Raw genomic sequence first — 57,671 nt, forward strand, 5'->3', positions numbered from 1 at the left:
GGAATAAAAGTGAAAATACTCTCAAATACGAAAAAAACGCCTAAAAAGGCGCCTTATTTGTATGTTTTTTATACTACTCGTTCTTAAGAGCTTTGATTGTTCGTTTCATCATCTTTAATGGCAGCCTCTAGCTCGTCATCAACACTGTCCGGTTCTGCCTTTTTATTAACGAACACTATCGACAGAACAATACCCAGCTCAAACAACAACCACATCGGAATCGCTAAAAGGCTTTGAGAAATGATATCTGGCGGAGTTAACAACATGCCGACAACAAAACAACAAACAACAACATAGCCTCGCTTACTTCTCAGATCTTTCGCCGTAGTTGCGCCTGACCAGATAAGCAATAAGGTTGCGATAGGAATTTCAAACACTATACCAAAAGCAAAAAACAGCTTAAGCACAAAGTCCAGATAGCTACTGATATCCGTCATTACAGCAACACTCTCAGGCCCGACGCTCGTGAAGAACCCAAATATCAACGGAAAGACAACATAGTAAGCAAAAGCAATACCGGCATAAAACAAAAACACACTTGAAACAAGAATCGGAGTTGCCAGTCTCTTTTCGTGATTATATAACCCAGGGGCTATAAACCCCCAGATTTGATGCAGAATAAAAGGTATTCCAAGAAAAATGGCCAGCACCAGCGTTAACTTGAACGGCGCGAAAAATGGCGACGTAACATCTGTCGCTATCATACTTGTTCCGGCTGGCAACAATGCAGTTAGCGGGGCAGACAGATATTCGTAAAGGTCATTAGCAAAATAAAAAAGACAGAGGAAAACGACCAAGATAATGATCAGGATACGCATCATTCGCTGCCGAAGCTCAACAAGATGGGAGACCAGTGTTTGTTCCTGCTCTTGATTTGGCATATTGACTGACGGTTTATTCATTAGTTGATTTTTTCAGATTGACGGCATCGTCATTAACTAAAGCCGTTCCTGGATCAATAGCGGGAGCCGCTGTGGATTGAGACAATGGCGACTCATCACTAAAGGCCTGCTTAAATGGCTGCTTCATCTCATTTAGTTCTTTATCAAGCTCTTCTTTTTTAATGGATGCTGTACGTCGCATTTCATCAAGGCGTAATTCTTCTGAAATTTCACTTTGAATACTAGAAACAGCCCTTTTAGCCTTCCCCACCCATAACCCTACAGCACGCACTGCTGTAGGGAGCTTCTCAGGCCCAAGCACGATCAACGCAACCACTCCGATCACGAGAATTTCAGCAAAACCTATATCAAACATTCAACAGATCCAGTTATTTCTGATCAGTTGGCTGTTCCTGCTTTACAGCAGGTTTTTTTTCAGCATCAAAGTCGGCATCCTGTTCCTGCTGATCAATTTTTTTAGCATCTTCAGGCTCTTCTTTAATCGCCTTCTTAAAACCTTTCAACGCACTACCCAGATCACCACCGATATTGCGCAGCTTTTTAGTTCCGAATAATAAAATAATAATTCCGAGTACGATCACTAACTGCCAAATTCCGATTCCACCTAAACCCATTTTATTTCTCCTCTACTGCTATATAGCGCAAATTGACTGTACAAAACCAGCCGATAAAAGCAATTTTATGGCTTATTCCGTGATTCTTTTTCTACTAGACCAGAGATATCAAAGCGTCGCGCCAACTCATTCAACACAGCCTGCGGGGACTCACCCAGATGCGAGAGCATAACCAGACTATGAAACCACAGATCAGCTGTTTCATAAACAACGTCACCATTATCTCCCGTAAGCTTGGCGTCTTTAGCGGCGATAATCGCCTCTATCGCTTCCTCACCTACTTTTTCAAGAATCTTATTAAGACCTTTTTCATGTAGACTGGCCACATAGGAAGCATCTGCAGTAGCATTTTTCCGCTCTTCAAGAATCTCACCTAACTGGGTTAATACATCACTCATCAGACATCTTACCCTTTATATATTTCATCAGGACTTTTAAGGACAGGATCAACAGAAACCCATTCACCATTACGTAATACGCTATAGAAACAACTCTGCCTTCCTGTGTGACAAGCAATATCGCCTTTCTGTTCAACCTGCAATAAAATCACATCGCTGTCACAATCTAAGCGAATTTCATGAAGCACTTGTATATGGCCAGACTCTTCCCCTTTACGCCATAACTTACCGCGAGAACGTGACCAGTAGATAGCACGTTGCTCTTGTACCGTCAGCTGCAAGGATTCTGCGTTCATCCAGGCAACCATTAATATACGCCCGGTTTTGTAATCTTGGGCGATGGCGGGAATCAAACCTTTCTCATCCCACTTAATTTTAGCAAGCCAACTATCTGTCATTACTATTACAACTGTTTGGTCTTAAAGAAGATGAAGCATACCGGATCAATCAAATAAGCTCCATCCCATATACTACTGAATATATCGCTATGCCACGCTAATCAATTGATCAGAAGGTAGAAGCCTAAACCACCGACAACCCAGCCGAGCATACTTAGTTGTTCAAGCCATTCTCTACTGGGCTCATGACCCAACCATAAGGCTGTAATTATGCAAACGCCAGCAAGCAGCTTTTTTCGACGCTGCTTATTGCGTAGCTCTTCGCCATGTCGAACTATGGCTTCATTGGCTAACCGATTTTGTAGTGGCTGGTTCTTAATCTGTTGCAAAGTATCGAATGCTAATTGCGGTATTAACGGTATTTTATCGAGCAAATCAGGGACTTGCTGCTTAAGCGTTCTATAAGCCGCTTTTGGACCCACGCGGTCCTTCATCCAAGACTCAAGGAAAGGCTTTCCCGTTTGCCAAAGATCAAGCTCAGGATACAATTGCCGACCTAGCCCTTCAATGTTCAATAACGTTTTTTGCAATAATACCAATTGAGGCTGTACTTCCATATTGAAACGACGTGCTGTCTGAAACAACCCCAACAAAACCTGCCCAAAGGAGATATCTTTTAATGGCTTATTAAAAATAGGCTCGCACACACTACGGATAGAGGTTTCAAACGCCGTCACATTGGTATCCGCTGGAACCCAACCCGAATCTATATGTAATTGTGCCACCTGCCGATAGTCTCGCGTAAAGAATGCCAGGAAATTTCGTGCGAGATAGCTTTGATCTTCAGCGGTAAGGGAGCCAATGATTCCGAAGTCTACTGCGATATATTGCGGCTTTTCCGGGTTTTGACGTGATACAAAAATATTGCCGGGATGCATATCAGCATGAAAGAAGCTATCCCGAAAAACCTGCGTAAAGAAAATTTCAACTCCCCTCTCCGCCAATACTTTCATATTTGTGCCCTGAGCTATGAGTTGATCAACCTCAGCCACCGGTATGCCATGAATACGCTCCATAACTAAAACATTCTGGCGTGTTAAATCCCAATATATTTCAGGTATATAAAGCATTTCTGATTTTTCAAAATTGCGTCTTAGTTGCGAACCATTCGCGGCTTCTTTCCTTAAATCCAATTCATCAAAAAGTGTTTGCTCATACTCCGCCACTACTTCAACAGGCCTGAGTCTTCGCCCATCCTTCCACACGGCATGAACGATATGCGCCAATGTGTACAGCAGCGCAACATCTTTCCTAATGGTTTTCGCAATACCGGGACGTATGACTTTTACCACAGCCTCACGACCGTCGAGCAAGGTTGCTTCATGCACTTGAGCCACTGAAGCTGATGCCAGCGGCTTAACAACAAAACCAGCAAACAAGGCTAAAACAGGTTTACCTAAGGCTTTTTCAATAATCAACTGAGCTTGCTGACCAGAAAAAGGAGGGACATTGTCTTGTAATTGTTTCAGTTCATTCGCGATATCATCAGGTAACAGATCTCTGCGCGTTGAAAGCATTTGTCCGAATTTTATAAAGACAGGCCCTAATGATTCCAGCGCTAAGCGCAAACGAACGCCACGCGGTTGCGATACTTTTATAAAGTAGCGCCAAGGCATCAAATAAAGAAGGGACCTCAGATACCAGGGCAAAGGCAAATCATCGATAAAAGTATCTAAACGATAACGAATAATAGTATGAGCAATTTTCAAACTTCGGGAGAGGCGTCGCACAGGAAAATCCTATAAAAACACTGCGAATTCAGCGGCACAAGTGTGCCCGTTCCCATACGATACGTAAAGTACTAGCCGATACAAATACGATTTCGACCTTCCTGCTTGGCTTTATAAAGAGCAGCATCAGCCCGATCGAACAAGACGTCTTTTGTATCAGACTCTCTTATTTGCGTGACACCGAAAGACATAGTGATGGTTACTGGCTGCCCATGGAAATTAAACGGACTCTTACTGACCGATTCTCGCAGCTTATCCATTGCTTTCGCGCCTTCCTCAGCCTCTGTTGAGGGCATAAGAATAACGAATTCTTCACCACCAAAACGAGCAATGAAATCAGATCCTCGCAAATGCTTCGACAATACCCGGGAAATTAAACGTAAGACTTTATCACCCGCCAGGTGGCCATAGGTATCATTGATACGTTTAAATAAATCAAGATCACCAATCGCGACAGAGAAACCCTGACGATAGCGTTTCCAACGATTAAATTCATTATTAAGATACTCATCATACGCAGCACGGTTTGGCAGACCTGTCAGCGCATCAGTTCTAGCCTTTAGGCGCTCTTCTTCCATGTGCGCTTTAACACGCCCGGTGTCCTCTTCCATCTCAGCCACATGCAAAACTAAGGCATCATAGCGAGCCTGAAGACGCTCATCTCGTTCCTCTTCGCCTCGTTTAAACTCATCCATAGCCTGCACAATGCATTCTAACTGCGATGAAACGGATACTTTCAACTCGCCAAGATCATACGAATCTTTCACTGCTTTGCTGATACTGCCGACATCACGCCTTACTTGCTGGTCCAACTGTTTGTGTGCATCACCTGCAATAGTTTGCTCAGAGTGACTTTCCTGCAAAAAACCCTGCACCTCAACCAGTTGAGTATTAAGGTTAATTAAATAATTTTCAAAATCTTCATTACTTGTTGTAGCAGCCAATTGAGCTAGCTCTACAACACTCACTAATACTTCACGAAGAGCACCAAGCGCCAAGCCCTTTTCGATACGCGCTACCAATTCATCTGCCTGCTGACGCCCCTCTGGGGTCAAATTCAGCACGCCGATAAGCTGAATTAACTCGACTCCTATCAAGGATAAATCGGTATCCACTGCTAACTGGCTGTGTTCCGCCGTCAGATCAGCTTTTGCCGAGGCCAAAACACTTACCTGCAAAGTTAAAAGGTTTTGAATTAGAGGAGGCAATAGATATAATTTTTCAACAGATTCTGGCGCGTTTCTTTCAAACTCAGAAAGAGAATCCGATTCTTTACTATCCAGATCAATCTGACTTTTCAGCTGAAAAATCCAACTCAGAACAGCTTTGAGAACAGATTGCGTCGTATCTTCTCTTGCACCATCTAACTTACGAATATGCTTTTCGATATTCGTGATCATTCGCCGCGATTTTAAAGAACCGATATCAGTCTCGGCTTTCATGGCACTGCGTAAGGCTTTTAGTTCACTATCTAAATCGGCAGACTGCCCCTGAAGCCCTAATGTCAGATGCGAAACAGCCAAACGTAACTGATCATTGTTCTGGCTCTTTTCCAGTTTATCAAGATCCAGTGCTGCTTCTTTATATTTCTTTTTCCAGTCTATCTGTTCCTTTGTCACTGCTTGTATCCATCTATGATGATCTACTCATTTTATTTTATTTTAGTCCAAAGAACAGCTATTTCCCAGAATTCACTTACTAAAAAGCCGCCTTAATAAGGCGGCTTTGGCTAACAGTAATACAGAGTTTTATTCAGCAAGGAGTTTTTGCTCTTTGGCGACTAAATAACTAACCACATCCAACATCTGCTGATGCCCGCCAGCCATGGCTGCCGTTACGCGATACTTTCCGTTGACCACTAACGAAGGTACTCCATCTACCTGATAACCACGTACTTTTGATTCCCCCTGATTCATTTTTGTATTCACAGCAAACGAACCATAAGTTTTTTCAAATTTAGCTTTATCTATACCCATTTCCGCATAAAAAGCAGCAATGTCTTCTACATTTTTAAAACGTTTTTTATGCAGATGGATGGCATCAAACATCGCCTGATGAGTCTGTTCGACCCCATTAAGTAGTTCTGCCGTGTAATACGCCCGCGCCAGTGGTTCCCAGCTACGACCAAAAACGACGGGGACGCGTTGAAAATCAACCTCTTCAGACTGTTGCTTTTCCCATGCAGCCAACATCGGCTCAAAACTATTACAATGAGGGCAAGGGTAGCCAAACAATTCTGTCACTTCGACTTTAGAAGCATCGACTGTTTTAACAGGAAAAGGCAGCTCTACAAACTGCTTACCTGCTTCAAACTGATTCTCATCAGCCGCTTGAATAGCCGTATTCAGGCCAAATACAAATAAGACAGACAGTAACGTCTTCCACATAATTTTTACTCCGGTTACTTTTCTGATTTTTGAATCAGACAATGGCTGAACCAAAGGGTTCATATCTCTATAAAAAAAGGCAGCCTGAGCTGCCTTTTTATCAGATACATTCAGATATTAATACAAACCCTGAACATAGCTGGAAACGGCTTTAATCTCTACATCGCTCAATTTAGCAGCGATATCGCGCATCATGGCCTGAGGATCATTATTGCGGGCGCCTACCCGGAAATTTTTCAACTGTAAGTCTGCATAGGCAGCATGCTGCCCACCTAATGCAGGAAAGCCAGCTGCAGCCATACCCTGGCCATTCGCAGCATGACAAGCCGTACAAGCAGGCACACCTTTCTTCGCCAAGCCAGCACGATAAATTTGCTGTCCCAGTTCCAACTGGTCTTTAGCAACTTTGCCGCCCTGAATTTTTTTACTGGAGAAATACGCAGCAATATCTTCAATATCCTGATCGTTCAGGTTATCCAGTAAGCCTGTCATCTCAACAACCTGACGAGTGCCTGCTTTAATATCTTTTAGTTGCTTGACCAGATATGTGGCATTCTGGCCTGCTAATTTTGGAAAATTCGGAATAGCGCTGTTACCATCTGCGCTGTGACATGCGGCACAGACTGCTGTTTTTCCCTGTCCTGCCGTTGCATCACCTGCCGCATTTGCTACACCAGTGATACCTAAGGTTAACAGTAAGCCGATCAGTAGTTTATTCATGATTAACCCAGACTCTCGTCATTCAGTAAAATAGATGTTTGTCTTGAAACCATCAGGTGAAGTCAACACAAACCGGAAATCTTTATTATGCCCTGCTACTAGAGGTAGACTCTGTTCAAGGGTAAAATTTGCCGGCATTATAACTTAATATCCACACAAACTGGAACGGTTAATATAGAACCAATCCCTTTAGGTACCCTAAAGTCTATGACTGCAAACGATAATCCTATCCATTACAACGCTGCTCGCTTTTTGATCAGTGCCGATAAATTGAGCCAGTGTCCAGAAGATAGCGGAGCAGAGGTTGCGTTTGCGGGACGTTCCAACGCGGGAAAATCCAGCGCAATAAATGCGCTGACTAATAATGGCAAGCTGGCCCGTACGTCTAAAACTCCGGGAAGAACTCAGCTTATCAATTTCTTTGATCTTAATATCGAAGGATTACGCCTGGTTGATTTGCCAGGTTACGGTTATGCCAAAGTGCCAATTGCTATGAAAGAGCATTGGCAAAAACATCTTGACCAATATCTGCAACAACGCTTTAGCTTGAAAGGTGTTGTGTTGGTGATGGATATCCGCCATCCCATGAAAGAGTTTGATCTGATGATGGTCGAGTGGTGTAAAGCAACACAAGTGCCTTTGCATATATTACTGACCAAAGCGGATAAGTTAAAGAGGGGCCCTGCTCAGTCGACGTTACTGACACTGCGTAAAGAACTCACACAGATACTGGGTGATAAAGTGACTCTTCAGACGTTTTCTGCGCTAAAACGCAGCGGCATTGACACATTAAGTCAGCGCTTAGATAGTTGGTTATCACAAGGCATTAGTCAAATTGAAGAGTAAAAGCTGAAGAGTAAAGAATAAATGTAAATAAATCCCCAGATAAAGCCCGAAGGGGATGGGCTTTATCTGGGGCCAAGTGTCTTACTACAACCCACGCATCTAAACTATGTAATGTCCTATGAAACACCCATAGCCGAGGGGGAACTCATAGATGCGTACAAATATTGACCACCTTTTTTTTAGTTAAGTTCCTGTCTTATTCAAAAAAAACTGATTTTTTGAAAATTAATGCGCTTGCTCCCAGTTTTCACCGCTTCCCGACTCAACGATTAGTGGCACATTAAGATCGGCGGCATGCTGCATTTTCTCAGACACCTGAATTTTGAAAGCCTCCACCTGATCAACTCTGACTTCAAACACCAATTCATCATGTACCTGCATAATCATGCTCGCATCAAAGCCACTTTCGGGTAGCCACTGATCCACTTTTATCATTGCGCGCTTAATAATATCTGCGGCGGTTCCCTGCATCGGAGCGTTAATCGCGGTGCGTTCTGCTGCCTGGCGCTGAATAGCATTACTGGCATTAATCGCAGGTAAATAAAGACGACGACCATAAACCGTCTCAACGTAACCCTGTGTTTTTGCTTTGTCGCGAATATCTTCCATGTAGTTCTGCACACCAGGATACGTAGCAAAATAATGCTCGATATACTGCTTAGCTTCGTTTCGTCCGATACCCAGTTGCTTCGCCAAACCAAACGCTGACATGCCATAGATCAAGCCGAAGTTGATCGCTTTGGCGCTACGACGCTGATCAGCCGTCACCTGACTCAGTTCAGTATTAAACACTTCAGCAGCAGTCGCCTTGTGGATATCTTCTCCCAATGAAAACGCTTTTAATAAGCCTTTATCCCCGGAAAGATGCGCCATGATACGTAGTTCGATTTGGGAATAGTCGGCGGCTACCAGCTGATAACCCTCGGGAGCCACAAAAGCGTGGCGAATACGTCGCCCTTCTGTGGTTCTTACCGGTATGTTCTGTAAATTTGGATCGGTCGATGAAAGTCGCCCTGTTGCTGTAATTGCCTGATGATACGAGGTATGAATACGCCCGGTACGCTTATTGATCATTAGTGGCAGCTTGTCAGTGTAGGTCGATTTAAGCTTACTTAAACTACGGTGTTCAAGTAGCAGCTTGGGAAGCTCATAATCCAACGCCAGCTCCTGAAGAACTTCTTCTGCTGTTGATGGCACACCTTTTGGCGTCTTTTTACGCACCGGTAGCTGCATTTTTTCAAACAAAATGACCTGTAGCTGCTTAGGCGACGCTAAATTAAACACTTCACCGGCTAACTCATGCACTTCGCGCTCAAGCTCTCCGAGACGCTGTTCAATCTCAATACTCTGTTTACCCAATAAATTGGGATCGACCATGGCACCATGGCGTTCAATTTTTGATAACACTGCAATTAACGGTATTTCTATCTGCTCAAGCACACTCATGAGCGATGTTTCTGTGGATAACTTTGCATTCAATGCCTGATGCAAGCGCAATGTGATATCAGCATCTTCTGCGGCATAAGGACCCGCCTGCTCCAAATCTACCTGATTAAAGGTTAGTTGCTTTTTACCTTTACCAGCAATATCTTCAAACGTTACGGTTTTAACACCCAGATACTTCTGCGCAAGGCTATCCATATCATGTCGTGTCGCAACAGAGTTCAGTACATAGGATTCCAGCATCGTATCAAAAGCAACGCCTTGTAGCTCAATGCCGTAGCGCGCCAGCACATTCATATCGAACTTGATGTGCTGACCTACTTTTTTATGCGTTTCACTTTCCAGCAATGGTTTTAACTGCGCCAGTACTGAGTTTCGATCCAGCTGATCAGGTGCGCCAACATAATCATGTGCCAGGGGTACGTACGCCGCTTCACCGGCCTGTACTGCGAATGAAACACCCACCAGCTCCGCTTCCATATAATCAAGCCGGTCGGTTTCTGTATCAAATGCGAATAGCTCAGCAGTGTTAAGTTTTTCCAACCATCGATCCAGCTCGGTCTGCTCAGTAATCACCTGATAGTCCAGATTTTCCGGCACGCCAGGCATCGCCGCGGCCGAGGCTTCTGCATCGGCCACCGCTTCGATGCCTTCTTCCAGTTCTTTTATCCAGCTGCGAAATTCGTATGTAGTAAATAGCTCCAGCAGTTTTTCTTTATCCTGCTTTGGATGCTTAATATCAGAAAGTTCAAAATCCAGCGGCACATCGGTTTTAATCGTCGCCAATAGATAGGATAAGTCTGCAGATTCACGATTCTCTTCAAGCTTTTTCGCCATCGTTTTAGAACCACGAAACCCCAATGCGGCGATATCATCCAAGCGTTTATAAAGCTCAGATATGCCACCAATCCCTTGCAGTAAAGCCAGTGCCGTTTTTTCGCCCACACCCGGAACGCCCGGAATATTGTCGCTTTTATCGCCCATGAGTGCCAAAAAGTCGATAATAAGATGAGGATGAATACCGTATTTCTCTTTAACACCCTCCGCATCCATTACCGTATTGGTCATGGTATTTATCAGCGTGACATGCTTATTCACCAGCTGTGCCATATCCTTATCGCCGGTCGAAATCAGTATGTCGCAGCCCTGTTCCGTGGCCTGTAGCGCCATTGTGCCAATAACATCATCGGCTTCGACACCGTCTTCTACGATCAATGGCAGGCCCATCGCACGGATAATATTATGTATCGGCTCAATCTGCAGACGCAGATCATCCGGCATCGGTGGACGCTGTGCTTTATATTCTGCAAAAATCTCATCACGAAAAGTCTTACCCTTGGCATCAAAAATGACAGCGATACGACTTTCAGGGTATTGTTTAATAAGGCTACGCAGCATCGATGTAACCACACGGACAGCACCGCTGGGCACACCATCACTGGTCCTCAAATCGGCCTGCTGCGAGGCAAAAAATGCACGGTATAAATAAGATGAACCGTCGACTAGAATAAGGGGGGCTGGTTGCTGGGTCATTATCAATCCGTCAGTTAGTTATCCTGGATACTTTACAGAGCAGGTATCCGGGCTCACAATCATAGTAAATATGGCACGACCAAACCAATGGGTATGGAAGAATGAGTAAACATTTATTGATGGCGCTGGCTCTTTTGATGTCAGTTACTGCCTTTGGCGCAGGAGTTCCGGGCGATCCTGAAGAGGGTCAGCCGGATATTAGTATTCATCATCAGGATGATACCACCTATTACGAATACCGTATCAATGGAGAGCTACGCGAAATTAAAGTAGTACCCTTAATAGGTAAACCCTATTACCTGGTTCCTTCTGAAGGTCATGGTTCAATGGTACGTATTGAAGAATCCACACTCCTGATCCCAAAATGGGTTATTTTTCGCTGGTAATCACGTGGCTGTATATACACAACTTTCGCAAAATGACATGACCGACCTATTGGCACAGTTTGATCTGGGTCAACTGGTATCTTATAAAGGCATCGAAGGCGGTATCGAGAATACCAACTACTTCGTCACGCTCGAGAAAAACAATCAGCACAGCGAGTATGTGCTGACCGTGTTTGAAGAGCTTGGCATGGATGACATGTCTTTCTTTGTTGAACTAACCACCTGGCTGGCAGAACGGGAGATTCCTGTACCCTCGCCATTCCAGGATCGTAACGGTATCGCACTTAAAAAACTGCATAACCGTCCGACTCTGCTTTTGCCTCGCTTTAGCGGTCAGCATGTAGCTCAAAAGGACCTGACAGCTGAGCATTGCGCTTCCATCGGAACGCATCTGGCAAAATTCCATCGGGCGACTGAAAATTTCTATTTGCGCAGACAAGCCCATCGTGGTGTTTTCTGGTGGCGACGCGAAAGCCAAAACATCCAAAGCCATCTCAGTAAAGAAGATGGCGAACTGCTGGCGCAAGAAGTTCGCTTATTTGATGAACTACGTGAACAGCCGTGGGGGCTTCCCATGGGTATTATTCATGGTGATATGTTCCATGACAACGCCCTGTTTGAAGGTAATCAAGTCTCGGCAATTATTGATGTCTACAATGCGGCGACTGCCTTCCTGTTATTTGATTTGGCCATTGTCGCTAACGACTGGTGCACCCTGCCTGATGGGCAGATTGATATCCAGCGCGAACAAGCACTGTTAAAAGCCTATAACGCCGAGAGACCATTTACTGAAGATGAACATAAAGCCTGGTCACAGCTAACACGTACCGCCGCCATGCGCTTCTGGCTTTCGCGTCTGATTCCAGCATGCGGTATTGAGCAAGTTGGCCGCCAAAGTGACGAGATGGTGATTAAAGACCCCGATGAACTCAAGCGCATACTGCTACAACGTATCGCTAATCCTTCGAGCCTGCCTAGCTAAACCCTGGGCAGTCTGCACTACTGAACTTACTTGAGAAAGCACCTGAACTAATGGATGTTACGGCAATAATTGATGGTTTAAACGATGCACAACGCAATGCAGTTACGGCGCCTGTGCAAAACTTACTGGTACTGGCGGGCGCAGGCTCGGGTAAAACACGGGTACTCGTACATCGTATTGCCTGGCTGGTACAAACAGAGGGAATATCCCCCTACTCCATTATGGCGGTAACCTTCACAAACAAAGCCGCACGTGAAATGCGCGGCCGTATTGAAACGCTGCTGGGCATTAATCCTAATGGTATGTGGGTCGGCACTTTTCACGGACTGGCGCACCGTTTGCTTCGTGCTCACTGGCGTGATGCCGGCCTCAATGAAAACTTCCAGATTATGGATAGCGAAGACCAGCTGCGCCTCATCAAACGGCTGTGCAAAGAGATGTCGCTGGATGATACCCGCTGGCCTGCACGCCAGTTTCAGTGGTTCATAAATGCCCAAAAAGATGAAGGTTTACGCAGTCGCCACCTTGAACGTACCGGCGACCCGCATGACACCACCATGATTCGCATGTATGAAGCGTATGAAGAAGCCTGTGACCGCGGCGGTATGATTGATTTCGGCGAACTGCTTTTACGTTGCCTGGAACTGCTACGCGACCGTAATCCAACCTTGTTACGCCACTATCAGGAACGCTTCCGTTACTTACTGGTCGACGAGTTCCAAGATACCAATGCCATACAATATGCCTGGCTGCGACTGCTCTGCGGTAATGACCGCAAACTAATGGCCGTCGGCGATGATGATCAGTCTATTTATGGCTGGCGTGGTGCGCGTATCGAAAACATCCAGAACCTTCCAGAGCACTTTCCCGGTGCAGACACCATCCGCCTGGAGCAAAACTATCGTTCCACGCAAACCATACTGAAAGCCGCAAATGCGGTTATTCAAAATAACCGCGGACGCTTAGGAAAAGAGCTCTGGACAGATGGCAAAGAAGGCGAAAAGATCAGCGTTTATGCTGCTTTCAACGAACAAGATGAAGCCCGTTTTATCGTTGGCCAGATCCAGAAGTGGATTGAACAAGGGAACCTGCGTGCAGAATCTGCCATCTTGTATCGTTCAAACGCCCAGTCACGCGTATTGGAAGAAGCCTTAATACGCAGTGGTGTCCCTTACAAAATCTATGGGGGCCACCGTTTCTACGATCGTCTGGAAATAAAAAATGCGTTGGCCTACCTGCGTCTGGTCTCTAACCGCGAAGACGATACAGCGATGGAGCGTATCATTAACGTGCCGACACGCGGCATCGGCACGCGCACTATTGAAATGGTACGCGAGCAGGCCAGAACAGAAAACGTATCGATGTGGCGTGCCGCTAATGAAGTCGTCGAATATAAAAAGCTACCGGCCCGGGCATTGACAGCACTGCAGGCTTTTTTAGACCTGATCAACCAGATCGATACTGATAGTACAGGCACCCAGCTACACGAACAAACCGATCATGCGATACAACTCAGTGGCTTAATCGAGCACCACAAAAAAGAGAAAGGTGAGAAAGCCCAGTCACGATTGGAAAACCTTGAAGAGCTCATTAACGCGGCTAAACAGTTCAGCGGCCAATGGGTAGCCAGCCCGGAAGAAGAGCATGTGAATGAGCTGTCCGCTTTTCTGGATCAGGCAGCATTGGATGCCGGCGAGGCTCAGGCGGCCGATCATCAGGACAGCGTTCAGCTAATGACGCTGCACTCAGCCAAAGGGTTAGAATTCCCGCTGGTTTTCCTTGGCGGTATGGAAGAAGGCTTATTTCCCCATAAGAGATCAGAAGAAGAGCCTGGTCGTATGGAAGAAGAGCGCCGTCTATGTTACGTAGGTATCACACGTGCGATGCAAAGACTTTTCCTTACCTACGCCGAATCCCGCCGACTGCACGGGCAGGAAAACTTTAACCGTCCTTCACGCTTTATTCAGGAGATTCCTTCCGACTTGATCGAAGAAGTGCGCCTGAATGCCAGTATCAGCCGTCCCATGCCCTCAAGAAATGATTACAACGCATCATCCAACGGCTTATTCAGCCCTAACTCAGTGCAACTGGATGACGACACCCCTAAACTGCATATCGGCCAACAGGTACGCCATCAAAGCTTCGGAGAAGGCACAGTGCTTAACTGCGAAGGCACCGGCCCCAAAGCCCGCGTGCAGGTGAATTTCGAGAATGTAGGAATGAAATGGCTGGTATTAGGATTGGCTAAACTGGAGCCGGTGTAGGCTCCTAACCCGATAAGGGAGATATCAAATTCCCCTTATCGCTCGCCTTATCTATATTAAAACTTTGGTTCACAAGGTTTATTCAGTGCTTATATTAAGCGTAAAAATACGGTTTATTAGCAATGCCAACAGCGCTCCACTCACAACTCCGCTAGCATTGGCCACCATGTCCAACCACTCTCCATAACGGTTTACATAAGGCTGAATCAACTCAATAGCACCGCTCCAACAGAGAAAGAACAAACCAATCAATAGCCAATACTTAGGCTGTCTTAGCGCCACAGGAAACATCAGCCCGGCATAAGCGATAAAATGATGCGTTTTATCCGTACCCGGCACGCCAGGCAATTGATCTGCCGGCCATAAAGATAATAAGGTAATCACGGTAAGGACGAACAACGTAATCGCTAACCAGTAAGTTTTGAGCAGTGAGAATATAGTTGTCATTTTTTGTCATCTTTCATTTTTATAGCTCAGCATCAAGTTCCATTAGGTAAATGTTCTCACCTATTCACCCTGGCCGCTATACTTCTCTTTAATGAACCCTATAATGAATATCGTTCCTCATACCGGAATCCCCCTGCCATGCTGCAAAAAACCATGTTTACCACACCTATTATCCGTTCTTTACTGCGAGGTGTATCAAGGGGAATACTGAAATTATGTGGCTGGAAAGTGCTCGGAAATATCCCTGAAGATATCAAACAGTGTGTATTGATTGCTGCTCCGCATACCAGTAACTGGGATATGCCTCTCAGCTTAATGATTGCTTTTTCGCTGAATACTCAGCTGCATTGGGTGGGTAAGCAAAGTATTTTCAAATTCCCCTTTGGCGGTTTAATGCGTTGGATGGGGGGCATTCCGGTGGATCGATCACATACCAATAATATGGTCAACGCGACCATCGAGAAATTTAAAGAGTTGCCCGAACTACGTATTATGATGGCACCAGAAGGTACCCGTGCACGCGTAACCGAGTGGAAAAGCGGCTTTTATCATATTGCGCACGGCGCACAAGTCCCCATCGTACTGGCCTTTGTTGATTATAAAAATAAGCGCGGAGGTATCGGTAAGATTTTCGTTACCAGCGGAGATTATGAAAAGGATGTAAGTGACATCAGAGAGTTTTACAAACCTCTTTACACCTCCCTGGAAAACAGCCATTAACGAAACTGAAGTGTGTTTTCCTTGTGATACAGATTTACCAGTTCATATTTAATATCATTATAAAAGTCGGTTTCTATGCTTAACTACAGTGAATCATGTGAACGCAACAAGCAGCCCATTCTGGATAAATTGTCGGTATATTTATCCGATCTCACAAACATACTGGAAGTAGGAAGTGGCTCTGGCCAGCATGCTCTGTTTGTGAGCAACCATCATAATAGCCTTACATGGCAGCCTTCAGATCAGGGCCAATACCTTGATGCTCTGATGATTAATATTGAGCAGTATGCATCAAAACGCGTGCTACCCCCAATCGAACTGAATGTCAGCCGAACGTGGCCAACTAGCCTCTACGATGGGATTTTCACGGCTAATACACTGCATATCATGAGCTGGAATAATGTCACTGATTTTTTCCAGGGCGCTGGATCGGTGCTAAAAGATAAGGGTTATTTATTTGTTTATGGGCCTTTTTGCTATCAAAATGCTTACACATCACCCAGCAATGCACAGTTTGATGACTGGCTAAAAGCCCGGGATCCAGACAGTGGAATTCGTGATTTCGAAGCAGTCAATGAACTTGCCCGCCATCAAGGGTTATCTTTAATTAAGGATGTTATAATGCCCGCCAATAATCAATTATTGATCTGGCAAAAATAGCACATCAGATTTAGTCATAAGTGCGAATATGCCCATGCTCATCCATCGCCACCAGAACGCATTCTGTCTCAGTCACTTTGCGTAAGGCGCGCCCATCCGGACACCGGCCCCATACCTCTATTTTAATTCGTATAGAGCTATTGCCTGCTTCAATTACCTCTGTATAAAAACAAAGAATCGTACCGACTAAAACGGGTGACATAAATTCCATGCCCCCGATAGAGACCGTCGCTACACGCCCCTCCGTTTCTTCACCGGCACGCATTTCTGCCGCAAGAACAGCCTGAGATGAGACCCAGCCCCCATAAACATCACCAAAGATATTGGTAGCCGCATGACTAGCAGGAAGTTTGAGTGTCAGCTCGCCTTGAGGCGCTAATTCTGGTGTCTTTGTATTCATTATTATCAGGTCGTTATTTTATAATTTTAAGGAGAATTAATATTACAGCAAACATTATACTAAGGTATTGGAATAGTAATAATAAAATTAAAAAGTCTTTGCCCCTGTAATCCATATACTCAAGCTTTTAAATATTATTTATAGCGACATATTCACATTTGTCACATTATTGTCACAAACTCTATCTATATTGCACCCATCAAATTGATAAACCAATGGCCTCTACTGGAGCTAAAGATGAAACCAATGAAGAAGTTATTCGCGGCTGTTGCAATGACGGCAACATGCATGACAGCAGGCGCTGTAGATTTGCTGGATGCTGACTTACCTACTTACACAAAAGCAGCTGGCGTGTCTGGCAACCTGTCGAGCGTTGGTTCTGACACACTTGCTAACCTGATGACATTGTGGGCCGAAGAGTTTAAACGTGTTTATCCGAACGTAAATGTTCAGATTCAGGCAGCGGGCTCTTCAACTGCTCCTCCGGCACTGACTGAAGGCACCTCTAACATGGGCCCTATGTCACGCAAAATGAAAGACAAAGAAATCGAAGAATTCGAGAAGAAGTACGGTTACAAACCTACTCCAGTTGCTGTTGCTATTGATGCTTTGGCCGTCTTTGTTCATAAAGATAACCCAATTAAAGGCCTGTCCATTCCACAGGTTGACGCTATCTTCTCTTCTACCCGTAAATGTGGTGCCGCTGAAGATGCGAGTACTTGGGGGCAGGTGGGTGTTGAAGGCGCATTGGCTGACAAGAGCATTCAGATATTCGGACGTAACTCGGTATCCGGTACTTATGGCTACTTTAAAAAGAATGCACTGTGTAAAGGCGATTACAAAAATAGCGTAAACGAACAGCCGGGCTCTGCTTCTGTTGTTCAATCGGTTTCTACTTCGTTAAACAGCATCGGTTACTCGGGTATCGGGTATCAAACATCTTCCGTCCGCGCGCTGCCACTGGCTAAAGAAGAAGGTGATGCATTTATAGAAGCGACGCCTGATAATGCGGTTACCGGTACTTACCCGCTGGCTCGTTTTTTGTACGTTTATGTCAACAAAAAACCAAACACAGCACTGGCACCCATGGAAACAGAATTCCTGAAAATGGTTATGTCTAAAGTGGGCCAGGAAGTGGTCGTTAAAGATGGTTACATCCCACTACCGTCGAAAGTAGTCGCGAAGCAGATGGCTGATCTGGGTCTGTAATATTATATAAACGACTAAATTAGCAAGCCAGGGAGTGTCGCAAGACACTCCCTTTTTGCGTTTATCAACCTGTGTAACATAAGTGTCACATTTATTGATTATCCTGTGCCCACCGTCATCATGGATCCATCAGGACTAAATTCCCCATGAGTATCAAAAATATTTCCGCACCAAAAATAGACTTCAACACACCCGCACAGATGAGGATGCGCAAGTTTCGCGCATTGAAGGACAAGCTGGCAGCTGGCGGGATTGCATTTGGCGGCATTAGCGTCATCGTTGCGATTGTGCTGATCTTTTTTTACTTACTCTATGAAGTAATGCCACTGTTCCAATCAGCCCACGTAGAACCATGGTCAAAAAATGACCGGGCGATTGAAAGCTATACTGTTCCTGGTTCAGGAAAAACCCTGTATCTGTCGATGGAAGAACAGGCCGAAATAGGCATTCGCGTATCCGACAAAGGCGAAGTCATCTTTTTCAATACCCTGAATGGTAGCGTGATTAAATCAGAACAGATTAATGTGCCGGTTGGGGCCAGCATTACCAGCCTCTCGACAATCTCTGACCCTTTACATCAATTTGCGATGGGTTTCAGTAACGGTGATGCGCTGATTATTGAGCATAATTATACCTCCACCTACCCTGATGGCGATCGTGTTATCACACCCACACTGATCTATCCACTCGGCAAAAAACCGATTCATATCGGTGACAAACCCCTTAAATTATTAGGCGTTTCGCACGGTGACGAAGACTGGAATCTGGTTGGGGGAGATGAGACGGGCCTGACCCAGACCAAGATTTCTATTGATGAAAATATGATGACGGGCGAAGTGGAAACCTCATCCGAGTCAGAAGCGCTACCTCAGTTCAATATCAACGCGGACAAGCTGTTATTATTGCCCGGTCGGCGCTGGCTACTGATGGCGAGCAAGAACACGCTCGCGGTTATCGATCTAAAAGCAGAAGGCGGCGCACAAACCACCCAGGTAGTAGAAGCGAGCAAAGGCACTATCACAGATTTTCAGACGCTGCTAGGCGGAAATGCAGTACTGATCGGTGATGATCTGGGTAAAGTGTCTCAATGGTTCCTGGTGCGTGACGACGTAACCGACTGGAAACTGACTAAAATCCGTGAGTTTACTGGCGGCACTCAGCCTATTGTTAACCTCTCTATTGAGCATCGCCGCAAAGGTTTCGCGTCGCTGGATACCGCAGGCACATTACGCCTGTTCAACACCACCGCCGAACGTAATGCGCTAACAGAAACTATCATTGACGGTGCGGCTGATCGTATTGCTTATGCGCCACGCTCAAACGCCATGTTAAGCGAAAAAGACGGTCAGCTTTCTCTTTGGGCTATTCATAACGAACACCCTGATATCTCCTGGTCGGCGCTGTGGAGTAAAGTCTGGTACGAAGGCTATGAAAAACCAGAATATATCTGGCAGTCATCTGCCTCAAGTAACGACTTCGAACCTAAATACAGCTTGGTACCTCTGGCTTTTGGTACGCTGAAAGCGGCTTTCTATGCCATGTTACTCGGTACGCCATTAGCGATCTGTGGTGCCATCTATACGGCTTACTTTATGGTGCCGGCGATGCGCCGCAAGGTTAAACCTTTCATTGAATTAATGGAGGCACTACCTACAGTTATTCTCGGCTTCCTGGCAGGTTTATGGCTTGCTCCCTTTATGGAAGACAAGCTGGCGGGGATATTCGTCATATTGCTGTTTGTGCCTATTGCGATTGTTGTCTTTGGTTTTGTCTGGGCTCAAGTACCCGATAGAATCCGTTTTCTGATCCCTGAAGGCTGGGATGCAGCGTTGCTGCTACCCGTTGTAATTCTGGCCGCCATGTTTAGTTTATACATGGCCGATGGACTTGAGAGCCTGCTGTTTGGCGGTGATCTGCGTCTGTGGATGAGTAATGAACTCGATATACCTTTCGACCAACGTAATGCGTTGGTAGTCGGTATCGCGATGGGTTTTGCGGTTATCCCTACGATATTTTCTATTACAGAAGATGCTATTTTTGCTGTGCCGAAACATCTTAGTTACGGTTCTCTGGCGTTAGGTGCTACGCCTTGGCAAACGCTGACACGGGTCGTTCTGCCTACCGCCAGCCCGGGGATTTTCTCTGCGTTGATGATTGGTATGGGCCGGGCCGTGGGTGAAACCATGATCGTTCTGATGGCGACGGGTAACACCCCTATTATGGATATGAATATCTTTGAAGGTATGCGCACATTAGCCGCGAACATAGCGGTGGAAGTACCTGAATCCGCCGTCGGTAGTACCCACTATCGCATTCTATTCCTGGCCGCCTTTGTTCTGTTTATGTTCACCTTTGTAGTCAATACACTGGCCGAATTAGTAAGACAGCGTCTACGCAAAAAGTACGGTTCTCTGTAACCTGTTGATGATTGAGGATTGAAAACAATGAGAATCTCTTTTACAGAATGGAAAAAATCCGGTTCACCATGGATTTGGTTAAATGCAGGGGCCGTTGCTATCTGCGTAATCATGGTCGTTGGTCTTCTCGGTCTGATTGCTGCTCGTGGTCTGGTGCACTTCTGGCCAGCCGATATTTTGCAGGCAAAATACTCATCGGATGGCAACCAGAGCCTGGTTATTGGTGAAATTGTAGAATCCGAGCAAGTCCCTGCCGAGCAGCTGCGTGATGCGGGTGTTATCGTACCTGACGGCACGAAAATGATGCGTCGTGACCTGATGAAAATAGGTAATCGTGATGTCGGTGGTATGGATTTCACATGGGTACTTGAGAATAATTTATCTGAGCAGAGCTATCCGCAAATGCTGTTCGCCACGGAGCGCCGCGAATGGGGCAATTTCTATGGTTACCTGCGTGCACTTAAAGAAGGCGATACGCTGGTCGGTCAATATGCAGGCTACGATAAAACACCGGAATATATGGCTTTATGGAACCGCTTTGAAGCCAGTATTGAACGTGCACTGATCATCCGTAAAGATATTTACCAGATCGAAAAACATGAAATCGGCTCAATTAACTACACACTGGAACGCCTGCGTCTTGAGCAACGTTCTTTAGAGCTGAACGAAGTATCAGACCCCGCTCCGTATGCGGCGATAGAAGTTCAGCGTGCCGAATTGAATGCCAATTATCAAGATTTGCAACAAAGCCTGATTGATCTCTATACCAAAATCAATCGTGACTCGATCGTAGCGGAAATATCGAATGGTCAGCAGGTAGATATTGCCGTTGCTAAAATTGTACGTGCATTCCGCCCTAACGATATGAGCGTAACCGCTAAACTAGCCCACTATGGCGATAAACTCTGGGAATTTGTTTCAGATGATCCGCGTGAAGCCAATACAGAGGGCGGCATATTCCCCGCCATCTTTGGTACCGTTATGATGGTTATTCTGATGTCCGTATTGGTCACGCCCTTTGGTGTGGTGGCCGCGGTTTATCTGCGCGAATATGCCAAGCAAGGTTTCATGACGCGTCTGATCCGCATCTCCGTTAACAACTTGGCAGGTGTACCCTCGATCGTATATGGTGTATTTGGACTGGGATTTTTTGTTTACTTTTTGGGAGGCAACATAGACAGTTTGTTTTTCCCTGAAGCACTGCCCTCTCCAACCTTCGGTACCGGTGGTCTGATGTGGGCATCAATCACATTAGCGCTGCTCACAGTACCCGTCGTTATTGTCGCAACTGAAGAAGGTTTATCGCGTATCCCACGCTCAGTGCGTGAAGGTTCACTGGCACTGGGAGCAACGAAAGCAGAAACGCTATGGAAAGTAGTATTACCCATGGCCAGCCCAGCCATGATGACCGGTGTTATTCTGGCCATCGCTCGCGCTGCCGGTGAAGTGGCTCCTCTGATGCTGGTGGGTGTGGTAAAACTGGCGCCTAGTTTACCGCTGGATGCTAACTACCCGTTCCTGCATCTGGATCAGAAATTTATGCACCTGGGTTTCCATATCTATGATGTGGGTTTCCAAAGCCCTAACGTCGAAGCGGCGCGACCACTGGTCTATGCAACCGCATTGCTGCTGGTAATGGTGATTGCCCTATTGAATATTTCAGCCGTACAGCTTCGTAACCATCTGCGCGAAAAATATAAATCGCTCGAAATGTAACGCTGTTTAACGAATAACTTTGAGAAGGTTTGAATGAAAATGACATCTAACGCTAAAGCACACGGTATCGATATCTCATCGTTGCAGCGAGAAGTTCGGGATCTCGACCTGAGCTCCGAAACAACGACTCTTCAGGTGAAAGATTTACGTTTATCATACGGAGATAAAGAGGCGCTGCACGGTATTAATATGGATATCCCGAAAAGGCGCGTAACCGCTTTTATCGGCCCATCCGGTTGCGGTAAATCTACATTATTACGTTGTTTCAATCGAATGAATGATCTGGTGGATGATTGCAACATTAGCGGCCAAATCCTGCTCGATGGTAACAATATCTTTGAACGCACAGTCGATGTCGCAGACCTGCGTCGTCGCGTCGGCATGGTATTTCAAAAACCCAACCCATTTCCTAAGTCAATTTACGAAAACGTTGCTTATGGCTTGCGTATTCAGGGCATCAAAAAGAAGCGTGATATTGATGAAACCGTTGAGTGGGCACTTAGATCAGCCGCTTTATGGGATGAAGTAAAAGATCGTCTGCATGAAAGCGCGCTAGGTATGTCAGGTGGACAACAACAACGTTTGGTGATTGCACGTACGATTGCGGTAAAACCGGAAGTCTTACTACTCGATGAGCCAGCATCAGCATTGGACCCTATTTCCACACTGAAAATAGAAGAATTGATCCATGACTTAAAGAATGATTTCACCATTGTCATAGTCACACATAATATGCAGCAGGCCGCCCGTGTTTCAGATTATACGGCTTTCATGTATATGGGTGATCTGATTGAATTTGGTGTGACCGATACACTTTTCACAAACCCAGAGAAGAAACAAACCGAAGATTACATTACCGGACGCTACGGTTAAGGATTAACTTTAATTAAGCCTTAACTCACATTAACGCCATTATATTTTCTCAGTTTGTGAATCATTAATCAGAACGGAGTACCGTCACCGTGGAACTCACCAAAGATACATTTTCGACCCATATTTCGCAGCAATTCAATGATGAACTAGAGCAGATTCGTACTGAACTTCTTACCATGGGTGGTATTGTCGAACGTCAGGTTCATGATGCGATCCAGGCACTACTAACCGGTGATGCTGAGCTTGCTGAGCAGTCACGCCGTGTAGACAAGCAGACCAATGACATGGAATTGATGATTGATGAACGCTGCACCACTATCATCGCCCGACGTCAGCCAGCGGCCAGTGATCTGCGACTCATCGTTGCCATATCAAAATCCGTCAATGACCTTGAGCGTATGGGCGATGAAGCTAGTCGCATTTGTCGTCAGGCCATTGAACTGGTAGAAGATGGCGAATCACAACGCGGTTATCAGGAAGTCCGTCATATTGGCTCCCTGGTCAGCTCAATGGTGAAAGATGTGCTGACCGCTTTTGCCCGAAATGATACCGAACTGGCCTATCATGTTGCTAAGCAAGATAAAGCTGTTGATCAAGAGTATCGGACTGCGATGCGCTCCCTGGTTACCTATATGATGGAGGACTCACGTGCTATCTCCAGCAGCCTGAATGTTATCTGGGTATTACGCAGCCTGGAACGTATTGGTGACCACTCCCGCAATATGGCGGAGCACCTAATCTATATGGTCAGTGGTACCGATGTTCGTCACCAGCCATTATCAAAAATAAAACAAACGGCAGGGCTAAGCGGAGATGACGACATCGAAAGCTAATCGCTCTTGCCTATAAGATATAAGCAGCCTCCGTGGCTGCTTTTTTTATTCTTTTATAATCGGGAGGGCTTAGTATAAAATTTTTGCTACAATCAGCCGCTAGCTTCTTTTAACAAAAAAAACACGGTAATGCTCCATGCTGCAAGCAAGTACGAGTCAGTATATTGTCTATGGTGATCTCAATTGCCCTTACAGTTATGCGCTTCACGAACGTTTAAAAGCACTGAATCTTCTTGATATAGTAGATTATCGCCTCGTTGAGCATGCTCAGGATATTGGCCTCTATGGCAACACACCTGACATGCTGGCAGAACTAGCCAGTGATGTGTTTTCGATACGTAGCTATGCCAGTGAAGTCACTATTGCATTACCGCCAGAACGTCCTGATAGCCGCTTTGCTATTTTGTGTGTCATTGCAGCCGCACATATTGATAATAAAAAAGCAGGTTTTTTTCGCGACTTGTTCTATAAAGCCATGTGGATCGATGGTCTGGATATCGCCAGCCCCACCGTTATTTTTGACTGCCTGCAAGCCGCAGGTTTACCCACTGAATTATCCATCGATATGGATGCAGAAGAGATACTGGAAGAGTGGCAGGATCGCTGGGAAGGCAGCCAGACAGGCTCCCGCGTACCGGTTATTTTTTCACCTGACAACCGAAAACTAGTGGGGTTAGCATCCATCGATGAAATTAAAGCTTTTTTCGCGGGTGAAGATAATAAGGTCGAGCATGACTCGCGACAGATCTGTAAGTATTCAGAACACCATACAATTGCGGTATTCGCCAGTGAAGGCCTGGCGCCTGTCTGGCAACTGATTGATGCCTTACGTAGCGACTATAATATTCTACTTCCCGCGACGCTAGGCGACCTGAAACAGCAGCTGGAAACGGCCGAGCAAACACCCGATTTACTCTTAATACATGCTACTGATGATTGGCTGAATAACCTTTTACAGTGCCAGCGTTTGATTCAGAACAAACATAATGCTTTTGTGCCTATCGCTCTGATTGGCGCGGACAATGATGATAAGCAAGAGCTGCAGGCCTATGCCCACGGCGCTTCGGACTATTTAGTACAAGACCGGGCCGCCGGCATCATTCGTGCTCGTATCAGCATGATGCTAGAACTGAAACGCTCACGTGACTTCCTTGAACGGTCTGCCCGCATTGATGGACTCACCGGTGTTAATAACCGTCGTGAATTTGAAAAAACATTAGAAATGGAATGGCGTCGCAGCGCACGCACCCGACAGCCGCTCTCGCTGATCATGCTGGATGTTGATCACTTTAAAGCATTTAACGACCGTTATGGGCATCTTGCAGGTGATAGCTGCCTGAGACGCATTGCGAGTGCGATGCAAACCACAGTAAACCGTTCTCACGATGCCGTATGCCGTTACGGCGGAGAGGAATTTGTGGTTTTATTACCCGATACCGATAAAAAGGGTGCCGCGCTCGTAGCACAAGCGATTCGTGACCATATATTATCGCTTGGTATTGCGCATGAGCGATCATCAACCGGCTTAGTGGTCACTGTTAGTCAGGGTGTAGCTACGCTGATTCCATCAAGCAGCAACAACCCTCACGAACTGGTTGAACAAGCAGACCAGGCTCTCTACAAAGCTAAGAACACGCAACGGAACTGCGTGGTTGCTGCCTGAAGTTAGCATTACAGTGAACGCACAATATCGCTACTCGTCAGATAAAATCAGCAAATGGCGGGAAGCGCTCAACGAGACCTTCGCGTCCTAATTCACGTAACAATTTAATATTACGTTCGGGAATCTCTTCAGGATTATCGTAATGTGTCAGAACCCGGCTCATCTGACCTTCCCGAATAATATGTACCATTGGAAAAGGTGAACGGTTGGTCCAGTGGCTAAGGTCATCTGGCTCAACACCGGCAAACAGATAGGCTGGATGAAAACTGGCCAACTGAAAAACCCCGGACAAACCGGATTTTGCTAACAGGTCTTCGAAATAAGCCAGCAGATCCAGATAATCATAAAAATCAGAGACAGCTCTTGGCATGATAACCAAGGTGGTGGCGATCTCTTTCTCCTCTTTTTCCTGAATCAGATTAAGTTCTTGCAGAAAATTACTGGCAAGCGCTTCCATGCTTTCAGCATCGGTGACGGCGTAACGAAGTGTATCATTACGCACCACGGGTGCAGCAAAAGGACACAGGTTCAGCCCAACGACAATGGTCTCGACCCACTGACGACTTAAGGCGACAATCTCTTCACAGGTGTAGTGTTGTGCAGTCTGTATTTTCATAGCGGCATCCTAATCCAAACAGCGGCACTGAGCCAGCCTGATATACTGTTTCAAGACAGATAAGAGTAGAATACCGGCAGTTTTAATAAGGAATTTACCGTGCCTATCCCCTCTGCACTCACAGCCCTGAATTTTGATGTCCGCTGGATCAGCTTAAGACGCGTCACTCGTCTTCATGCTCCCCAGTGCTGGCAACGCTGGTTAACTGACCGCGCCTCGTTGACTCAACATCTGATCAGAGCCAGCGAAGGTGATTTTAAGGTTGAAGTAGTGAGTCAGGGCTGGGGCCGTCCTACACGGTCGGAAGCCCTTGCTCTGGGCATCCCGATGCGTCAGTTAGCGCTAATCCGTGAAGTCCGGTTAATCGGTAACCAGCAGGTATGGGTCTACGCACGCTCGATCATTCCGGCTTCAACCATCACGGGACAAGAGCGCCAGCTCCATCATGTGGGCAACCGCTCTTTGGGTACGATTCTCTTTAGTGATCCCACCATGCATCGCGGCCCTTTGCAGATCAGCCGGCTGAAGCTATCTAATCAACAAGCAGTATGGGCGCGTCGTTCAAAATTTTTCTTATCAGGAAAGCCTTTACTGGTCTGTGAAGTTTTTCTCCCCGCGCTGCAACAGGTACACTACAAACCTTAATTCTCTTAATTTATCTAGCCGACCCTAATACTCATGTCAGACATCATCTCCAAACCTGCATTATCCCTGCGTGAACGTGTTGCGATCTATATTGATCTGACGCGTTTTAACCGACCGGTCGGCAGTTATTTATTACTCTGGCCAACTCTGTGGGCACTGTGGATTGCAGCGCAAGGTATACCTGATCTAAAAATATTAGCTATTTTTATCATCGGTGTTTTTCTAACCCGATCCGCAGGATGCGTTATTAACGATTTTGCTGACCGGAAAATCGATGCCCACGTCAAACGGACTTCACAACGCCCTTTAGTCACGGGGCGAATCAGCAGCAAAGAAGCACTGACATTATTCGCGGTATTGATGTTGCTCGCTTTCGGTTTGGTGTTACTGACTAACAAGATGACGATTATGATGTCATTTGGCGGGCTGTTTCTGGCGTCCCTCTACCCTTTTATGAAACGCTACACGCATCTACCCCAAATAGTATTGGGAGCCGCTTTCGGCTGGGCCATTCCTATGGCGTTTACGGCCATCAATGAATCAATTCCCGCGATTGCCTGGCTGATCTATATTGCTAAAATACTCTGGACAGTCGCGTATGACACTATGTATGCCATGGTTGACCGTGATGATGACCTTAAAATTGGCGTCAAATCGACAGCCATTTTGTTCGGTGATCTGGATAAAATAATTATTGGTATTTTACAATTATTGACACTCGCTATATTGCTTATAGTCGGCATACAATTAGACTTTTCCAGTGTCTATTATGCGGGTGTATTAATCGCCGCTGCGTTATTCTGCTACCAACAAATCCTGATCCGTAAACGTGAACGCGACCCATGCTTCACGGCGTTTCTGAACAATCACTATGCCGGATTGTCTGTTTTTATAGGCATTTTCGTGCACTACTTAGCACTTTAAGCTCACTTGTAACATTGCTGTCATAATAAAGCAGTGTAATACTCCCGACATAATTTATGCGTAGGGACGGTTAACATGTCTACCAGTAAACAAGTGCTAATTGTTGATGATGAAGCGCCGATTCGGGAAATGATTGCAGTAGCCCTTGAAATGGCCGGCTATGAATGCTCCGAAGCGGACAACGCACAAACAGCACACGCCATGATAGTTGATCAGAAACCCGATATGATTCTGCTAGATTGGATGATGCCGAATATGAGCGGTATCGAATTAGCGCGGCGTCTGCGTAAAGACGAGATGACAGCGGATATCCCGATAATTATGCTGACCGCCAAAGGCGAAGAAGAGAACAAAGTCAAAGGCCTGGAAGCGGGTGTCGATGACTATATCACTAAGCCATTTTCCCCCCGCGAACTGGTAGCCCGCCTCAAAGCGGTGCTACGTCGCGCAACACCGAAAGGTATTGAAGATCCGGTATCCGTTGATGGTTTAACGCTGGACCCTGTCTCCCACCGGGCCACCGCTAATGATAGACCGATTGACCTTGGCCCAACCGAATTCCGCCTGTTGCAGTTCTTTATGACTCATCAGGATCGCGCCTATACGCGCGGTCAACTACTCGATATGGTCTGGGGTGGTAATGTCTATGTGGAAGAGCGTACCGTGGATGTCCATATCCGCCGTTTACGCAAAGCACTAGGCAGCCAACATGATTATCTGGTACAAACTGTACGTGGAACCGGATACCGTTTTTCAACACAAGTAGCTTAATACGCCAGAGCGCATCTGATTTATGCAAAAATCGTCGCACGCCGCTTTTGGAGACCTGCTTATCGTTGCCTTAGTCTCCGCAACGATAGGACTGGCTTTTGGGTCTCTAAGCTGGGGACTCGTCATCGGATTATCCATCTGGTGTGCTCTGCAAATACGCCAAATAGAAAAATTGAGAAATTGGCTGCATCAATCAGACACAACGCCTCCTGAATCCCAAGGCCACTGGGGTGAAATTTTTGATGATCTGGCGCGCCTGCAAAAACGTCATAAGACTAAAACCAAACAGCTGAAAGAGATTATCGTGCGTTTTCAACAGTCATCATCAGCGCTGTCTGATGCCTTCGTGATTATTGACAACCATAACAACCTTGAATGGTGGAACCTCTCTGCTGACCGTTTACTGGGCTTGAAAGCATCAGCAGATCGCGGTAAACCGGTTATGAATTTACTGCGTGATCCGCGCTTTGTTCGCTATTACCGCAAAGGTAACTACGAAGATCCATTGCAACTGCCCAGCCCTGTCCTGAATGAGACAATATTACAATATCAGATAACCGAGTTCGGTTTTGGTGACCGCCTGTTAGTTGCCCGCGATATCACTCAACTGGTACGCCTTGAGCAAACGCGACAGGATTTTGTCGCCAACGCGTCTCACGAATTACGCACACCGCTTACCGTTATCAGTGGCTATCTTGAAACATTTCTTGACCAGGAGCTTTCGAAGCCTATTGCCCGTGCCATGACGCAAATGCAGATTCAGGCTCATCGAATGGAAAATCTGGTCTCAGACTTGCTTCTGCTCTCAAGACTGGAAGCCAGCCAACATATTGCCGACGAAAACCCTATTAATATTCATAGAATGCTACGCACCATTGTGCACGATGCAGAGATACTTGCGGCGGATAAAGGCCATACCATCACATGGGAGGCCGATGAAGAGTACGACCTACTGGGACAACCTCAGGAACTCCATAGCGCCTTTTCCAATCTGGTGTTTAATGCGGTTCGCTACTCGCCTGAAAGAGGACAGATTGATATCAGGTGGTGGATGGATCAGCAAGGCGGCCATTTTTCCGTGAAGGATAATGGCCTGGGGATTGAATCGATCCATCTGTCACGCCTGACAGAGCGGTTTTATCGGGTTGATGAGGGCCGATCCTCTTCAACAGGTGGTACCGGCTTAGGGCTGGCCATTGTTAAGCATGCCTTATATCGGCACGGCGCACGGCTGACCATTGAAAGTCAGCCGGGTAAAGGCAGTCTGTTTAGTTGTCACTTTCCTGTGGAGATGCTGACCAAGATTGCAAAGAGTTAACGAATTATCAGACTACTTTGCGTATGCTCATCCGTCCAATACAAGGTTGCCCCAATTACAGCCGCAGGCATCATAATCAGATTGATGACCGGTATCATCATTCCCACTTGAACCAACGCGCCAAAACCCAGTGACGTTAAGCGGCTTTCAGCCAACAGCAGCTTCATCTGTTTGAAACTGACGTTGTTATTATCCATCGGATAATCACAGTATTGAATAGCCATCATCCAGGCACCAAACAAAAACCATAGAAATGGCGCAACAACATTCACCACCGGAATAAAACTAAAAATAAGCAATAAAAACAATCGCGGTAAGTAGTAGGCCATTTTTGCCAGCTCGCGTTGCAGTGACCGCGGAATCATTGCCAGCAACCCCTTCCAGCCTTCATCCGCCATCACTGCACCGGTGCGCATTTTCTCTACTTTTTCAGAGAGAAAACCATTAAAAGGCGCCGCAATCAGGTTAGCCACCATAGAAAAACCATAGTAAACCGAAATCAATACCAGCGCGGCAAACAGCGGCCACAGCAACCAATCAAGAAACGACAGCCATTGCGGTAGTTTACTCAACCAGTAATTTACCCAGCCGTCAAATTCGTTGATCAATAACCAAATAGCGCCCGAAAACAGCACTATATTAATTAGCAGCGGGATCAAGACAAAGCGCCGAATACCAGGCTCTGGCATCATACTGAAACCGCGAAGCAAATACCCTGCGCCTTTAACCGGATTTCCTTTCATTATTCCTCCTGACGTTAGCCTAGAAAATTAACAGCGACACGTAATACCAGACCCACGATCATCATCGTCATTCCGGTACGATTAATGTTAAATTCTTTAGGGCTGAATTCAATCGTAGGCTGCCAGAACATCAGCAGAGATTTAAAATCTTTCGTCCTGCCTGCGTACATCGCCAATGACACCAGAAAAACAGTAAGACCACCCCAAAACAGTATTTGTTCAAGTATTATCAGAAAGTACATGGATTGCTCACCTATTCTTATTGGGTCTGATTTTTTAAGCAGACAAGACTAACAGAATTGCTTTGCACAGGCTGCAAAGATAACCTCTTAATATATATCCCTTTGGTCGCAAACCATCCGATCCTCACTCAGGAGATTTCCAATGAAAGCAATCCGAATTCATACCTTTGGTGGCCCCGAAGCTATCGTCTATGAAAATGTCGCAGAACCGCAGCTAAAAGCCGGCGAAGTGTTAGTCAAAACCGCTGCTGCCGGTGTTAATCCGATTGATTGGAAAACCTGCAGTGGCGGTGGCGCAGCCGCGTTTATTGGTGATCTGCCATTTACCCCTGGTTGGGAATTTTCCGGTCAGGTTATTGCTTGCGGCGCGGATGTCAGTGGTTTCGAATCGGGTGATCGAGTCTTTGGGTTTGTTCGATTTCCAGAAGCTGCCGGGTGTTATGCAGAAGAGATTGCCGTTCCGGCCGAGCAGATTTGCTTATTACCTCCGTCATGTGATGCTATCGAGGCAGCAGGGCTAGCGCTGGCCGGATTAACTGCATGGCAGGCTTTGTTTGATAAAGGAGGCCTTCACGCTAAACAACGAGTGCTCATCCTGGCCGCCGCCGGGGGCGTTGGTCATCTGGCCGTTCAACTGGCCAAATGGAAAGGTGCGACGGTAATCGGTACCGCTTCAGCCGCAAACCATGACTTTATTAAGGACCTGGGGTGTGATCAGGTTATTGATTATACAAGCCAGCACGTTGCTGAAATGGTGAGTGATGTTGATGTGGTTATTGATGGTGTGGGCGGGAAAACGGGGATTGATGCACTCGCTTGCCTGAAAGCAACGGGGACGTTCGTAACACTTCCCTCTAACACTAAAGATGAAATAATAGCGGCTGGAGAGGTCCTGGGGCTAAAAGTATTACCACTACGCGTCGAGCCTAATGCTGCTCAGCTACGATTACTGGCGGAACTCAATGCACAGCAACGGGTGCGTTTAAATATTGCTGCTACCTACCCCCTCGAACAGGCTGCCGATGCTTTTAGAGATATTGCATCAGGACATACTCAGGGGAAAGTTATTCTTACCGTATAATAATATTAGATGCGGGGGTTCTCAGATGACGATTTGAGAGCCTATGATTTTGACAATTTAGCGCTGAAAGCCCGTACTCTATTTACCGCCACCTGCAAGTAATTAGTACGATCAGCTTTATCCTCAATTTCCGAAGCCAGCGCCTTAATCAACTCGGCAATCTTACTTTTATGGACACCGTGTTTATGTTTCCAGTGATCATAAGCATCATCAAATACGATTTCAGCAGCAGGTCCTATATACTCAGCTAAGCCTTCCTGCAACTCCCCCATTAAGACCATCAACTCAGCTTCAGCCAATGCTTGATTAACCCCTCCTGACGCTGTTTTTTGCGTTGCTGCTGGCTGAAGTACCGGAATATCGGCATGAATCAGTTGTCTTTTAATCCGCGGTAAAGCAGAACGCACACTGGTATTGATAAGCGCCAGATTCACATCTTTATCGGTAAGTAACGCCAATACAGTTTCATCAGCTATGAAGTAGCCAACCAGAAGATTTTCTTCAAGTTCGATAAAAATTTCCCGATGGCTGCATCCCATTCCCTCAACTGCCATAAAAATCTGATGTGCTACACGGCAAGCACCCAGCAGATTATTTTCAAGTAAATCAGGAAACGTTGAGGCAACCATGAGATCACCTTTTAGCAAACAGCTATGATGAATGCCACCCAGTTGTTCTAGCTCTTTAAGTATCTTTTGCATCACTATTAGCTCCACTGCAACAGATCATCAACTTGCTGCTTTAGCGTTCTGACAGACACTCTGTTCGAGGACTGCACCCCCAATGCCTGATCCCCCCCTATAAAAACGGACAGATTATCTTCTTTACTGCTTTTAATAATGACGTTCTGAACAGAACCAAGGCCAGATACTTCCTCAAAAACCTTAACAACACCCGCGACAAAACCGACAAAATCATTCACTTCACTGGATTCAATAGAGGATGTAATAATTTCACCCATATCATCGGTAAGCACAGCGCCGCGAACACCCTTCAAATTCATCACATCATCAATGATCGAATCTTTCATAACGACCTCCTCTCCCTGATAATCCTGAACAGCAAAGTGGGCATCTGCCTGTTTTTCCGGCACTTCTTCGAATAATAATTCATCTTCATTCGCCACTGCATTCTGAATTAGCCCTGCCCAGCCATCAAAAACAACTTTCTCTGCGAGTAACTCCTCAACTAAAGGCAGCATACTGCTTGCTTTACGCGCATCAACAAAACGAACCGACGCATCAATACCCATTTCTTGCAGCGTTTGCTCATATTCGAGTAATGTAGGATCTGAACGTAAATCGGAACGCGTCACACCCAAGATTACTTTTTTACGCGCAATCAGCTCTGCGAATTCCTGAGAATAATATTTAAGATCACGCATAGGGTAATTGCGAGTGTTATCGACCAGAAAAATAATACCGGCACAATCAGCCGCTAAATTATTCGCCAGTAAATCCCACATAAACTTGAAGCGCGCTTGTCCTGGTGTGCCGTAAAGCTGTACAACCTCATTATTACTGAAAGTCATGCAGCCATAATCCATCGCTACCGTGGTCGTTGCTTTACGCAACACCGTTGCGTCAGATGCTTTAGCTTCTGTTTCAAGATTATGATGGTCGTCACAAAGAGCACGTATAGCCGACGTTTTGCCTGCCCCTACCGGGCCAATAAAGAGTAATTTGTGATAATCCATATGACCCTAAAATTATTATTGTTATTAGGCGCTTATAGGATGAAATGAAACGACCCCATTCAGCTTCCACTTAATAGAGAATAATAAGTAGAACTTAAAAATAGCTGATATCAAGAGAAAATTGAAGCACTCTAAGGTCGTTCGTCTAAAGAAGGCAGGATAAAATAAAAAATCGTCTATTTTTGGCTACAAAAATATTGCTGTTGTTTCATTAATAAGCGGCACCCTTCTCCTCTTATATCGTGATCCCAACAATAATATTTAACCCAGGACTTGTCATCCTCCGTTGCCTTTTCATGATACTCAGGTACCCCTTTACAGAAATCAGGAGTTTCTGCCGCCTCGCTCAAACAGGCTTTCAAAAAGAGCCCGTGATTAACTGTACAACTAAATCCCAGACAGCCATCAAATTGACTCAGTGACCGATCAAGACAGTCCTGCTGGCTGTTATCCCGCCCAAAAGCCGCGCCGTTTTGTTTGAACTGAAGGGCCTTAGCCGTACGCTCCTGATTAAAGCCGACTAACCAGCTCTCTCTGTTTATCCATCCATAGATAGCAGCGATAATCAGCAGTAACAGGGCAATTAGTAATGACTTCTTAAACATGATCAATCTTCTATAGTGGCAATTAACGGCGTTTATACAGGCCAATAATACAGAGAAATAACCCGGCAACAGAAGCCATCATGCCACCATTAACCAACAAGGGATGTCTCACGGTGTAAGGCATAAATGGGTGATCATTACTTTGGTCACACGCGAGCAACTCATAATTAAATGAACCACCCAAACCAAGACAATCATTAACGCCAGACAACTCGTACATATAGCCTGCCATCAACAACAGGCATGGCAGTACCAACAGGGCTAATCCAACTTTAAGCATCAGGCATCTTCATCATTTATCCCGATATTACTCACACCTTCATTGCGTGCCAACGTACGCAGCTCGTGAATAAACGCTTTATCCAGCTGCTTAACATTGATCAGACGCTCAACCACTTCTTCCTGAAATTCCTCTTCCTGAAGCATCAGGTCATGATTACTAATCAGACGAATAATTTCTTCATCTGACATTTGATCATCACCTTCCGATATCTCAATAAACATCGCCACGCATTCGCGGGATACATTACCCACGGCAATGGCTTCGTCGACATCGGCTTCAAGAATACAGGTTAAGGTGGAATAGAGAGACACTACCGCATCTAACGCTGGTGTCGCGCCATACATTTCATAATTATCAAGATCAGGCATGTTGGCTTCAACTTTATCCAACTGCACCTCAAAATTCATTTTAGCACCGCCTGGCACCAAAGACTGCCATATACCATCCAGCACTGTTTCCAGCTGCTTCAGATCACCAAACTCAACGAGTTTGCTAAAAAGCACGAAATTCGGAAATTGTCGCTCAGTAAGAGCAACACAGTAAGCTGCTAATTTTTTATGGTCCAGTGAGCGCAATTGTGCCTCTACGGGCAGTCTATCAGTCATATACAGATCTCTGCTTAGGTGAGTTACCTGCCTATTGTAAGGGATTTAAACGATTTTGTAGCCTTTGTATCCCTAAACAGGTGGAAATACGGATAAATATCGTGGTTTTTTATTGTTATACTTTTAATAAGATCCAACTTCGAACCTATCTTGCTAATATGAGAAGAATAATGAATAGCAATTTTCTTAGTCAGCTAGTCCGGCTACTCGATAGCTTCAGCGAATGGACAGGACGTACGATCTCCTGGCTAACTCTGTTGATGGTTATTGTCACCTTCGTCATCGTGGTTATGCGCTACATGTTCAATATGGGCAATATCGCCATCCAGGAATCAATCGTGTATATGCACAGTTTTGTTTTCCTTCTGGGTGCGGCCTATACCCTCAAACATGATGGACATGTCCGCGTTGATATTTTCTATCGCCCCTTAGGCGAACGGGGTAAAGCCTGGGTTAATATTGCCGGCATCTTACTATTACTATTCCCTGTAGCGGGCTTTATAGGCTATATCTCATGGGAGTATGTAGCGACGTCATGGGAACTAAGAGAAGGCTCTCAGGAGTCTGGCGGATTGGATATTCGCTACATTCTTAAATCTGCACTGATTGCCATGCCAGTTTTAATTTGTCTCCAGGGCATATCAGAACTTTGCCGTTGTATTCTGGTGCTATCCGGCCAGGGACACCTCCTTGAAGAAGATGTTACGGAGCACACCGTATGACCGAATACCTTTCTCTCTTTCTCTTTTTAGGTGCCGTTATTGTTTTGTTAATGGGCTACTCGGTGGCGTTTTCGCTGGCGGGTACGGGGCTTCTGTTTGCCGGCATAGGAACATTAACCGGAGACTTTGACTCCGTATTCCTTGAAGCAATACCGAATCGTTTATTCGGTATTATGAATAATGAAGTACTGATTGCCGTCCCGCTATTTGTTTTTATGGGCGTCATGCTGGAAAAATCAAAAATTGCTGAAGGGCTACTCGATACGATGTCGATCCTCTTCGGTTCCCTCAATGGTGGACTGGGTATTTCTGTCACCATAGTAGGTATGTTGCTGGCAGCCAGTACTGGCATTGTGGGTGCAACCGTTGTAACCATGGGGCTCTTATCCCTTCCTACCATGTTACGCCGTGGCTACGACCCGCAAGTCGCCTGTGGCGTCATCTGTGCATCAGGAACACTAGGACAAATTATCCCGCCCTCTATTGTGCTGGTACTGCTGGGCGATGTGATCAGTTCAGCGTATCAACAGTCACAAATCGATCTGGGCATGTTCTCCCCGGAAACGGTGACTGTCGGTGATCTTTTTCTGGGTGCGTTGATCCCTGGGTTACTACTGGTGGTAGCCTATTCGCTGTACATCGTGGGCAAAGCGATTGTGTCACCCTCTTCTGTTCCCGCGATTCCTAAGGAAGAACGCGACGCAGTAGACAATCTATGGCTTAAAGTACTCAGTGCTTTAGTCCCACCATTAATGCTTATCGGCCTGGTACTGGGTTCCATCCTGGGTGGTTTTGCAACACCAACAGAAGCAGCAGCAGTCGGCGCGATCGGCGCTGTGATACTTGCCCTCTTTAAGCGTAACTTCAATATGAAGACACTTACTGCAGTGATGCGTTCAACCACTCAGGTGAGCTCCATGGTGTTCATCATCTTAGTCGGTGCGTCCATCTTCTCACTGGTATTCCGTGGTTTCGGTGGCGATGATATGGTACGCGACTTTCTGACCGACCTTCCTGGTGGTGTGTGGGGAGCGTTGGCAGTAGTCATGTTGGTAATGTTCTTTCTGGGATTCTTCCTTGATTTTATCGAGATAACATTCGTTGTTGTCCCTATCGTAGCGCCTATCCTGTTAACCATGGGACTGGATCCTATCTGGTTAGGAATAATGATTGCCTTAAATCTGCAAACCTCGTTCCTTACTCCTCCCTTTGGTTTCGCGCTGTTCTACTTGCGTGGTGTGGCCCCGGAATCGATCTCCACTGGGCAGATATATCGTGGGGTTATTCCGTTTATCTGTATCCAACTTTGCATGCTGGGTTTATTAGCCGCCTGGCCGGCACTCGCCACATGGTTACCCCACTTTGTGTACGGATAAAGACGAAAGCTAAGATTACCAAGCCACCTAACCGGGTGGCTTTTTTATGCGTGTAGGTTCACGTGGTTGATGAAATAAATGCAATAACACTAATAGAAATCATCAATATACTGTCTGGAAGTAGATAAAACCTGAATAGCTAGCATAAAAAAGCCGGCAAATGCCGGCTTTAGTGTTAACTAATTTATAATTACACGGGGTTACGCGCGTTCAAGTAAGCCTGCTCTGAGACCTGATGCCACTTCGTAGCCTGATCACGGAACTTAACGAATGAGTCGAACACTTTCTTCGTCATCTCATCGTTGGCGGCTTCTTCTGCTATAACTTCATCAGATAATTTTTTCAATGTAGCCAGCACATCATCCGGGAACTTACGCAACTGCACGTTATGCTCGTTAACTAACTGCTCTAATGAACGGTTGTTCTTCGCTGTAAAGTCAGCCAGCATATCCTGGTTGGCAACACGAATAGCATTACGCACAATGACCTGAAGATCAGCAGGTAGTTCCTCAAACGCTTCTTTGTTCATGAAGCACTCAAGTGTCGTACCTGGCTCGTGCCAACCCGGGTAGTAGTAGAATTTAGCCGCTTTATGCAGACCAAATGCAGCATCGTTGTATGGGCCAACCCATTCGGTTGCATCAATTGCACCCGATTGTAACGCAGGGAAAATTTCGCCGCCCGGTAACAATACAGGTGTACCACCCGCACGCTTTAATACTTCGCCACCCAAACCAGGCATACGCATTTTCAGGCCTTGAAGATCTGCTACTGAGTTGATCTCTTTATTGAACCAGCCACCCATCTGTACGCCAGTATTACCTGCCGCGCCAGGAATCAGGCCAAATGGCGCATAGGTCTCTTCCCATAACTCCATACCGCCGCCATGGTACAGCCAGCTGTTCATTTCCTGAGCAGTCAAACCAAAAGGCACCGCCGCAAAAAACTGTGCCGCGCGGCTTTTACCTTTCCAGTAATAAGAAGCACCGTGACCCATTTCAGCCGTACCACGAGAAACCGCATCAAATATCTCGAGCGCACCCACTAACTCTTTTGCGCCATAAACTTTAACCTGAACCCGACCACCGGTCATGCTACCAATCAGTTCAGCTAGATTATTGGCACCAACACCTAAACCTGGAAAATTCTTCGGCCAGGTCGTTACCATTTTCCACTTAAATTCTGGTGCAGCCTGAGCTGCTGTAGACATCATGGCACCTGTTGCTACTGTTGCAGCTCCGGCACCTTTAAGAAATTGACGACGCTTCAAAGGACTACTCCTAATTTTATTTTTTTAATTTTAAGTAACATAGCATGCACTATAAGCGCCTGCAATAAACCAGAACAGCTCTTTTATTACGTACGTGATTTTACCGATACAGTCATAAAAACGCTCATATCTCATTAATTTACAATAATTTATAATAAATTGGTTTTTAATTATTATCAGAAACTAAGCTAAGTTATGCGGTTTCACGTTTCATTGATATACTGCTCCCTTATAGTCACAGCGCTTAATGAGACCCTCTTTTGAACGCAGCTAACTTACTCAAATCAATCTCTGATGCTCATCCAAAGCTACGCAAATCTGAACAAAAAGTTGCAGATTTCGTGTTGGGAAATCCTCAGGAAGTTATCCATATGCGTATTGTTGATTTGGCTTCTCAAGCCAATGTCAGCGAGCCAACAGTGGTTCGATTTTGTCGTGCGTTGCATTATGACGGCTTTCAGGACTTCAAGTTAACGCTGGCGCAAGGCTTAGCCAGTAATACACATTTTGAACAATTTTCACTGGATTCAAAAGATACTGTCTCAGAGTTTAAGCAAAAAATATTTGATTCTATGATCGGTAATCTGATCAACATTCGTGATCACCTGGATGCAGAAACGCTGGAAAATGCTATCGATGCACTCGTGAAAGCGAAGCGGATAGAATTTTATGGATTTGGTGCCTCAGCCGCCGTCTGTAGTGACGCGCAGCATAAATTCTACCGCTTACAGATATCTGCCGCCGCCTATTCTGATCCACATATGCAAACCATCTCCGCCGTATCAATGTCGGCAGGTGATGTCGTTGTCGCAATTTCGCAGACAGGACGAACAAAAGATTTGCTACATACTGTAAAACTCGTAAAGGAGACTGGCGCGACAGTTATCTCTTTATGCCCCGGTAATACACCCTTATCTGATCTGGCGACCATCGCTATACATATTGATGTCGAAGAAGATAAAGACCTTAGCACGCTCATGTCCTCACGAGTGCTTCATCTGGTCGTTATTGATGTATTAGCCGTGGGTGTTGCTATACGCTTAGGTCCTGCTTTGCTAGATCATCTGAAAACAATTAAACGCAGTTTACGTAGCTTAAGACAAAATGATAAACGTCTACTGACTCGGTCCGACTCTGATACAGACGCTTAACCTTCTTTCCCCCGGCAATCCCCTCAAGCCTTAATATTTCTGAAACCTTAATAAATTACTCTTATATCTTAAGAACAGAGGATTAACTATCTATCAGTTCTGCGATGGAATTTATTTTATGTCTCTAAATAGGTTCTGCTGAAAACCGATGCTCTCAGCAGAATACTCAGAATCCAGCGCTTAGAAAGCAACTCTTAGAAAGAAGCAGAGGGTTAATGCCATGATGAAACAGAAAATCAGCCATCTTAGCGAAGTACAGATTGAAATAATCAATACGTTTATGGGGTACGAGGACGTCAAAAATCTTGATAATAAAAAACAAGCGGTTAAGCGCTTATTTAGAGCAAGACGCGCCATTGAAGAACACCGCGAAAGGCGCAACCTTACAAAAGTAATAGACAGAGAAGTCTGGTTCGATGAACTCTAGGCTTCTCTGCTAACGTTTAATAAGTTGCGACGATTAATACTCAGGGTACAGAATATTTAAAGGCACGGAGCTACCGCCGTCCATAACAATAGCAGCATGATGACGCTTCAACTGACGCGGTTCTGAGACGCCACAAGAGTGAGCGATCATCTCAACTTCATGAACCAGGTTATGATGAAAATGAGCTACTCGTTCTGCCTTCACTTCTGGAACCAGACCTTGCTGCAAATCAGGATCATGCGTGGTAATTCCCGTTGGACAGGTATTTTTATTACATTGCAGAGCTTGGATACAACCCAGCGAAAACATAAAGCCACGCGCACTCACAACAAAATCAGCACCGATGCAAATCGCCGCCGCAACATCCGTCGGATTAATCATTTTCCCAGAAACAATGACTCTGATGCGGTCACGTAATTCATGCTGATGCAGCTTATTGACCAGAATAGGCAGACTCTCACGTACAGGTAGCCCGACATTATCCATCAAAGGCATGGGAGCCGCGCCTGTTCCTCCGTCCGCACTATCCAGCGTAATAAAATCCGGTGCACTTTCAATGCCGCGTTGGTTAATCTTTTCACAAAATTGATCTAACCAATCGGTTGTACCTAATACTAATTTAAATCCACACGGCTTACCCGTCACACGACGAATGCGCTCCACGGTATCCAGAAGTTCATCGACTGAGGCTATATCTGAGTGCCTGTTAGGGCTTATAGAGGCTTGGCCTTCGGGAATACCCCGAATCTCGGCAATCGCTTTAGTCACCTTCTCAGCAGGTAAAATCCCCCCTTTGCCTGGTTTAGCGCCCTGAGACAGTTTAAGTTCAAACATACGTACGCGAGTGATGGCCGCTTTCTCTCTTAACTTATCATCACTCAACTGGCCATTTGCATCTCTGACACCATACTTGGCAGTACCAATCTGAAACACCAGGTCACAACCTCCCTCCAAATGAAAAGGAGATAACCCACCTTCACCGGTATTCATCCAGCAACCAGCCTTAGCGGCACCATAGGAAAGTGCCTGAACAGCGGGCTTAGATAAAGCACCGTAGCTCATCCCTGAAATATTAAAAAACGAGGGCGCATCATAAGGATGTTCACAATACGGCCCAATGCGGGACGGCTGTGATTGCGCAGAGTCTTCCGACAATGTAGGAAAAGGACAATTCAGAAAATAATGGGTGCCAGGCTTACGTAAATCACGCGTGGAGCCAAACGCTATGGTGTTATCCAGGTTTTTAGCCGCACGATAAACCCAACTGCGCTGCGCACGATTAAACGGTAGCTCTTCCCTATCCATTGCAAAAAAATATTGACGAAAAAACTCACCCAAGTGCTCAAAAAGGTAACGGAACCGGCCTATCAATGGATAGTTACGCCGGATAGTTTGAGTCGTCTGATGCTTATCATGGCGATAGAGAACAAACCCGGTTATCGCTAAAGCTACAACGACGAGCAGAAATATAACCCCGATCGTTGCGATAAAATTAATAGCAAAAATAGTTACTGTATCGTTCACGTAATTTCTCCCTACTGAATAGTAGAGCTATCCTACCCAGTGAATAGGTAAAGGTGAACTTATTTAACGCTAAAGTTAATGTGGGTTTATCGGGAATAAAAACCCATCGTCAATTCAGATAAACTAGTGATAATCTCGTTTTTCACACGCCAATATAGGTTCAACATCTAACGAAGAGAGTGCAACACGGTCATCTATAGGAATCTGTCCACTCAATTGCAATGCTAGATAGCGCATACAACATACGCGAAGAAACGACGTGAAATTACCTAAATCATGTTCGGCATCGATTGATTCATGGTAAAGCCGTGTGATCATTTGAGGAATATTCATACCGTCTCGACCAGAAATAATTTTCTAGCCGGATACTCGTCACCATTCCATCGATACGCAAAGATCGGGTGCTACTTGACCAAAGTTCAGCATTCGCCTGAATAAAGAGTTTACACACGGGCATTCTCCGTACTTTTTGACACAAAAGGTAAGACGGCTTAATTAAAAAAACCGCCTTCCTTTCACAGTCATGTCACCTTATTAGCATTTATTTAACAATATCATAAACTGAAATAGCCATGCAGGATGTGCAGGCCACGCCGGCGCTGTCACCAAATTTCCGTCCGTTACCGCTTCAAATATTTCAATGTCTGCAAACGTACCACCAGCACTTTCCACTTCAGGTTTACAGGCAGGATAAGCTGAGCATTGCTTACCTTTCAAAACGCCTGCGGCTGCTAACAGCTGCGCGCCATGACATACTGCGGCAACGGGTTTATTGGTGTCGAAAAAGTGCTTAACCATAGCAAGAACCTGGGGATTCAACCTCAGGTATTCAGGTGCTCGCCCACCGGGAATGACCAGCGCATCATAATCTTCCAACACAACGTCATCAAAAGTCGCATTTAATGCAAAATTATGGCCGCGTTTTTCCGTATAGGTCTGATCACCTTCAAAATCGTGAATGGCGGTTACGACTGTGTCACCACTCTTTTTACCCGGGCAGACAGCATCCACCATATGCCCACCGCCATTAACGTCTGAAAAGGAACCATGGTTTCATAGTCCTCGGTAAAATCACCTGTAATCATTAATATCTTTTTATTATTCATAATGTTGCTCCGATGCTCGAAAAAATAGTACGAACGACTGCCAACAAGTCATTGTTAACGGTCAGACATCAAAGAAAATATCATGTGCTAAAGCGCGAGTGGTATTACTGGAATACTACAGAGTCAAGAATTAAAGAGTTAAAAAAGGAGGTTTGTTATTGCTGCAGCTCAAAGAGTACTACAGCAATAGCTAGGGTCCAACTCCCGAGATTAATAAGGCATTAACCAATACTTATTTAAATCTCAGGGACTTTATGCCTTACGCGATGGTTGGGTCGGGCTTCACCATTCTCCGTGAAATCTAGTCCTGAAGTAAGCTGAATTAAGTAAACTGTCCCCGGATTCCCTCATTGTTTAAATACCCTGCTTAGTGTCTTCTAAGGACCGGAGGCAGGGTCGCTGTTTGATGGATTTGAATATGGTTGGCTACGGGTTGATTCGATCACGTGCACGCTTTGTCAGGGCTTTGTTTGACGTTTTATCGAGTATCTCCAGGTTATGGTGCATCGCCGTTTTAGCCAGCATATGGGCGGTAACAGGCGCAGTAATGAGCAAAAATAGTGTAATAAGCAGTTCATGCAGACTTAAATAACCTTGTTGATAGGTGACAAGTATCACCGACGCAGCAAGCAGGCAACCCATCCCCAACGTTGTCGCTTTGGTTGGGCCGTGAAGACGGGTGTAAAAGTCGGGGAGTTTTGCCAAGCCCAGTGAGCCAATCAATACAAATACGGCTCCCACCACCAGAAATACTGATACTACTAATTCAATCCAAAATTCCATTCTATTATCCTGACTTTTAAGCTGAATATGGTTGTCATATAGCTTTAAGTGACTGCTTATTCGATCAGATCGCCACGTAAAATGTATTTGCACATGGCAGCGGTACTCACAAACCCCAGCATGGCAATTAACAATGCAGCCTCAAAATACAGGGTTGTACCTGAATAAATGCCAAACAATATGATCAACGCAATGCTATTAATGTACATGGTGTCGAGTGCCAGAATGCGGTCAGGTCTGCCTGGCCCAATAAACAACCGCCATAAGTTGAGGATTAAGGCGATGCAGACTAGCGTGGTTGCAATCACTATTGCGGTACTTAGCATTTGAAAATCTCCTTAAGTGGTCTCTCATAGCGATGTTTGATTAAGGCGATAAGCTCTTCTTCATTCGTCAGATTAAGCACATGTACATAGAGCCATTTTTTGTCTTCGGAAATTTCTGCGCTAACGGTGCCAGGTGTTAAAGAGACCGTACTGGCCAGTATAGTGATCGGAAGTTCATGTTCGATATCCAGTGGGATGGCGACAAAGGCAGGCTGCAGTTTTTTAGCAGGGCCTATTACTAATACCGCGACCTCAAAATTAGCCACAATAATGTCAAAGATCACCATTAATACATAGCGAATGGTCGCTATTGGCTTACGAAAGCCGGGTTGCGGGTCTTGCATACCCGATGTCAGTAAAGGAATGGCGATTGCCAAAAACGCCCCTAATACTAAGTGGCCAGGTGCGACAGTATTATTCAGCAATAGCCAGGCAATAAAAAGGATAACCGAGTGCATGGGCATGGGTAATAAATGAAAACTCGGTTTAGTTGTCATTATTCATTCCCTCCTGGAAGTAGAGCAGTCACTGTTGGGACCGAGTTATGCAGTTGAGCCGCTGCTAGATTGGTATAGTCTGTAACAGCCCCCCCAAACACGACCAACAGCGGTGATGCAGAGAGTAATAAAACAACGGCGATAATCTTCAGCGGGGAGATCTTCTCATTATTGGTATTTTCTCCTGCAGCTCGCCAGAAAATAGTGGTACCCGCACGGGATATGGCTACCATCGACGCTAGCCCTGCTAGCAGCACGACCGCCCATACCCAAGCCGTTTCAGCTAAGCCTTGAGTGGCTTGTAATATCAGTATTTTGCCCACAAAACCTGATAAGGGTGGCATACCCACTGACGTGAGTGCGGCAATAAAGAACGCAATGCCTATGAATTTTCCATACCTCATTTTGCGCGCGATCACATAGCGATCTTCGGCTTTGCCTCGTTGCTTACTAATGAGATCTGCGATCAGGAATAGTGCGCCTGTCACCAAAGTCGTATGCATCATATAGTAAAGCGCTGCTGAGGTGGCTGATTCACGTTGCATGGCAATCGCCAGCATAAGTGTCCCTACCGAGACGATGACTAAATTGGCAGCGGTTAGCCTTAAGCTCGGGCTGGCAAGTACACCGATGGCTCCCATGGTTAACGTTAACAGCGCCAATGGCCATAACCAAGGAATGGCAATACTGGCAAGGGCTCCGGCATCTTCGCCAAAGATGGTCGTGTGTACACGTAAAATACTGTAAACACCTACCTTGGTCATAATGGCGAAGAGTGCTGCAACCGGAGCACTGGCTGCTGCATAGGTTTTGGGTAGCCAAAAATGCAATGGCAGCAAAGCCGCTTTTAGCCCAAATACTACCAACAATAATAGACCGCCGGCTTTCGCTAAGGCTTGTTCATGTTCGTCTAAAAACCTTATTTTGTTGGCCATGTCGGCGATATTAAGTGAGCCGATGGTGCCGTATAAAATACCCAGTGCAAACAGGAAGATACTCGAGCCGACTAAGTTAAGAATCACATAATGCACATTCATTTTGGTTTTCTGTTTACCGCCGCCATGTATCAATAGGGCATAAGAAGCAATCAGCAGCACTTCAAAGAAAACAAACAGATTAAAAATATCCCCTGTTAGAAACGCACCATTAACCCCCATGATCTGGAACATAAAAAGTGGGTGAAAATACATGCCATCTTTATCTTCTCCTGCACAGGCATATAACTGTGCACACAATCCAAGCACCGAGGTTAGCAATACCATCATGGTTGATAGTCTGTCGCCGACCAGAGTGATCCCGAAAGGCGGTTGCCAGCCACCCAATATGTACAACTGGGTTCCCTGCTGATGGCTGGTGAGCAAAAGCAAAGCAGATACTGTGACGAGAAGAAGCATGATCGAAACGGCAAAAATACGCTGTCGTGTGATGGAGTTACTTAACGGCGGCAGTAGCATAAAGACTGCCGCCAGCATCGGTAATAAAATGGGAAAAATAGCTAAGTGTTGCATTAACCATTCCTCTTATCTGAAACACTGAGTCGGCGGGGCTGGTCGGGCATTTGACCGTCTACATGATCATCCCCTTGGTCCGCTCGTGAGCGCATTGCTAATATCACCACAAATGCCGTCATGGCAAAGCCGATTACAATAGCGGTTAATACCAGTGCTTGCGGTAATGGGTCACTGTATTCAGCGGATTTTCCAAGTACTGCCGCACCATTGAGTTTTAGGCGGCCACTGGCGAATAGAAACAAGTTTACTGCGTACGACAGCAGGGTTAAACCAATGACAACGGTGAATGTCCGTCCTCTTAGTACGAGAAAAAAACCACACGTAGTCAATACACCAACACAGAACGCATAAATCGCTTCCATTAATCGTTCTCCTTCATTTCAAAGCGTTCGCTAGTGGTTAGCTTGCCCAAATTTGCCAGTATTAACATCACAGAGCCCACGACCGTTAGGTAAACGCCTAAATCGAACAACATAGCACTGGCGAGTTCGAACTCTCCAATCCAGGGTAAATTGAAGTGATCAAACCAAGTGCTCAGGAATGGTTTGTCAAATATCCAGCTGCCTAAGCCTGTCGTGGTCGCAATTAATATCCCGCCGGCAATGAGCCATTGGTAGTCGATTTTGATTCGAGGTTTGATCCACTGAACACCGTGTGCAATATATTGCTGAATAATCGCCACGGCGGTAATAAGACCGGCAATAAAGCCACCACCGGGTACGTTATGGCCACGTAAGAAAATATAAACGGATACCAGTATCGCTAAAGGAAGAAGGCTCTGTGACACCATTTCAAGCATCATAGGATGAGGATCATTACTCCAGGCGCGTCCGTCGTCGTCACGTACAGGCATGTAGATACGCATTTTGGCAATCAGTTTAAAAATCCCTAATGCGGCAATACCCAGTACGGTAATTTCACCGAGTGTGTCGAAGCCTCTGAAATCGACCAAAATGACATTCACCACATTGGTTCCACCGCCACCGGTTTTACTGTTGGCTAAGAAGAAGTCTGAAATCGTATCCAAAGGCGTTGTGAGCATGGCGAAACAGATAGTGCCTATGACGCAACCTAATAGCCCTGAAATTAATAAATCTCCGCTTAAACGCCTGTTAGTTGACTCTTTCTGTGTACTTTGCGGTAAAAAGAATAGCGCGAGAAGTAACAAAATAATGGTGACTATTTCAACTGATAGTTGCGTCAGGGCTAAATCTGGTGCTGAAAATTTAGCAAATATCAGCGATACCATTAACCCCACAACAGACAAAAATATCAGCGCAAGAAATCGCCGTCTGTACCATATTACGGTTGCGATGGCACTCAATACCAATAGCACGGCCCCGGTGACGGTTACACCGTCAAGCGGGATTTGAGGGCGTGAGCCTGTGTTCTGAACCAGGTCAAGCAGGGGTAATCCCGCCATGACCAATGTGAATAACAACAGTAAAAAGATATACCGTTGCAAAGAGCCATTTTCCAAGGCGCTTATAATGCGCTCAGAAGCGTTGACGATCGATTGAACAACGCCTTCAAAGATATGTTTTGCATCAGGCTCATCGAATTGTGATTGAAACTGGAAAAGATGACGTCGGTTGTAGTAAATAGTTGCGCCTCCCACCATGGCGAGGAAGCTCATGAACAATGGTATGTTAAATCCGTGCCATATAGCCAAACTGTGAACAGGGACATCATGAGTCAACACTGCAGAAGAGGCGACATGCAATAGGTCACCGACAACATAGGCAGGGAATATCCCCACCAGTAAACAGAGGCCTACCAGAATCTCGACCGGCACCTTCATATAACGCGGAGGTTCTTTTGGGGTTTTAGGAAGGTCTATCGGCTCACCGTTAAAGAATACATCATGAATGAAGCGTAATGAGTAGGCGACAGAAAACGCAGCGCCGACTGTGGCTAACAGCGGAATCATCCAAGACAGAGAGCCCAGCGTACTTTGGTTAAGGGTTTCAGCAAAAAACATCTCTTTTGACAGAAAGCCATTCAATAAAGGGACGCCCGCCATTGATAGCGCCGCGACGATGGCCAGTGTCGCGGTATAGGGCATGTATTTCATCAGGCCATTGAGCTTGCGCATATCCCGTGAGCCAGACTCGTGATCAATGATTCCGGCAGCCATAAACAACGAAGCTTTAAAGATAGCGTGGTTGATAATATGGAATACAGCCGCGACTGCGGCAAGATCCGAGTTAAGACCTAATAGAAGAGTAATAAGCCCTAGATGGCTAATCGTCGAATAAGCAAGAAGGCCTTTTAGATCATGCTTAAATAGGGCGACATATGCACCTATAAGTAGTGTTATCAACCCGGTTAGACTAACAATCATAAACCACAGGTCCGTACCAGCCAATGCGGGATAAAAACGAGCCATGAGGAAAATACCCGCCTTTACCATAGTGGCGGAATGTAGGTAGGCACTTACCGGTGTAGGTGCCGACATGGCATGGGGTAACCAAAAATGAAATGGGAATTGTGCTGATTTTGTGAATGCACCTAACAGTACCAATACTAATGCTACTGGATAAGCGGCGTGTGATCGAATTAGGTCACCACTCGCTAATACCGTATCGAGGTCATAACTATCGACCATATTGCCGATCAGCAATAGCCCTGCGAGTAGAGCAAGTCCACCAGCTCCTGTCACTGTTAGGGCCATTCTCGCGCCTTTTCGGGCCTCTGATTTATGAGACCAAAAGCTGATCAGTAAAAAAGAGCTGATACTGGTTAATTCCCAGAACATCCATAATTGAATCAAGTTATTTGATATGACAATACCGACCATCGCGCTCATAAATAGGATCAGGTAAGCATAGAAATGTCCCATCGAGTCTTTTGCTGACAGATAGTACCGGGCATATAGAATTACCAGCAGTCCAATGCCGAGTATCAATAATAAAAACAGTAGTGACAATCCATCGAGCCGAAATGAAAGATCCAGCCCTATAGCGGGAATCCATTCAATGGTTTGCCGAATGGCTTGACCATCAAATATATCCACTGCATACATGAGTACTAGAATGAGTGACCAGGCGGGTAATAATGCAACGGATAAAGTACAGATATTGCGGCCGAAACGCTCTGTAAACAAAGGGACTAATGTGCCAATAAGGGGTAGTAGTACGACCCATAGCAGGTTCATATGAGGGGGTAACTCCGGATTAAATGGCGATATAACAAATAACAGACTGATTTATAAGTCATGTCTGGCGTTGTTTACTATACACATAGTACTGATTTGGTCAAAAAAACTATAAAGCTTTTGCTATGGAACATACGATTAAGTTAACAATTACCTGACAAAAACCTATATTCAAGAAACACTGGGCAGTGAGCGTGCGAATACGGCAAGCAGATTGTCGCTGCACCGGCGCGACAATTAACAAATGATTTTGGGCGAGATTTTTCCGAAAAACAACTACGCCGTATGATGCAATTTCACTATCTACGCTCAAGTCGGCTTTTTTTGATCTTTCATTTTCAATTGTCATCCACCTAGTAAACCTTTAATTACCACTTTGATAATTAAAGGTTCCGACAGACTTTATTCTTCACTATCAATTATTCAGAAAGTCAGGGAGTGTTATTCTACCGTTACTGATTTTGCCAGATTACGCGGCTGATCAACATCCGTACCTTTTAATACAGCAACATGATACGACAACAATTGCAGTGGAATGGTGTAGACAATAGGCTCAAGTATTTCTGGCATTTCTGGCATCCCTAATACGTGGATACCATCTCCAGCCTGAACTTTTTGGGTGCAACCTGCAAATACGAAAAGCTCTCCACCGCGAGCACTCACTTCCTGTAAATTCGCTTTGAGTTTATCCAGCATGTCGTTTCGTGGCGCAACAGCCACTACTGGCATATCTTTATCTACCAATGCTAACGGGCCGTGTTTCAACTCACCGGCGGGGTAAGCTTCGGCATGTATGTAAGAGATCTCTTTTAATTTAAGAGCACCTTCCATCGCAACCGGATAAAGCGTTCCACGTCCCAGAAACAAAGAGTGATGTTTTTCAGCAAACGCTTGCGACATCTTTTCAATATCAACATCCATTGCCAGCGCCTGCTCTATCAGTGCAGGAAGCAGCATAATAGATTCAACTATTTGGCGCTCTTTCGCTTGCGTCATGTTAAAACGACGGCCGATCACGACGGTCGTTAACAAAAGACAGACTAACTGCGTCGTAAAGGCTTTTGTTGAGGCAACCCCTATCTCGGGGCCGGCATTGGTCATCAGAAACAGGTCTGACTCTCGCACCAATGAGCTACCAGGAACATTACAGATGGTCAGACTGGCCAGTATCTGATCTTTTACATCGCGTAAAGCCGCCAGTGTATCGGCCGTTTCTCCCGACTGGGAAATGGAAACAAATAATGTTCCCGCCTGAATCACCACCGGACGATAGCGATACTCACTCGCCACTTCCACATGACAAGGTATGCCTGCTAAACCTTCCATCCAATATTTAGCAATCATACCCGCATGGTAACTGGTACCACAGGCAATGATCTGAATCTGTTTCACCTGATCAAAGATAGCACTGGCCTGTTCGCCAAAAGCTCGTTCATTGACCATTGCATCCTGTATACGATCTTGGAAAGCGGCCAGCGTTACGGCGGGTTGCTCATAGATCTCTTTCAACATGAAATGTTTAAATTGACCTTTATCTGCAGCGGAAATACCGTGTTCGTATTGAGAAACGGCGCGCTCAACAGAATTTCCAAGCACATCCCACACCGTGATTTCATCTCGGGTCAACAGAGCCATATCGCCCTCTTCGAGAAACATAAACCGATCGGTAACGGGCAATAGAGCTAATTGATCGGAGGCTATAAAGTTTTCGCCAATTCCCACACCAATAACCAAAGGGCTGCCCTGTCTCGCAACAATCAGCTCTCCTGGTTTATCTTCATGAATAACGCCTAATGCAAAAGCGCCTTCCAATGAAGCAACGGTTTGCTTAACCGCCGTAAGATGATCGGCACCCGCTTTGATTGCCCGGTCAAGTAAATGCGCAATGACTTCAGTATCTGTTTCAGACGTGAACAAATATCCAGCAGCCATTAACTCAGCTTTAAGTTGTTCGAAATTTTCAATGATGCCGTTATGCACTACGGCCAGTGCACTGCCTGACATGTGCGGGTGAGCATTGTGTTCCGTAGGCTTGCCATGCGTCGCCCAGCGGGTATGTGCAATACCCGCCGAACCTGGCAAAGGCTGAGCTTCTAGTGCATCCGCCAATGACTGTACTTTGCCTGCACGCCGCAAACGCTGAATAGACTCGCCATTCCAGACAGCCATACCTGCAGAATCGTAACCTCTGTATTCTAAACGGCGGAGACCTTCTAATAAAATACCTGATACTGAACGCTCAGCCGTTGCTCCAACAATGCCGCACATAATTGCTTCTCCTTAGCTTTTCTTGACTGGGCGCTGCCAGTTAGACAGGTTCGTTTGTTTACCGCGAGCGACGGCCAAATGGCTGTCAGCTACTTCTTTTGTGATAGTAGAGCCGGCACCGACTGTGGCCCCTGAACCAACCTTAACAGGCGCAACTAAAGAGGTATTAGAGCCGATAAACACATTGTCACCAATATCAGTTAACGATTTATTCACACCATCATAATTACAGGTAATGGTACCGGCACCAATATTTGTATTTTTACCGATAATTGCATCACCCACATAGCTCAGATGACTAATCTTTGAACCTTCACCAATAATGGCTTTCTTGGTTTCAACAAAGTTACCCACTTTTGCGCCAGATGCCATCTGTGTACCCGGGCGAATTCTCGCAAAAGGACCCACATCACAACAAGCTCCAATAGTGGACTCTTCAATAATGGTATTTGCCTTAATGCGCGAATTTTCACCAATCACTGAATTTTTGATGATGCAGTTTGGTTCAATAACCACGCCACGCTCCAAAACAACATCACCTTCAAACACTACGTTAATATCGATAATAACATCACCCGCGACGGTCACTTTACCTCTGATATCGACACGCGAAGGATCTGCCAATGTTGCACCATCAAGCATTAACAGCTGTGCTTGCTGTAATTGATACCAACGCTCCAGTTCTGCCAGCTGAACACGATTATTAACGCCCTGCACTTCCTGCTCACAAGCCGGATGTTGCGTTTCAATAGAGATGCCCTGTTCTGCTGCCATGGCAATAATATCTGTCAGGTAATACTCACCTTGCGCATTATTAGCAGATAACAGAGGAAGCCATTTCAACAGTAAATGGGTAGGTACGGCCATAATACCGGTATTCACTTCAGTAATAAGCAGTTGAGCAGCCGATGCATCTTTCTGCTCAACAATCGCTATGACGTCATTAGTAGCGTTACGGATGATTCGGCCATAGCCTGCAGGCTGCTGTAAATGAACTGTCAATAAACCCAGATGCCCTGCAACCGCGCTAGATACTAGTTGCTGCATGGTATCAACACGTGTCAGAGGAACATCACCGTAGAGTATTAAGGTAACGCCCTCAGGATCAACATTAGGAAGCGCCTGAGCTACGGCATGCCCGGTGCCCAATTGTTGTTCTTGCAAAGTAAAGGTTACCCGTTCTTCTGATAAAGCACCCTGTAGTAGCTCGGCACCATGTCCGATAACAACATGTACGCTCGCACCCTTTATATTCCGGGCTTGATCAAGCACATGTTTAACCATTGGCTTTCCAGCCACGGCATGAAGTACTTTTGGCAAGGAAGATTTCATTCTGCTTCCCTGTCCTGCTGCAAGAATTACAATATCCGTTGTCATTACCTAATCCTGTAACATCTGAAATGATGCGCTATTAACATATTTTATTTAATGGCAGTTAATCTATATGATACCCGACTTTATACAATACTTTTTGTCAGGAAAATTTTGACAAATGCAAAATTCAGCACTTGAAAGGCTCGGATTAGAGCAACGTGAAATTACTGTTTATCGTGCATTGCTGTCGCTAGGGCCCAGCCCAATCAGGACTATTGCCGATAAAGCTAATATCAACCGTGGCACCACTTATGATTGTCTGAAAGGACTATTACAAAAAGGGATTGTCAGCTATTTACCAAAAGGGAAACGGCGTCTGTTTTCGCCACGAAACCCTGAAGTACTGCTGCAATTAGCGGAACAACGCCAGTTTGAACTCGAAAATGCAATACAACAATTAAAAAGCACTATCATTCCCGAGCTTAATCACCTTAAACCGGACTTCACCACCGCCAATGTTCAATTTTATGAGGGAGATGATGGAATAGAGTTTGTTCTCAGAGATATTCTCAGTAGCGTATCTCAGAGCACTGAACGTCAATATTCAGTTTTTTCTTCTAAACCTATCCGCTCACACCTATACAGACCTTTCCCGAATTACACGGCTCAACGCATCCAAAAAGAGATTGGCGTTAGGGTTATAGCTATTGGTGAAGGAGGTGAAGACGCTGGACTGTCTGAAAGGAAATGGATAAAAACAGAAGGCACTGTCGATGCCGCCTATATTGCGATCTATCCACCTAAGTGTGCCATTATCTCTTTGGCATCCAACAACTACCCCACTGCCGTACTGATTGATTCTAAGGAAGTCGCAGGTGCTCAACAAATAATTTTCGATACACTCTGGAAAATGTTATAAAAAAGACACAAAAAAAGGCAGCCTAAGCTGCCTTTTTATTCGATTGTAACTCAACGACGTCAGTCTTATTTACCGAGCTTTTTGCGAATTTGCTGCAGCGTACGGATTTGAGCCGCCGCTTCAGCCAGTTGAGTTGCAGCGCGACCGTATTCGAATTCGCTCTGCTTATCACCCATCGCTTGTTCAGCATGCTTCTGCGCTTCAAGAGCTGCCGCTTCGTCCAGATCAGCTGCATGCAATGCAGTATCTGCCAAAATGATAACCTTGCTAGGCTGAACTTCAAGGAAGCCGCCAGATACGTAGAAGATATCCTGTTCGCCGCCCTGCTTACGCATTTCTACAGGGCCTGGTTTTAGTTCCGTCAGAAGCGGAGCGTGACCTGGGTAGATACCCAGATCACCCAGGCTACCTGTTACTGATACGAACTCGATCAAACCAGAGAAGATCTCTTCTTCAGCACTTACGATATCGCAATGAACAGTCATAGCCATGTTGTGTTCCTTCTAAAGGTTTACCAAAAACAATTACATGTTTTTGGCTTTCTCAACAGCTTCTTCGATGCCGCCAACCATGTAGAACGCCTGTTCTGGTAGTGAATCAAATTCACCCTCCAGAATTCCTTTAAAGCCACGGATAGTGTCTTTCAAGGAAACGTATTTACCTGGAGAACCGGTGAATACTTCTGCTACGAAGAATGGCTGAGACAAGAAACGCTGGATCTTACGAGCACGCGTAACAACCTGTCTATCTTCTTCAGATAACTCATCCATACCCAGGATAGCAATGATGTCTTTCAGCTCTTTATAGCGCTGAAGAACACCCTGTACATTACGAGCAATGTCATAATGTTCCTGACCGATAACCAGTGGATCCAACTGACGTGAAGAGGAATCCAAAGGATCGATTGCCGGATAAATACCGAGCTCTGCGATCTGACGAGACAATACAACAGTCGCATCAAGGTGGGAGAAGGTAGTTGCTGGTGATGGATCCGTTAAATCATCCGCTGGTACATATACCGCCTGAATAGACGTGATAGAACCAGTATGAGTTGACGTAATACGTTCCTGCAAAACACCCATCTCTTCCGCTAGAGTAGGCTGGTAACCTACTGCTGAAGGCATACGACCTAACAGAGCTGATACTTCAGTTCCTGCCAGTGTGTAACGGTAAATGTTGTCGACAAACAACAGTACGTCACGACCTTCGTCACGGAATTTTTCAGCCATCGTCAAGCCAGTCAGCGCTACGCGCAGACGGTTTCCGGGTGGCTCATTCATCTGACCATAAACCAGAGATACTTTATCCAATACATTGGACTCTTTCATCTCGAAGTAAAAGTCGTTGCCTTCACGAGTACGCTCACCAACACCAGCAAATACTGAGAAACCTGAGTGCTCAATAGCGATGTTACGGATAAGCTCCATCATGTTTACGGTTTTACCAACACCGGCACCACCGAACAGACCAACTTTACCACCTTTGGCGAATGGGCATACCAGATCGATTACCTTGATACCGGTTTCCAACAGCTCACTAGAAGCTGACTGGTCCGCGTAAGAAGGGGCCTTACGGTGAATAGGCATACGCTCTTCTTCACCGATAGGACCGCAATCATCGATTGGGTTACCTAATACATCCATAATGCGACCCAATGTCGCTGTACCGACCGGTACAGAAATTGGAGCACCACTATTTTCTACATCTAAACCGCGGCTAATGCCTTCGGTCTGACCCATTGCGATCGCACGTACAACACCGTCACCCAGCTGCTGCTGAACTTCAAGTGTCAGACCATTTTTTGAAACGGTCAGCGCGTCGTAAATTTTAGGTACGCTGTCACGTGGGAATTCCACATCGACAATCGCGCCTATAATCTGAACAATTTGTCCGCTACTCATGTTCGGATCCTCATAAATTTTTAACCCGTTCACCGCATTAAACAGCCGCAGCACCACTAACAATTTCAGATATTTCCTGAGTAATTGCCGCCTGACGAGCCTTGTTATAGATCATTTGAAGCTCGTCAATAATATCGCCGGCATTGTCAGTTGCACTTTTCATTGCCAGCATCCGTGCAGCCTGTTCACAGGCGTTATTCTCAACTACTGCCTGATACACTTCGGACTCAACATAACGCGTAAGAAGGCTATTCAGCAATTCTTTAGCGTCAGGTTCATAAATATAGTCCCATTGGTGATTCAGCAGCGCCTCATCGTCTTCTGTTTTCAGTGGAAGCACTTGCTCAACCATTGGCTTCTGCGTCATTGTGTTCACAAATGTATTTGCCACAACGTACAGTCGATCCAGCTTGCCCTCTGCAAAAGAGTCCAGCATAACTTTCACAGCACCAATCAGATCCGTTACTTCTGGCTGATCACCCAAATGGGTTTTGGCTGCTACTACGTTACCACCGTACGTCTTAAAAAAAGACACTGCTTTAGATCCTAAAGCACAGACGTCAATTTCGACGCCTTTGTCGTTGAACTCTTTCATACTCAGCATGGTTTTTTTGAACGCATTCCCGTTCAAACCACCACAAAGACCACGGTCGGTTGCTACTACTATATAACCAACACGTTTGACTTCGCGTTCCTGCATATAAAGATGCTTGTATTCAGGATTTGATTTTGACAAATGCTGAATAACACCACGGATACTGCGAGCGTACGGGCGGGAAGAATGCATGCGATCCTGAGCTTTGCGCATCTTTGACGCAGCAACCATTTCCATGGCGCTGGTAATTTTGCGCGTGCTACTGATACTCGCTATTTGCGTCTTAATCTCTTTTCCGACTGCCATAGTTCCGCCTATATAACCTTAACTCAGTAAAGGCCTGCAATTATATGCAGGCCACCACTCATAGAGTGCTTACCAAGTCTGAGTTGACTTGAACTTATCAATACCCGCTTTGAACTTCGCAGCAATTTCATCGCTGTAACTACCGCTCTTATTGATATCATCCATCAGATCAGCGTATTCGCTGCCGAAGAAAGAGATCAGAGCAGATTCAAAGCTGCCGATTTTGTTAATTTCAACGTCTTTCAGGAAACCTTCGTTTGCAGCGAACAGACTTAAGCCCATTTCAGCTACAGACATTGGTGAATACTGTTTCTGCTTCATTAGTTCAGTTACAGCCTGACCGTGTTCCAACTGAGCACGAGTTACATCATCAAGATCTGATGCAAACTGCGCAAATGCAGCCAATTCACGATACTGAGCCAAAGCCAAACGAACACCACCACCCAACTTCTTGATGATCTTAGTCTGCGCTGCACCACCTACACGGGATACAGACAAACCAGCGTTGATCGCCGGACGTACACCTGCGTTAAACAGGCTGCTTTCCAGGAAGATCTGACCATCAGTAATGGAAATAACGTTGGTTGGTATGAAAGCTGAAACATCACCACCCTGAGTTTCGATGACAGGCAATGCAGTCAAAGAACCTGTTTTGCCTTTAACTTCACCGTTAGTAAACTTTTCTACGTAGTCCGCGTTTACACGAGCAGAACGCTCAAGTAGACGAGAATGCAAATAGAATACGTCACCAGGATAAGCTTCACGACCTGGCGGACGACGTAACAACAATGAAATCTGACGGTATGCCCATGCCTGTTTAGTCAGGTCATCGTATACGATCAGCGCATCTTCACCACGGTCACGGAAGTATTCACCCATAGAACAACCTGAATATGGAGCCAGGAACTGCATGGGTGCAGGATCAGCAGCGCCGGCAGCAACAACAATGGTGTGAGCCATCGCGCCGTGCTCTTCCAGCTTACGTACTACGTTTGAAATAGTAGACTGCTTCTGACCGATCGCTACGTAAATACACGTAACACCGGTTCCTTTCTGGTTAATAATCGCATCGATAGCAATCGCTGTTTTACCGATCTGACGGTCACCGATGATCAGCTCACGCTGACCACGGCCTACAGGTACCATTGCATCAATTGCTTTCAAACCGGTCTGAACTGGCTGGTCAACTGATTTACGCTCAATTACACCCGGCGCTACTTTTTCAACAGCATCCGTTAATTTAGCGTCAATAGGGCCTTTTCCGTCAATAGGGTTACCCAACGCGTCTACAACGCGGCCTCTTAGTTCCGGACCAACCGGTACTTCAAGGATACGTCCGGTACAACGGGCAGTCATGCCCTCGACCAGACTTTGGTAATCACCTAGTACTACAGCACCAACAGAGTCACGCTCTAGGTTGAGTGCCATACCGTAAATACCGCCAGGGA

Annotated in this window: 57 protein-coding genes and 2 pseudogenes (1 of these 59 running past the window's edge); 22 read left to right on the forward strand and 37 right to left on the reverse strand. The window is 45.7% G+C overall.

Going from position 1 to position 57,671, the window contains the following annotated elements; all coding sequences use genetic code 11:
- Positions 1 to 83: 83 nt before the first annotated feature.
- The 9 genes from tatC to Nant_RS00330 form a co-directional block, all read right to left on the reverse strand.
- Positions 84 to 902, reverse strand: coding sequence for a twin-arginine translocase subunit TatC (gene tatC / locus Nant_RS00290; protein WP_054339645.1), 819 nt, complete (start codon positions 900 to 902; stop codon positions 84 to 86).
- The gene (tatB, locus tag Nant_RS00295; protein ID WP_054339646.1) at positions 895 to 1,257 is read right to left on the reverse strand and encodes a Sec-independent protein translocase protein TatB; all 363 of its coding nucleotides are present in this window, start codon (positions 1,255 to 1,257) and stop codon (positions 895 to 897) included. Before tatB ends, tatC begins: the two co-directional genes overlap by 8 nt.
- A gap of 13 nt (positions 1,258 to 1,270) precedes the next feature.
- Positions 1,271 to 1,516 carry a twin-arginine translocase TatA/TatE family subunit gene (tatA, locus tag Nant_RS00300; RefSeq protein ID WP_054339647.1) on the reverse strand — a complete coding sequence of 82 codons (246 nt, stop codon included), beginning with the start codon at positions 1,514 to 1,516 and terminating at the stop codon, positions 1,271 to 1,273.
- A gap of 65 nt (positions 1,517 to 1,581) precedes the next feature.
- Positions 1,582 to 1,914 (reverse strand): phosphoribosyl-ATP diphosphatase, encoded by a 333-nt coding sequence (locus Nant_RS00305; RefSeq protein WP_054339648.1) that lies wholly within the window; start codon positions 1,912 to 1,914, stop codon positions 1,582 to 1,584.
- Between the two features lie 8 nt (positions 1,915 to 1,922).
- Positions 1,923 to 2,312, reverse strand: a complete 390-nt coding sequence (gene hisI, locus Nant_RS00310) for a phosphoribosyl-AMP cyclohydrolase (RefSeq protein WP_054339649.1) — start codon at positions 2,310 to 2,312, stop codon at positions 1,923 to 1,925.
- 101 nt (positions 2,313 to 2,413) lie between these two features.
- On the reverse strand, positions 2,414 to 4,042 hold the full coding sequence (gene ubiB, locus Nant_RS00315; RefSeq protein WP_054339650.1) for a ubiquinone biosynthesis regulatory protein kinase UbiB: 1,629 nt from the start codon (positions 4,040 to 4,042) through the stop codon (positions 2,414 to 2,416).
- 71 nt (positions 4,043 to 4,113) lie between these two features.
- Entirely contained in the window at positions 4,114 to 5,661 is a 1,548-nt protein-coding gene (locus Nant_RS00320; protein WP_054339651.1) for a GGDEF domain-containing protein, read from the reverse strand.
- A 129-nt stretch (positions 5,662 to 5,790) separates the two neighbouring features.
- Complete coding sequence (locus Nant_RS00325; protein WP_054339826.1) at positions 5,791 to 6,429, reverse strand: thiol:disulfide interchange protein DsbA/DsbL; 639 nt, start codon at positions 6,427 to 6,429, stop codon at positions 5,791 to 5,793.
- Positions 6,430 to 6,546: 117 nt separating this feature from the next.
- A complete protein-coding gene (locus Nant_RS00330; RefSeq protein ID WP_054339652.1) occupies positions 6,547 to 7,149 on the reverse strand; it encodes a c-type cytochrome in 603 nt (200 codons plus the stop codon).
- Positions 7,150 to 7,356: 207 nt separating this feature from the next.
- Here Nant_RS00330 and yihA point away from each other — a divergent pair, with 207 nt between their 5' ends.
- Positions 7,357 to 7,995 carry a ribosome biogenesis GTP-binding protein YihA/YsxC gene (yihA, locus tag Nant_RS00335; protein WP_054339653.1) on the forward strand — a complete coding sequence of 213 codons (639 nt, stop codon included), beginning with the start codon at positions 7,357 to 7,359 and terminating at the stop codon, positions 7,993 to 7,995.
- Between the two features lie 225 nt (positions 7,996 to 8,220).
- Here yihA and polA read toward each other — a convergent pair whose 3' ends face one another.
- The gene (gene polA / locus Nant_RS00340; RefSeq protein ID WP_054339654.1) at positions 8,221 to 10,971 is read right to left on the reverse strand and encodes a DNA polymerase I; all 2,751 of its coding nucleotides are present in this window, start codon (positions 10,969 to 10,971) and stop codon (positions 8,221 to 8,223) included.
- 101 nt (positions 10,972 to 11,072) lie between these two features.
- Here polA and Nant_RS00345 point away from each other — a divergent pair, with 101 nt between their 5' ends.
- The 3 genes from Nant_RS00345 to uvrD are packed head-to-tail and all read left to right on the forward strand — an operon-like array spanning position 11,073 to position 14,603.
- A complete protein-coding gene (locus tag Nant_RS00345; RefSeq protein ID WP_054339655.1) occupies positions 11,073 to 11,357 on the forward strand; it encodes a DUF2782 domain-containing protein in 285 nt (94 codons plus the stop codon).
- Between the two features lie 4 nt (positions 11,358 to 11,361).
- On the forward strand, positions 11,362 to 12,339 hold the full coding sequence (locus tag Nant_RS00350) for a homoserine kinase (protein WP_054339656.1): 978 nt from the start codon (positions 11,362 to 11,364) through the stop codon (positions 12,337 to 12,339).
- Between the two features lie 50 nt (positions 12,340 to 12,389).
- Positions 12,390 to 14,603 (forward strand): DNA helicase II, encoded by a 2,214-nt coding sequence (uvrD, locus tag Nant_RS00355; RefSeq protein ID WP_054339657.1) that lies wholly within the window; start codon positions 12,390 to 12,392, stop codon positions 14,601 to 14,603.
- Between the two features lie 78 nt (positions 14,604 to 14,681).
- Here the strand turns inward: uvrD and Nant_RS00360 are convergent, their stop codons facing one another.
- On the reverse strand, positions 14,682 to 15,050 hold the full coding sequence (locus tag Nant_RS00360) for a VanZ family protein (RefSeq protein ID WP_054339658.1): 369 nt from the start codon (positions 15,048 to 15,050) through the stop codon (positions 14,682 to 14,684).
- A gap of 138 nt (positions 15,051 to 15,188) precedes the next feature.
- Here Nant_RS00360 and Nant_RS00365 point away from each other — a divergent pair, with 138 nt between their 5' ends.
- Entirely contained in the window at positions 15,189 to 15,770 is a 582-nt protein-coding gene (locus Nant_RS00365; RefSeq protein WP_054339659.1) for a lysophospholipid acyltransferase family protein, read from the forward strand.
- Between the two features lie 75 nt (positions 15,771 to 15,845).
- Positions 15,846 to 16,430 (forward strand): DUF938 domain-containing protein, encoded by a 585-nt coding sequence (locus Nant_RS00370; protein WP_054339660.1) that lies wholly within the window; start codon positions 15,846 to 15,848, stop codon positions 16,428 to 16,430.
- A 10-nt stretch (positions 16,431 to 16,440) separates the two neighbouring features.
- On the opposite strand, the gene Nant_RS00375 is transcribed toward Nant_RS00370, so the two are convergent.
- Positions 16,441 to 16,830, reverse strand: a complete 390-nt coding sequence (locus Nant_RS00375) for an acyl-CoA thioesterase (RefSeq protein ID WP_054339661.1) — start codon at positions 16,828 to 16,830, stop codon at positions 16,441 to 16,443.
- Between the two features lie 237 nt (positions 16,831 to 17,067).
- Here Nant_RS00375 and Nant_RS00380 point away from each other — a divergent pair, with 237 nt between their 5' ends.
- The 6 genes from Nant_RS00380 (at position 17,068) to Nant_RS00405 (ending at position 25,541) form a co-directional block, all read left to right on the forward strand.
- Positions 17,068 to 18,039, forward strand: coding sequence for a PstS family phosphate ABC transporter substrate-binding protein (locus Nant_RS00380; RefSeq protein WP_054339662.1), 972 nt, complete (start codon positions 17,068 to 17,070; stop codon positions 18,037 to 18,039).
- Positions 18,040 to 18,185: 146 nt separating this feature from the next.
- The gene (locus Nant_RS00385) at positions 18,186 to 20,456 is read left to right on the forward strand and encodes an ABC transporter permease subunit (RefSeq protein ID WP_054339663.1); all 2,271 of its coding nucleotides are present in this window, start codon (positions 18,186 to 18,188) and stop codon (positions 20,454 to 20,456) included.
- 27 nt (positions 20,457 to 20,483) lie between these two features.
- The gene (gene pstA / locus Nant_RS00390; protein ID WP_179078893.1) at positions 20,484 to 22,172 is read left to right on the forward strand and encodes a phosphate ABC transporter permease PstA; all 1,689 of its coding nucleotides are present in this window, start codon (positions 20,484 to 20,486) and stop codon (positions 22,170 to 22,172) included.
- A gap of 39 nt (positions 22,173 to 22,211) precedes the next feature.
- Positions 22,212 to 23,045, forward strand: a complete 834-nt coding sequence (pstB, locus tag Nant_RS00395) for a phosphate ABC transporter ATP-binding protein PstB (RefSeq protein WP_054339665.1) — start codon at positions 22,212 to 22,214, stop codon at positions 23,043 to 23,045.
- A gap of 89 nt (positions 23,046 to 23,134) precedes the next feature.
- The gene (phoU, locus tag Nant_RS00400) at positions 23,135 to 23,878 is read left to right on the forward strand and encodes a phosphate signaling complex protein PhoU (RefSeq protein WP_054339666.1); all 744 of its coding nucleotides are present in this window, start codon (positions 23,135 to 23,137) and stop codon (positions 23,876 to 23,878) included.
- 136 nt (positions 23,879 to 24,014) lie between these two features.
- Positions 24,015 to 25,541: a diguanylate cyclase gene (locus Nant_RS00405; RefSeq protein WP_054339667.1), complete on the forward strand. Its 1,527-nt coding sequence runs from the start codon at positions 24,015 to 24,017 to the stop codon at positions 25,539 to 25,541.
- Positions 25,542 to 25,578: 37 nt separating this feature from the next.
- Here Nant_RS00405 and Nant_RS00410 read toward each other — a convergent pair whose 3' ends face one another.
- The gene (locus Nant_RS00410; RefSeq protein WP_054339668.1) at positions 25,579 to 26,157 is read right to left on the reverse strand and encodes a DUF1415 domain-containing protein; all 579 of its coding nucleotides are present in this window, start codon (positions 26,155 to 26,157) and stop codon (positions 25,579 to 25,581) included.
- A 99-nt stretch (positions 26,158 to 26,256) separates the two neighbouring features.
- On the opposite strand from Nant_RS00410, the gene Nant_RS00415 reads away from it, so the two are divergent.
- The 4 genes from Nant_RS00415 to phoR all read left to right on the forward strand — a co-directional run bounded on the left by Nant_RS00415 (position 26,257) and on the right by phoR (position 29,815).
- Complete coding sequence (locus Nant_RS00415; protein WP_054339669.1) at positions 26,257 to 26,802, forward strand: chorismate--pyruvate lyase family protein; 546 nt, start codon at positions 26,257 to 26,259, stop codon at positions 26,800 to 26,802.
- A 33-nt stretch (positions 26,803 to 26,835) separates the two neighbouring features.
- Positions 26,836 to 27,726: a 4-hydroxybenzoate octaprenyltransferase gene (gene ubiA / locus Nant_RS00420; protein WP_054339670.1), complete on the forward strand. Its 891-nt coding sequence runs from the start codon at positions 26,836 to 26,838 to the stop codon at positions 27,724 to 27,726.
- Positions 27,727 to 27,801: 75 nt separating this feature from the next.
- Positions 27,802 to 28,497, forward strand: coding sequence for a phosphate regulon transcriptional regulator PhoB (gene phoB, locus Nant_RS00425; protein ID WP_054339671.1), 696 nt, complete (start codon positions 27,802 to 27,804; stop codon positions 28,495 to 28,497).
- Positions 28,498 to 28,519: 22 nt separating this feature from the next.
- On the forward strand, positions 28,520 to 29,815 hold the full coding sequence (phoR, locus tag Nant_RS00430) for a phosphate regulon sensor histidine kinase PhoR (protein WP_054339672.1): 1,296 nt from the start codon (positions 28,520 to 28,522) through the stop codon (positions 29,813 to 29,815).
- Here the strand turns inward: phoR and cysZ are convergent.
- A complete protein-coding gene (cysZ, locus tag Nant_RS00435; RefSeq protein WP_054339673.1) occupies positions 29,812 to 30,558 on the reverse strand; it encodes a sulfate transporter CysZ in 747 nt (248 codons plus the stop codon). The two genes, phoR and cysZ, sit on opposite strands and share 4 nt — an antisense overlap.
- Before the next feature lie 14 nt (positions 30,559 to 30,572).
- Entirely contained in the window at positions 30,573 to 30,800 is a 228-nt protein-coding gene (locus Nant_RS00440; RefSeq protein ID WP_054339674.1) for a hypothetical protein, read from the reverse strand.
- 142 nt (positions 30,801 to 30,942) lie between these two features.
- Here Nant_RS00440 and Nant_RS00445 point away from each other — a divergent pair, with 142 nt between their 5' ends.
- A complete protein-coding gene (locus Nant_RS00445) occupies positions 30,943 to 31,881 on the forward strand; it encodes an NADP-dependent oxidoreductase (protein ID WP_054339675.1) in 939 nt (312 codons plus the stop codon).
- A 41-nt stretch (positions 31,882 to 31,922) separates the two neighbouring features.
- On the opposite strand, the gene Nant_RS00450 is transcribed toward Nant_RS00445, so the two are convergent.
- The 5 genes from Nant_RS00450 to Nant_RS00470 form a co-directional block, all read right to left on the reverse strand.
- A complete protein-coding gene (locus tag Nant_RS00450) occupies positions 31,923 to 32,582 on the reverse strand; it encodes a DUF8082 domain-containing protein (RefSeq protein WP_143773459.1) in 660 nt (219 codons plus the stop codon).
- A gap of 5 nt (positions 32,583 to 32,587) precedes the next feature.
- A complete protein-coding gene (locus tag Nant_RS00455; RefSeq protein ID WP_054339677.1) occupies positions 32,588 to 33,577 on the reverse strand; it encodes a GTP-binding protein in 990 nt (329 codons plus the stop codon).
- 176 nt (positions 33,578 to 33,753) lie between these two features.
- A complete protein-coding gene (locus Nant_RS00460; RefSeq protein ID WP_054339678.1) occupies positions 33,754 to 34,182 on the reverse strand; it encodes a hypothetical protein in 429 nt (142 codons plus the stop codon).
- A 22-nt stretch (positions 34,183 to 34,204) separates the two neighbouring features.
- Positions 34,205 to 34,462, reverse strand: a complete 258-nt coding sequence (locus Nant_RS00465) for a hypothetical protein (RefSeq protein ID WP_054339679.1) — start codon at positions 34,460 to 34,462, stop codon at positions 34,205 to 34,207.
- Positions 34,462 to 35,070 carry a DUF416 family protein gene (locus tag Nant_RS00470; RefSeq protein ID WP_054339680.1) on the reverse strand — a complete coding sequence of 203 codons (609 nt, stop codon included), beginning with the start codon at positions 35,068 to 35,070 and terminating at the stop codon, positions 34,462 to 34,464. The genes Nant_RS00465 and Nant_RS00470 overlap by 1 nt, the downstream gene beginning before the upstream one ends.
- Positions 35,071 to 35,240: 170 nt before the next feature.
- On the opposite strand from Nant_RS00470, the gene Nant_RS00475 reads away from it, so the two are divergent.
- Together Nant_RS00475 and Nant_RS00480 are read left to right on the forward strand one after the other, a co-directional pair.
- Positions 35,241 to 35,792 carry a TRAP transporter small permease subunit gene (locus tag Nant_RS00475; RefSeq protein ID WP_054339681.1) on the forward strand — a complete coding sequence of 184 codons (552 nt, stop codon included), beginning with the start codon at positions 35,241 to 35,243 and terminating at the stop codon, positions 35,790 to 35,792.
- Positions 35,789 to 37,168 carry a TRAP transporter large permease gene (locus Nant_RS00480; protein WP_054339682.1) on the forward strand — a complete coding sequence of 460 codons (1,380 nt, stop codon included), beginning with the start codon at positions 35,789 to 35,791 and terminating at the stop codon, positions 37,166 to 37,168. Before Nant_RS00475 ends, Nant_RS00480 begins: the two co-directional genes overlap by 4 nt.
- Before the next feature lie 190 nt (positions 37,169 to 37,358).
- Here the strand turns inward: Nant_RS00480 and Nant_RS00485 are convergent, their stop codons facing one another.
- A complete protein-coding gene (locus Nant_RS00485; RefSeq protein ID WP_143773460.1) occupies positions 37,359 to 38,438 on the reverse strand; it encodes a TRAP transporter substrate-binding protein in 1,080 nt (359 codons plus the stop codon).
- Between the two features lie 260 nt (positions 38,439 to 38,698).
- On the opposite strand from Nant_RS00485, the gene hexR reads away from it, so the two are divergent.
- Together hexR and Nant_RS00495 are read left to right on the forward strand one after the other, a co-directional pair.
- On the forward strand, positions 38,699 to 39,589 hold the full coding sequence (hexR, locus tag Nant_RS00490) for a transcriptional regulator HexR (RefSeq protein WP_054339683.1): 891 nt from the start codon (positions 38,699 to 38,701) through the stop codon (positions 39,587 to 39,589).
- Positions 39,590 to 39,809: 220 nt separating this feature from the next.
- Positions 39,810 to 40,016 (forward strand): PA3496 family putative envelope integrity protein, encoded by a 207-nt coding sequence (locus tag Nant_RS00495; RefSeq protein ID WP_054339684.1) that lies wholly within the window; start codon positions 39,810 to 39,812, stop codon positions 40,014 to 40,016.
- A 33-nt stretch (positions 40,017 to 40,049) separates the two neighbouring features.
- Here Nant_RS00495 and Nant_RS00500 read toward each other — a convergent pair whose 3' ends face one another.
- The 12 genes and pseudogenes from Nant_RS00500 to glmU form a co-directional block, all read right to left on the reverse strand.
- Complete coding sequence (locus tag Nant_RS00500; protein ID WP_054339685.1) at positions 40,050 to 41,540, reverse strand: FMN-binding glutamate synthase family protein; 1,491 nt, start codon at positions 41,538 to 41,540, stop codon at positions 40,050 to 40,052.
- Between the two features lie 123 nt (positions 41,541 to 41,663).
- Positions 41,664 to 41,991: pseudogene (locus tag Nant_RS20910) on the reverse strand (ribbon-helix-helix domain-containing protein).
- Between the two features lie 83 nt (positions 41,992 to 42,074).
- Positions 42,075 to 42,646, reverse strand: a pseudogene (locus Nant_RS00505) (DJ-1/PfpI family protein).
- A 426-nt stretch (positions 42,647 to 43,072) separates the two neighbouring features.
- Positions 43,073 to 43,429: a Na+/H+ antiporter subunit G gene (locus Nant_RS00510; protein WP_054339686.1), complete on the reverse strand. Its 357-nt coding sequence runs from the start codon at positions 43,427 to 43,429 to the stop codon at positions 43,073 to 43,075.
- Positions 43,430 to 43,485: 56 nt separating this feature from the next.
- Positions 43,486 to 43,755, reverse strand: a complete 270-nt coding sequence (locus Nant_RS00515; protein WP_054339687.1) for a K+/H+ antiporter subunit F — start codon at positions 43,753 to 43,755, stop codon at positions 43,486 to 43,488.
- A complete protein-coding gene (locus Nant_RS00520; RefSeq protein WP_054339688.1) occupies positions 43,749 to 44,252 on the reverse strand; it encodes a Na+/H+ antiporter subunit E in 504 nt (167 codons plus the stop codon). Before Nant_RS00520 ends, Nant_RS00515 begins: the two co-directional genes overlap by 7 nt.
- Positions 44,252 to 45,760, reverse strand: a complete 1,509-nt coding sequence (locus Nant_RS00525) for a monovalent cation/H+ antiporter subunit D (protein WP_054339689.1) — start codon at positions 45,758 to 45,760, stop codon at positions 44,252 to 44,254. Before Nant_RS00525 ends, Nant_RS00520 begins: the two co-directional genes overlap by 1 nt.
- Positions 45,760 to 46,125, reverse strand: coding sequence for a Na+/H+ antiporter subunit C (locus tag Nant_RS00530; protein WP_054339690.1), 366 nt, complete (start codon positions 46,123 to 46,125; stop codon positions 45,760 to 45,762). The genes Nant_RS00525 and Nant_RS00530 overlap by 1 nt, the downstream gene beginning before the upstream one ends.
- Positions 46,125 to 48,920 carry a monovalent cation/H+ antiporter subunit A gene (locus tag Nant_RS00535; RefSeq protein ID WP_054339691.1) on the reverse strand — a complete coding sequence of 932 codons (2,796 nt, stop codon included), beginning with the start codon at positions 48,918 to 48,920 and terminating at the stop codon, positions 46,125 to 46,127. The genes Nant_RS00530 and Nant_RS00535 overlap by 1 nt, the downstream gene beginning before the upstream one ends.
- 109 nt (positions 48,921 to 49,029) lie before the next feature.
- Positions 49,030 to 49,269, reverse strand: coding sequence for a hypothetical protein (locus Nant_RS21645; protein ID WP_054339692.1), 240 nt, complete (start codon positions 49,267 to 49,269; stop codon positions 49,030 to 49,032).
- 92 nt (positions 49,270 to 49,361) lie between these two features.
- Positions 49,362 to 51,188 carry a glutamine--fructose-6-phosphate transaminase (isomerizing) gene (gene glmS, locus Nant_RS00545; protein ID WP_054339693.1) on the reverse strand — a complete coding sequence of 609 codons (1,827 nt, stop codon included), beginning with the start codon at positions 51,186 to 51,188 and terminating at the stop codon, positions 49,362 to 49,364.
- Between the two features lie 12 nt (positions 51,189 to 51,200).
- Positions 51,201 to 52,565, reverse strand: a complete 1,365-nt coding sequence (glmU, locus tag Nant_RS00550) for a bifunctional UDP-N-acetylglucosamine diphosphorylase/glucosamine-1-phosphate N-acetyltransferase GlmU (protein ID WP_054339694.1) — start codon at positions 52,563 to 52,565, stop codon at positions 51,201 to 51,203.
- Between the two features lie 115 nt (positions 52,566 to 52,680).
- Between glmU and Nant_RS00555 the strand changes: the two genes are divergently transcribed.
- Positions 52,681 to 53,421 (forward strand): TrmB family transcriptional regulator, encoded by a 741-nt coding sequence (locus Nant_RS00555; protein ID WP_054339695.1) that lies wholly within the window; start codon positions 52,681 to 52,683, stop codon positions 53,419 to 53,421.
- 65 nt (positions 53,422 to 53,486) lie between these two features.
- Here Nant_RS00555 and Nant_RS00560 read toward each other — a convergent pair whose 3' ends face one another.
- From Nant_RS00560 to atpA, 4 genes are all read right to left on the reverse strand, one after another.
- Complete coding sequence (locus Nant_RS00560) at positions 53,487 to 53,912, reverse strand: F0F1 ATP synthase subunit epsilon (protein WP_054339696.1); 426 nt, start codon at positions 53,910 to 53,912, stop codon at positions 53,487 to 53,489.
- Positions 53,913 to 53,945: 33 nt separating this feature from the next.
- Positions 53,946 to 55,322, reverse strand: a complete 1,377-nt coding sequence (gene atpD / locus Nant_RS00565; protein ID WP_054339828.1) for a F0F1 ATP synthase subunit beta — start codon at positions 55,320 to 55,322, stop codon at positions 53,946 to 53,948.
- A 37-nt stretch (positions 55,323 to 55,359) separates the two neighbouring features.
- Positions 55,360 to 56,223, reverse strand: a complete 864-nt coding sequence (atpG, locus tag Nant_RS00570; protein ID WP_054339697.1) for a F0F1 ATP synthase subunit gamma — start codon at positions 56,221 to 56,223, stop codon at positions 55,360 to 55,362.
- 69 nt (positions 56,224 to 56,292) lie between these two features.
- Positions 56,293 to 57,671, reverse strand: the 3' portion of a protein-coding gene (gene atpA, locus Nant_RS00575) for a F0F1 ATP synthase subunit alpha (protein WP_054339698.1). Its footprint extends 166 nt past the window's final position; only the last 1,379 of its 1,545 coding nucleotides appear in the window; its start codon lies beyond the right edge, outside the window; the stop codon is at positions 56,293 to 56,295.

Origin of the sequence: Neptunomonas antarctica, assembly GCF_001305295.1 — a bacterium.
In the GTDB taxonomy this organism is placed as follows: Bacteria; Pseudomonadota; Gammaproteobacteria; order Pseudomonadales; family Balneatricaceae; genus Neptunomonas; species Neptunomonas antarctica.

Excerpts from the sequence above, each read along its gene's own strand:
- tatC (WP_054339645.1), bottom strand. The coding sequence starts at position 902 with ATGAATAAACCGTCAGTCAATATGCCAAATCAAGAGCAGGAACAAACA.
- tatB (WP_054339646.1), bottom strand. The coding sequence starts at position 1,257 with ATGTTTGATATAGGTTTTGCTGAAATTCTCGTGATCGGAGTGGTTGCG.
- tatA (WP_054339647.1), bottom strand. The coding sequence starts at position 1,516 with ATGGGTTTAGGTGGAATCGGAATTTGGCAGTTAGTGATCGTACTCGGA.
- Nant_RS00305 (WP_054339648.1), bottom strand. The coding sequence starts at position 1,914 with ATGAGTGATGTATTAACCCAGTTAGGTGAGATTCTTGAAGAGCGGAAA.
- hisI (WP_054339649.1), bottom strand. The coding sequence starts at position 2,312 with ATGACAGATAGTTGGCTTGCTAAAATTAAGTGGGATGAGAAAGGTTTG.
- Nant_RS00325 (WP_054339826.1), bottom strand. The coding sequence starts at position 6,429 with ATGTGGAAGACGTTACTGTCTGTCTTATTTGTATTTGGCCTGAATACG.
- Nant_RS00330 (WP_054339652.1), bottom strand. The coding sequence starts at position 7,149 with ATGAATAAACTACTGATCGGCTTACTGTTAACCTTAGGTATCACTGGT.
- yihA (WP_054339653.1), top strand. The coding sequence starts at position 7,357 with ATGACTGCAAACGATAATCCTATCCATTACAACGCTGCTCGCTTTTTG.
- polA (WP_054339654.1), bottom strand. The coding sequence starts at position 10,971 with ATGACCCAGCAACCAGCCCCCCTTATTCTAGTCGACGGTTCATCTTAT.
- Nant_RS00345 (WP_054339655.1), top strand. The coding sequence starts at position 11,073 with ATGAGTAAACATTTATTGATGGCGCTGGCTCTTTTGATGTCAGTTACT.
- uvrD (WP_054339657.1), top strand. The coding sequence starts at position 12,390 with ATGGATGTTACGGCAATAATTGATGGTTTAAACGATGCACAACGCAAT.
- Nant_RS00360 (WP_054339658.1), bottom strand. The coding sequence starts at position 15,050 with ATGACAACTATATTCTCACTGCTCAAAACTTACTGGTTAGCGATTACG.
- Nant_RS00365 (WP_054339659.1), top strand. The coding sequence starts at position 15,189 with ATGCTGCAAAAAACCATGTTTACCACACCTATTATCCGTTCTTTACTG.
- Nant_RS00370 (WP_054339660.1), top strand. The coding sequence starts at position 15,846 with ATGCTTAACTACAGTGAATCATGTGAACGCAACAAGCAGCCCATTCTG.
- Nant_RS00375 (WP_054339661.1), bottom strand. The coding sequence starts at position 16,830 with ATGAATACAAAGACACCAGAATTAGCGCCTCAAGGCGAGCTGACACTC.
- Nant_RS00380 (WP_054339662.1), top strand. The coding sequence starts at position 17,068 with ATGAAACCAATGAAGAAGTTATTCGCGGCTGTTGCAATGACGGCAACA.
- Nant_RS00385 (WP_054339663.1), top strand. The coding sequence starts at position 18,186 with ATGAGTATCAAAAATATTTCCGCACCAAAAATAGACTTCAACACACCC.
- pstA (WP_179078893.1), top strand. The coding sequence starts at position 20,484 with ATGAGAATCTCTTTTACAGAATGGAAAAAATCCGGTTCACCATGGATT.
- pstB (WP_054339665.1), top strand. The coding sequence starts at position 22,212 with ATGACATCTAACGCTAAAGCACACGGTATCGATATCTCATCGTTGCAG.
- Nant_RS00405 (WP_054339667.1), top strand. The coding sequence starts at position 24,015 with ATGCTGCAAGCAAGTACGAGTCAGTATATTGTCTATGGTGATCTCAAT.
- Nant_RS00410 (WP_054339668.1), bottom strand. The coding sequence starts at position 26,157 with ATGAAAATACAGACTGCACAACACTACACCTGTGAAGAGATTGTCGCC.
- ubiA (WP_054339670.1), top strand. The coding sequence starts at position 26,836 with ATGTCAGACATCATCTCCAAACCTGCATTATCCCTGCGTGAACGTGTT.
- phoB (WP_054339671.1), top strand. The coding sequence starts at position 27,802 with ATGTCTACCAGTAAACAAGTGCTAATTGTTGATGATGAAGCGCCGATT.
- phoR (WP_054339672.1), top strand. The coding sequence starts at position 28,520 with ATGCAAAAATCGTCGCACGCCGCTTTTGGAGACCTGCTTATCGTTGCC.
- cysZ (WP_054339673.1), bottom strand. The coding sequence starts at position 30,558 with ATGAAAGGAAATCCGGTTAAAGGCGCAGGGTATTTGCTTCGCGGTTTC.
- Nant_RS00440 (WP_054339674.1), bottom strand. The coding sequence starts at position 30,800 with ATGTACTTTCTGATAATACTTGAACAAATACTGTTTTGGGGTGGTCTT.
- Nant_RS00445 (WP_054339675.1), top strand. The coding sequence starts at position 30,943 with ATGAAAGCAATCCGAATTCATACCTTTGGTGGCCCCGAAGCTATCGTC.
- Nant_RS00450 (WP_143773459.1), bottom strand. The coding sequence starts at position 32,582 with ATGCAAAAGATACTTAAAGAGCTAGAACAACTGGGTGGCATTCATCAT.
- Nant_RS00455 (WP_054339677.1), bottom strand. The coding sequence starts at position 33,577 with ATGGATTATCACAAATTACTCTTTATTGGCCCGGTAGGGGCAGGCAAA.
- Nant_RS00460 (WP_054339678.1), bottom strand. The coding sequence starts at position 34,182 with ATGTTTAAGAAGTCATTACTAATTGCCCTGTTACTGCTGATTATCGCT.
- Nant_RS00465 (WP_054339679.1), bottom strand. The coding sequence starts at position 34,462 with ATGCTTAAAGTTGGATTAGCCCTGTTGGTACTGCCATGCCTGTTGTTG.
- Nant_RS00470 (WP_054339680.1), bottom strand. The coding sequence starts at position 35,070 with ATGACTGATAGACTGCCCGTAGAGGCACAATTGCGCTCACTGGACCAT.
- Nant_RS00475 (WP_054339681.1), top strand. The coding sequence starts at position 35,241 with ATGAATAGCAATTTTCTTAGTCAGCTAGTCCGGCTACTCGATAGCTTC.
- Nant_RS00480 (WP_054339682.1), top strand. The coding sequence starts at position 35,789 with ATGACCGAATACCTTTCTCTCTTTCTCTTTTTAGGTGCCGTTATTGTT.
- Nant_RS00495 (WP_054339684.1), top strand. The coding sequence starts at position 39,810 with ATGATGAAACAGAAAATCAGCCATCTTAGCGAAGTACAGATTGAAATA.
- Nant_RS00510 (WP_054339686.1), bottom strand. The coding sequence starts at position 43,429 with ATGGAATTTTGGATTGAATTAGTAGTATCAGTATTTCTGGTGGTGGGA.
- Nant_RS00515 (WP_054339687.1), bottom strand. The coding sequence starts at position 43,755 with ATGCTAAGTACCGCAATAGTGATTGCAACCACGCTAGTCTGCATCGCC.
- Nant_RS00520 (WP_054339688.1), bottom strand. The coding sequence starts at position 44,252 with ATGACAACTAAACCGAGTTTTCATTTATTACCCATGCCCATGCACTCG.
- Nant_RS00525 (WP_054339689.1), bottom strand. The coding sequence starts at position 45,760 with ATGCAACACTTAGCTATTTTTCCCATTTTATTACCGATGCTGGCGGCA.
- Nant_RS00530 (WP_054339690.1), bottom strand. The coding sequence starts at position 46,125 with ATGGAAGCGATTTATGCGTTCTGTGTTGGTGTATTGACTACGTGTGGT.
- Nant_RS00535 (WP_054339691.1), bottom strand. The coding sequence starts at position 48,920 with ATGAACCTGCTATGGGTCGTACTACTACCCCTTATTGGCACATTAGTC.
- Nant_RS21645 (WP_054339692.1), bottom strand. The coding sequence starts at position 49,269 with ATGACAATTGAAAATGAAAGATCAAAAAAAGCCGACTTGAGCGTAGAT.
- glmS (WP_054339693.1), bottom strand. The coding sequence starts at position 51,188 with ATGTGCGGCATTGTTGGAGCAACGGCTGAGCGTTCAGTATCAGGTATT.
- glmU (WP_054339694.1), bottom strand. The coding sequence starts at position 52,565 with ATGACAACGGATATTGTAATTCTTGCAGCAGGACAGGGAAGCAGAATG.
- Nant_RS00555 (WP_054339695.1), top strand. The coding sequence starts at position 52,681 with ATGCAAAATTCAGCACTTGAAAGGCTCGGATTAGAGCAACGTGAAATT.
- Nant_RS00560 (WP_054339696.1), bottom strand. The coding sequence starts at position 53,912 with ATGGCTATGACTGTTCATTGCGATATCGTAAGTGCTGAAGAAGAGATC.
- atpD (WP_054339828.1), bottom strand. The coding sequence starts at position 55,322 with ATGAGTAGCGGACAAATTGTTCAGATTATAGGCGCGATTGTCGATGTG.
- atpG (WP_054339697.1), bottom strand. The coding sequence starts at position 56,223 with ATGGCAGTCGGAAAAGAGATTAAGACGCAAATAGCGAGTATCAGTAGC.